The sequence below is a fragment of the Streptomyces roseus genome, assembly GCF_001044425.1.
Lineage (GTDB): Bacteria > Actinomycetota > Actinomycetes > Streptomycetales > Streptomycetaceae > Streptomyces > Streptomyces roseus.
Map to the genome: position 1 here is coordinate 20,708 of NZ_LFML01000111.1, position 57,671 is coordinate 78,378.

Sequence of the window (57,671 nt, forward strand, 5' to 3'; positions counted from 1 at the left end):
CCGCCCCCGCCGGTTACCTCGTGCCGCGCAGGCGGCGCCACGGGGTGAACGTGAAGACGGCGCCGCCGAGCAGGATCACCGTGCCGGCGACCAGGGCCAGGGCCTTGATGCCGCCCCCGTCCTCGGCTCCCGTCTCGGCGAGGCCGCCCGAGGCGGAGGTGGAGCCGGTGGTGGCCGGCGAGCCGGAGCCGCCCTCCTGGGCGGTGGTGTCGAGCTCCAGCGAGACGCCGCTGCTGGCCGCCTTGCAGGGCACGTTGATCGGCGTGGCCCCGGGGGCCATCGTGACGTCGATCGTGAGCTGGTCCGGGCTCAGCGTGACCTTGCCGGTCTTGCCGGGCTTGTAGGTGCCGGTCATGTCACTGAGGCTGACCGGGGCCTTGTCCGGGATCGGTTCGGCGTTGGCCGGGCCGGAGACCTTGACCGTGCCGCTGTCGGCGCCGCCGAGCTTGATGTTCATCGAGGGCTTGAGGGCGCCCGCCGGCAGGGCCATCGGACTGGCCATCGCGCCCTTGGCGGTCTTGACGGTCAGGTCGTAGCCGCCGCCGTTCTTCTTGGCGTTGATCGTGACCGGGGTCTTGATGCCGCCGGGGACGACCGGACCGCAGTCGAAGGCGACCTCGACGGGCTTGCCGGGGAAGTCGGTCTGGCCGCCACCGCCCCCGGTGGTGGATCCGGCGGTGGACCCCGCCGTGGATCCGGCGGTGGACCCCGCCGTGGACCCGGCGGTGGACCCCGCCGTGGACCCGGCCGTGGATCCCGCGGTGGACCCGGCGGTGGTGCCGCTGGTCGTGCCCGACGTCGTACCGCTCGTCGTACCGGCGGTGGTACCGCTCGTCGTGCCGGCCGTCGTGCCGCCGCTGGTGCCGGGCGACACGTCGATGGTGGCGCCGACGCCCACGGCCCCCGTGGGCGCGCACTTGGTCACGAACGTGCCGAAGGAGAAGGTGACCGCGACGTCGTACTTGCCGGGGGTCAGCGTGATCTTGCCGGCCTTGGTGAGCTTCAGCTTCCCCTTCATCGTCGACATCTGCATGGGGGCCTTCTTGGGGATCGGCGGGTTCTTCTTCTCCCCGACGACCTTCAGCTCGCCTCCCCCGCCTCCCACCGTGATCCAGCCGGTGGGCTGGACCGAGTCCTGCGGGATGTCCATCAGGTCCGTGTTGTTCGAGGCCGGCTTCACGGTCTCCCAGGACACGTCGACCTCGTCGCCGACCTTCGCCGACGCCGGGGCGGTGACCTTGGCGGTGGTCTCGCCCTCCACCGGGTCGCCGCCGCCCGCCGGCGGCACGCATTTGACGTTGAACTTGGTCTCGGCCGCCTGGGCGGGACCGGCCGCGATGGCGACGCCGGCGCCGCCGAGCAGCAACGCGATCACGGCCGCGCTCACCCTCCGTTGGGTCTTCACAAAGGTCCTTTCGTCGTCGGACTGTTCTCAGACGGTGCGGACGCCTGTGGTACGTGGGGGTTCCTCGGCCCCGGCGCGCTGTCCGGGGTGAACCACGGCAGCACCGCCGTGGTGGCCCGGGGGGAGCCCGGGTCGGGCGCCGGTCCGGCCCCGAGGGGGCCGCCCGGCTCCGGGGCGCTCGCGCCCCGGTGGCGGCCGGTGGCCGCCGCGTCGGTGCGCGGCCGGACCCTGTCGACGACGGCCATGCCGATGCGGAAGACCGCGGCCGGGACCACCAGCAGGAGCAGGCCCCAGAACAGCAGCACCCCGTACGGGCGGTCCACGCCCCAGGGCTGCGTGGCCACGACCGTGTCCCCGTACTTGAGGGAGACGGTGTAGTCCCCGTGCGCGCCCGCGGCAAGGCTGACGTCCAGCCGGACCTCCGCCTTGCCGCCCGGCGGGATCGTGCCCTTCCACCGGACCTCCTCCCACAGCGGCGCGAACACCCCGTGGGCGGTGCCGAGCCGGAAGACGGGGTCCTTGACCGGGGCCGAACCGAGGTTGCCGACGGTGACCGTGAACTTCCGCGTGGGCGGGGCCCCGAACCAGGTCAGCACCCCGTCCTCGCCCTCCAGCCGGACCCCGCTGAGCATGGCCAGGCGCGCCGAGCCGGACTCGGCGGGCAGCTCGGCCACGGGGTGGTCGGTGATCTTCAGCGGCGCGGCGACGGTGGCCTGGTCCCCGCCCACGGAGGTGACGTTGACGACGCAGGGGCACGGTTTGGGCGGCGCCGCGACGGCCAGCCGGGCGGCGAAGCGGCCGTCGTCGCCGACCGAGACCGCGGCCCCCTCGGCGTTGGCGCAGCTGTTGGTGCCGCCGATCATGTTCTGTCCGCAGACCAGCAGCATCACCAGGGTCTTGGCGTGCCAGCCGGTGCCGGTGACGGTGATCTCGGTGCCCTTCGGGGCCTCCTGGAGCGAGAGCGCCACGGCGGGCCGGTCCTCGGCGCCGAGCGCCGCCGGAGCCGGGAGGAGGATCAGGGCGCACAGCGCCAGCCCCGTCGCCAGGCACGCCACGACCATGCCGCGGACCCCTCCGCCGCCCGTCCCGCCTGCCGTCCCGCCGACTCTTCCGCTCACCTGGACGCTCCCGTCAGCTCGTGGTCCGGTGCCCGCTCCCCCGCGGGTACGGGCTCCGCGTCCGTCGCCGGCCCGCCGCGCCGCCGCTTGCGTACGAGGAGCAGCGCGGCCAGGCCCACCCCGCCGAGGCCGAGCAGCCCGGCGCCGACACGGGCCGCGATCCCCCAGGGCACGAACCAGGCGGAGGCACGGGCGGTGGCCGGGGCCGCGCCGGGCGCGGTGACCGTGAGGGTGAGGTCGACGGCGTCGAGGACCGGGGCCCCGGGCCAGGGCTCGGTCAGCGACACCCGCCGGCCGGGGAGCAGTTCCACGGGCAGGGGGCGGGCGGCGCGGCCCGGTACCTCGCCGAAGAGGCCCTCGGCGCGCAGGGCCAATTCCGGGACCAGGGCCACGTTGCCCCGGTTGACCAGGGTGTACGCGACGACCGCGCGGGCGCCCTCGCCGCGTACGGAGACGTCCTCGACCGTGAGGGCGGCCAGCGTCGGGCCGCCGACGCGCAGGTGGATCCGTACGCCCGCCTCGCGGCCGTCCTCGGAGGCGATCACGGCGGCCGGGTGGTCGCCGGGCGGGGAGGCGGGCGGGAGGGTGACGGTGAAGGGGACCACCGCGCGGGTGCGGGGCGGGATCCTCACGATGCCGGCCGGCCCGAAGCTGATCCAGGAGCCGGCGCCGGGGGCCGCGCCGCCGCGGCCGGCTGCGGCCGCGGGCGGCGCCGCCGGGCTCACGGCGAGGGCGCCGTCCGCCGTGTTGTAGGCGTCGGCCCCGCGCAGGGTGACGGTGTGCTCGCGGTCGGAGGTGTTGGTCAGGGCCAGCCGGTCCTCCAGGACGGTGCCGGGCGGGCCCGCGAGGTAGAAGTACGGGCGCGCCGGCCCGGCGCCGCCCGCGGCGGGCCCGGCCGTCCAGCCGGGTTCCTCGGCGTGGGCGGCGGTGGCGGTGGTGAGCGCGGCGCCGCCACCGGCCCCGAGCAGCAGGACCGCGGCGAGCAACGCGGTGCACGGGCGCCGGCCGGCGGTGTGCGCGGGGGTGCGGAGCACGGGCATGGCCGGGTGCGCTCCGTTCAGGACCGGGCCCGTTGGCCGCGCCGGGTCAGCCAGAGCACGCCGGCGGCGCCGGTGAGGAGCACGGTGGCGCCGAGGGTGCCGAGGGCGAGGGCGGAGTCGGCGGGTCCGGTCTGCGGGAGGGTGTCCTCCGCGCCCCCGGAGCCCCCGGACGGGCCCGCGCCCGTCGCGTCCAGCTCCAGGGAGGGCCGGGGGCTGTTGCCGGGGGTGCAGGTGGTCGTGGTCCCCAGCGCCTTGATGGTGAGCACGCCCGCCGTGAAGGTGACCTTGCCGCTCTTCCGGGGGGTGTAGGTGCCCGAGAGATCGGTGATCTTGATGGGGGTGTTGGCCGGCACGGCCTCGGGGTTGGGCGCTCCCGAGACCGGTACGGACGCCTTCTCGGCCCCGCCGACGAGGATGACGGCGCTGGGGCTCATGGCCCCCTTGCCGAGCTCGACGGGGCTGGAGGAGACGCCCTTCTGGAAGGACATCGTCAGCTTGTACCCGCCGCCGTCCTTGACGGCCTTGATGTCGATGGGCGAGACCGCCGACTTGTCCCCGATGGGGGTCTTGCAGTCGTACGCGACGTCGACGACGTCCGCATGGGCCGCGGGGGCGGCCAGCAGGACCGCCGCTGCGCCCAGCGCGGAGGCCAGCGCGAGCGCGGTGGAGCGTTTCCGGTCGGACACCTTCGTCTTCCCCTCGGGCCACGGGTTCCTGACGGCCAATTCCTGACGGCTCATCAGATCGGGATCGGTGGCTCAAGGTACGCCCGGGGCCTTGCGGAGGGAAGACAAAGGACAGGCCCGGATTGACCCTTCGTCAGTGCGCGCGGACGCCCTTGCGCCAGACCGCCGAAACCAGCGGAACGCCCGGCCGGTAGGCCAGGTGGACATGGCTCGGCGCCTCCAGGAGGGCCAGGTCGGCGCGGGCCCCCGGGGCGATCCGGCCGATGTCGGTGCGGCGCAGGGCGCGGGCGCCGCCGGCGGTGGCGGACCAGAGCGCCTCGTCCGGGGTCATCCGCATGTCCCGTACGGCGAGGGCGATGCAGAAGGGCATGGAGCTCGTGTACGAGGAGCCGGGGTTGCAGTCGGTGGACAGTGCGACGGTGGCGCCCGCGTCGATCAGGCGGCGGGCGTCGGGCCACTGGGCGCGGGTGGAGAACTCGGCGCCGGGCAGCAGCGTGGCGACGGTGGTGCCGGCGGCCTGGACGAGGGCGTCGACGTCGGCGTCGGTGAGGTGGGTGCAGTGGTCGGCGGAGGCGGCCTCCAGCTCCACGGCGAGCTGCACGCCCGGGCCGTACGAGAGCTGGTTGGCGTGGACGCGCGGGATCAGCCCGGCGGCGGCGCCTGCGGTGAGGATCGCGCGGGCCTGGTCGCCGTCGAAGGCGCCCTTCTCGCAGAACACGTCGACCCAGCGGGCGTACGGGGCGCAGGCCGCGAGCATCTCGCCGGTGACGAGGCCGACGTAGCCCGCCGGGTCCTCGGCGTAGTCGGGGGAGACGATGTGCGCGCCGAGGTAGGTGACCTCCTCGGTGTGCGCGGCGGCGATGCGCAGGGCGCGGGCCTCGTCCTCGACGGTGAGGCCGTAGCCGGACTTGGTCTCGAAGGTGGTGGTGCCCTGGCGGCGGGCCTCGTCGAGGTGCCGGACGAGATTGGCTTCGAGCTCGGCGTCGGTGGCGGCGCGGGTGGCGGCCACCGTGGTCCGGATGCCGCCCGCGGAGTAGCTCCGCCCGGACATGCGGGCGTTGAACTCCGCGGTGCGGTCGCCCGCGAAGACGAGGTGGGAGTGGGAATCGACGAAGCCGGGGATCAGCGCCCGGCCGCTCGCGTCGAACGCGGAGTCGGCGGCCGGGGCCCGGCCGGCGGGGCCGACCCAGGCGACGGTCTCGCCGTCGATGACGACGGCCGCGTCCCGGACGAGCCCCAGCGGGCTGCCGTCCCCCAGCGCGGGGTCGTTGGTGACGAGAGCGCCGATGTTGGTGACGAGGGTGGTGGACATGGTTCCCTCCGGGAACGGGAACGTCAGCCGCGGACGGCTGCGATCGACTCGGACAGGGCGGACGCGACGTCCGGGACCAGGGTGTGCGATCCGTCGCGGACGATGTGACGGCCGCCCACCACCGTGTGGCGGACATCGGCGGCCGTGGCGGCGAAGACGGCCGTCTCGGCGCCGAGGCGCGGCAGCGGACCCGCCGTACGGACGGAGTCCAGCGCGATCGTGGTGAAGTCCGCGAGCGCGCCCGCCTCCAGGCGGCCCGCGTCGGCCAGACCCAGCGCCGTGTGGCCGTCCGCCGTCGCCGCCGTCAGCAGCGCGTTCGCCGTCCAGTGTCCCCGGGTGCGGCTGCGCAGCCGTTCGTTGAGCTCCATCGCGCGGGCCTCCTCCAGGAGGTCGATCACCGCGTGGCTGTCGCTGCCGAGCGAGAGCGGGCTGCCCGCGTGCTGGAGCCGGACGGCCGGGCCGATGCCGTCGGCCAGGTCCCGTTCCGTCGTGGGACACATGCAGGTGCCGGTGGTCGTGCCGCCGAGCAGCGCGATGTCCCCGTCCGTCAGGTGCGTGTTGTGGACGCCGACGGTCCGCGGGCCGAGCACGCCGTGGTCGGCGAGCAGCTGGGTCGGGGTGCGCCCGTGTGCGGCCTGGCAGGCCTCGTTCTCGGCCGTCTGCTCCGAGAGGTGGACGTGCAGGGGTGCCTGCCGCTCCCCGGCCCAGCGGGCGACGGTGCCCAGCTGGTCCGCCGGTACGGCGCGCACTGAGTGGACCGCCGCCCCGATCAGGGCGTGCCCGCGCGGCTTGAGGGCCGAGACCCGCTCCGCCCACGCCTCGGCCGTCCCGTCGGAGAACCGCAGCTGGTGGTGGTCGGGGGCCTTGCCGAAGCCCGCGGACAGGTACGCCGTGTCCAGCAGCGTGATCCGGATGCCCGCCGCCGCGGCCGCCTCGATCAGGGCCTCGCCCATCGCGTTGGGGTCGGCGTACGGGGCGCCGCCCGGGGCGTGGTGCACGTAGTGGAACTCGCCGACGTTGGTGATGCCGGCCAGCGCCATCTCGGCGTACACCGCCCGGGCGAGCGCGAAGTACGTGTCGGGGGTGAGGTTCTGGGCGACCGTGTACATGAACTCGCGCCAGGTCCAGAAGGTCCCGGAACCGACCTGGACGCGGGAGCGCAGCGCCCGGTGGAAGGCGTGCGAGTGGGCGTTGGCCAGGCCCGGCACGGTCAGGCCGCGCAGTACCTCCGCCCCCGGCGGCGGGGCCTCGACCCCGGTCCGCAGGGAGGCGATCCGCCCGTCGGAGCCCGTCTCGAGGGCCACGCCCGGCTCGACGTGCGTGCCGAGCCAGGCGTGTTCCAACCAGTACGTCTTCACCGGCAGGCCAGTCCTTCCAGTACGTCGGCCAGCGCGAGGACGCCGGCCACGCAGTCGTCCTCGGCGGCGAACTCCCGCGGCGAGTGGGAGACCCCGGTCGGGTTCCGTACGAACAGCATCGCGGTCGGGACGGCGGCGGAGAGGATTCCGGCGTCGTGTCCCGCCCCCGTGCCGAGGACGGGGATGGAGCCGCCGAGGATCCGGTTCATCTCGTCGCGCAGCGCGTGCTCGAACTCGACGACCGGGGTGAAGGACTCCCGGACGACGGCGAGGTCGATGCCGTCCTGGTCGGCGCGCTCGCGGGCGGCCTTCTCGATGGCGGTGACCACGGTGTCCAGCGTCGCCTGGTCGGCGGCGCGGGAGTCGAGCCAGCCGCGTACCAGCGAGGGGATGGCGTTGACGCCGTTCGGCTCGACGGAGATCTTGCCGAAGGTGGCGACGGCCCCGGCGAGGGCCGCCTCGGTCCGGGCGGCCAGGACGGTCGAGGCGTACGTCAGCATCGGGTCGCGGCGGTCCACGAGACGGGTGGTCCCGGCGTGGTTGGCCTCGCCGCGGAAGTCGAACCGCCAGCGGCCGTGCGGCCAGATCGCGGACGCGATGCCGACGCGGTCGCCGGAGAGGTCCAGGGCCCGGCCCTGCTCGACGTGGAGCTCGACGAAGGCGCCGATACGGGCGAGGCGCTCGGGGTCGGCGCCGATGGCCGAGGGGTCGTACCCGGCGGCCTCCATGGCCTCGGGCAGGCTGATCCCGTCGGCGTCGCGGAGCTCGTACGCCTTCTCCTTCGTCAGCTGTCCGGCGGCCAGCCGGGAGCCGACGCAGGCGAGGCCGAAGCGGGCCCCTTCCTCGTCGCCGAAGTTGGTGATGGCCAGTGGCCTGGCGAACTCCGCGCCCCTCCTGCGGAGTTCGTCCAGGGCCGCGAAGGAGGACACCACGCCGAGGGGGCCGTCGAAGGCGCCCCCGTCGGGCACGGAGTCCAGGTGGGAGCCGGTGACGACGGCGTCACCGGCGAGGGGGTCGCCGAGCCAGGCCCACTGGTTGCCGTTGCGATCGGTCTCGTACGCGAGGCCGCGGGCCTCGGCCTGGGCCTGGAACCAGGTCCGGCAGTCGGCGTCGGCCCCGGTCCACGCGTGGCGGCGGTAGCCGCCGGACTCGGCGTGGCGGCCGATGGGGGCGAGCTCGTTCCACATGGTGTGGAACGAGGCCGCCCCGGCGGGGTTGTCGCTCACGCGTCGTCGCCCTCGCGCATGGGGACGCGGACGCCGCGCTCGTCCGCCACCGTCTCGGCGATGTCGTAACCCGCGTCGACGTGGCGGATGACGCCCATGCCGGGGTCGTTGGTGAGCACGCGGCGGATCTTCTCGCCGGCCAGCTTGGTGCCGTCGGCGACGGTGACCTGGCCGGCGTGGATGGAGCGGCCCATGCCGACGCCGCCGCCGTGGTGGATCGAGACCCAGGAGGCGCCGGAGGCGACGTTGACCATGGCGTTGAGCAGCGGCCAGTCGGCGATGGCGTCGGAGCCGTCGAGCATGGCCTCGGTCTCGCGGTACGGGGAGGCCACCGAGCCGCAGTCGAGGTGGTCGCGGCCGATGGCCAGCGGGGCGGCGAGGGTGCCGTCGGCGACCATCTCGTTGAAGCGCTCGCCGGCCTTGTCGCGCTCGCCGTAGCCGAGCCAGCAGATGCGCGCGGGCAGGCCCTGGAAGTGGACGCGCTCGCCGGCCATCTTGATCCAGCGGTGCAGGGACTCGTTCTCGGGGAAGAGCTCCAGCATCGCCTTGTCGGTCTTGTGGATGTCCGAGGCCTCGCCGGACAGGGCCGCCCAGCGGAAGGGGCCCTTGCCCTCGCAGAAGAGGGGGCGGATGTAGGCCGGGACGAAGCCGGGGAAGGCGAACGCGCGGTCGTAGCCGGCCAGCTGGGCCTCGCCGCGGATGGAGTTGCCGTAGTCGAAGACCTCGGCGCCGGCGTCCATGAAGCCGACCATGGCCTCGACGTGCCTGGCCATGGATTCGCGGGCGCGGGTGGTGAAGCCGGCCGGGTCCTTGGCCGCGTACGCCGCCATGTCGTCGAAGTCGACGCCGACGGGCAGGTACGCGAGCGGGTCGTGGGCGGAGGTCTGGTCCGTCACGATGTCGATCGGGGCGCCCTCGGCGAGCATCTGCGGGAGCAGCTCGGCGGCGTTGCCCAGGAGGCCGATGGAGAGCGGCTTGCGGGCGTCGCGGGCTTCGACGGCCAGCTGGAGGGCGTGGCGCAGGTCGTCGGCCTTGACGTCCAGGTAGCGGTGCTCGATGCGGCGCTCGATGGCGCGCGGGTCGACGTCGATGCAGATCGCGACGCCGTCGTTCATCGTCACGGCCAGCGGCTGGGCGCCGCCCATGCCGCCGAGGCCCGCGGTGAGGGTGATGGTGCCGGCGAGGGTGCCGTTGAACTTCTTGGCGGCGACGGCCGCGAAGGTCTCGTACGTGCCCTGGAGGATGCCCTGGGTGCCGATGTAGATCCAGGAACCGGCGGTCATCTGGCCGTACATGGTCAGGCCGAGGGACTCCAGACGGCGGAACTCCTCCCAGTTGGCCCAGTCGCCGACGAGGTTGGAGTTGGCGAGGAGCACGCGCGGCGCCCACTCGTGGGTCTGCATCACGCCGACCGGGCGGCCGGACTGGACGAGCATCGTCTCGTCCTGCTTGAGGGTGCGCAGGGTGCGGACCATCGCGTCGTACGAGCGCCAGTCGCGGGCGGCCTTGCCGGTGCCGCCGTAGACGACGAGCTTGTCGGGGTGCTCGGCGACCTCGGGGTCGAGGTTGTTCTGGAGCATCCGGAGGGCGGCTTCCTGCTGCCATCCCAGGGTGCTGAGCTCGGTGCCTCGCGCAGCACGTACGGGGCGGGGTCCTGACATGGCGGTGCCTCCTCCGATGTTGGGCAATCTATTCACATCCTGGCTTCCTGAATAGATTCAGTCAACAGCTGCGGTCCGACCCGCCGGATGATTGGCTGGCGGACATGGCTGCCGAGATGCACGCGATGGACGCTCCGGACGCGGCGAAGCGCCGGGACATGGCCGTACGGGCCGCCGTCGAACAGGGTCTGGTGGGCGGGGCGGAGGGCACCCAGCCCCTGGTCTGCCTGCTGGACGTGGCCGGGATCCGCTCCTCGGCGGCCGCCCTGACCGGCGCTTTCGCCGCCGCCCTGGCTCCCGGCACCCCCGTCCTGCACGCCTTCGCGGTGAAGGCCTGCCCGCTGGTACCGGTGCTGCGGCTGCTGGCGGAGCAGGGCCTGGGCTGCGAGGTGGCCGGTCCGGGCGAGCTGGAGCTGGCCCGGGCGGCGGGGGTGGAGCCGCAGCGGACGGTCCTGGACTCCCCCGCCAAGACGGTGGCCGAGCTGCGCGGGGCCCTGGCCCTCGGGATCGCGGTGAACGCGGACAACCGCCAGGAGCTGGACCGGCTGGACGAGCTGGTCGCGGGCGCCCCCACCCGGTCCCCGGTCGGGATCCGGATCAACCCGCAGACGGGCGCGGGCACCATCGACGCCCTCTCCACCGCCACCGCGACCTCGAAGTTCGGCGTCGCGCTCCGGGATCCGGGCGCCCGCGAGTGGCTGGTGCGCGCGTACCTCGACCGCCCGTGGCTGACCCGGCTGCACATCCACTCCGGCTCGCAGGGCGTCCCCCTCTCCCTGATCGCGGAGGGGGTGCGCGAGCTCCACGCCCTGGCCGAGGAGATCAACGCGGCGGCCGGGCGCCGCCAGGTCGACACCCTCGACATCGGCGGCGGCCTGCCGGTGAACTTCGCCTCGGACGAGGAGACGCCGACGTACGCGCAGTACGTGGCGGCCCTGCGCGAGGCCGCCCCGGCCCTGTTCCGCGGCCGCTACGGCCTGGTGACGGAGTTCGGCAGGTCGCTGCTGGCCAAGCACGGGCTGGTGGTCTCCCGGGTCGAGTACACGAAGACCACCGGGGGCCGCCGGATCGCGCTCACGCACGCGGGGGCCCAGCTGGCGACCCGTACGGTGTACGCCCCGGCGGCGTGGCCGCTGCGGATCCTGCCGTACGACGCGAAGGGCGCCCCGAAGGCGGGCCCGCCCGTCGCCCACGACATCGCGGGCCCGGCCTGCTTCGCGGGCGACCTGCTGGCCACGGCCCGCGAACTCCCCGAACTGGCCCCGGGCGACCTGGTCGCCGTCCCCGACACGGGCGCGTACTTCTTCACGGCGCACTACGGCTACAACAGCCTCCCGCGCCCCGCGGTCCACGGCTTCACGACCACGCCCTCCGGCGTGACCCGCTTCACCCCGGTGCGCCCCGCCCAGTCTCCGGCGTCCCTGGTGGCGGAGGCGGGCGGCGACTTCCGCGACGCGCTCCTGTGACGCGGAAGCCGGCCCCCGGCTACTCCACGAACAGCCCCCGCGCCGCGGCGCGGGCGTCGAAGGCCTCCAGGCGGGCCTGGGCGTCGGGGAGGGCGTCGGCCATCGCCTCCAGCAGGACCCGGCCCAGCAGCATCGGCGCGCAGGCCGTGTCGAAGGCCAGGCCCGTGCCGACCGGCGCCGGGATCAGCAGGTCCGAGGAGCGGGCCACCGGCGCGAACGCCGAGTCGGCGACCGTCACCACCTTCAGCCCCGCCCCCCGCGCGTGGTCCAGCGCCTCCGACACCTCCCGCGGGTGCCGCGGCAGCGCGAAGCACAGCAGCGCCGAGGCCCCCGCCCCCGCCGCCGCGTCGATCCGGTCGGCGAGCATGGAGCCGCCCTCGTCGAGCAGCCGTACGTCCGGATGCACCTTGGCGGCGAAGTAGGCGAACCCGCGCGCCTGCGAGGAGGCAGCGCGCAGCCCCAGTACGGGCAGCGGACGGGACCCGGCCAGCACCCGCCCCGCCTCCTCGACCGGCGCGGGGTCGGCGAGCATGGCCGACAGCTGCCGCAGGTTCTCGATCTCGCCCTGGACGGCCTGCTGGTACTCGTTGTACGCGTCCTCGTGCGCGGCGGCCGCGGCGCGCTCGGCGGGAGCCACCTCGCGCAGGTGCCGGCGCAGCGCCGGATAGCCGTCGAAGCCGAGCGCCACCGCGAACCGGGTGACCGACGGCTGGCTCACCCCGGCCAGATCGGCGAGCTCCACGCTCGACAGGAACGGCACGTCGGCCGCCCCGCGCACCATGCAGTGGGCGATCCGGCGCTGGGTGGGCGTCAGCCGGTGCCCCTCGAACAGCTTCTGCAGCCGCGCTGCCGGGCTGTCGCTCATCCCGACCCCTCCGTCCCCGTGGATATTCAGTCACGGAGCACTCTGCATGCGGTTATGCAGCACGGCAAGCCGCGGACCGCTCCGCGAGACGTCCCGGGAGGGCGGGGGATACGGGGGCTAGCCCCCGTGCCACGGCCGTCGGCCGCTCCTACGCTGGGCGCATGGAGTCCCAGGAGCTGAAGAAGGAACTCGACGCGACGTTGGACGCCCGGCGCGAGCTGGGGCCGGACTACGAGGCCGCGCTCGTGGACTCCTTCGTGGAGAAGGTCGACACGCAGGTCCGGCGCAGGCTGGCCGAGGAGCGCCTGGCCGCCGCGCGCGGCGGCCCCGCCGGCCGGCCGTCCCCGCTGGAGGGCGGTTTCGGCGAACGCTTCGGCTTCGCCATCGTCACGCTGGTCCTGGCGGTCCCGCTGTCGGCCATCGGCGCCGCGCAGGCGGGGCTCAGCGGCCTGCTGGTCGCCTGGGCGGGCGTACTCGGCGTGAACTTCATCCACGCCACGAAGCGCCTGCGCCCCCGCGACCGGGCCGAGTGACACCGGACCGGGGAGAATGACACCGGGCCGCGAAAGAGTGAGCGCGGGGACCGCCGCACCCTCGCGTGAGCGAGGGGCGGGACGACGGCGGTCCCCGCGAAGGACACGGGCCGGGTCAGGGCCGTCCGCGTCCGTGGCGTTCACGCGGTCCGGGAGCCGCTCCGGAAGTACGCCAACGCCGTTCGGTGGTGCCGGCCGGGAGGTCTGCCCCCCCTGCCGACAACCACCACTGTGCCGGAGCCGTGTTAAGCCGGTGCTGCCGTCACGTGACGGGCCCGTACCTTTTGTGCGACGGCCCGACACGGCGCCGTCGCGCGGCTACTTCGCGCCCTTGGCGAGGAACGCCAGCAGGTCCTGACGGCTGACCACACCGGTCGGCTTGCCCTCGACCAGCACGATCGCCGCGTCCGCCTCGCCCAGTACGGACATCAGCTCCGACACCGGCTCGCCCGAACCGACCTGGGGCAGCGGCCGGCTCATGTGCTTCTCCAGCGGGTCGGACAGCGAGGCCTGCTTCGCGAACAGCGCCGCCAGCAGCTCCTTCTCCACGACCGAGCCGATGACCTCGGCGGCCATCACGTCCGGGTGGCCGGCGCCGGGCTTGACGATCGGCATCTGCGAGACGCCGTACTCGCGCAGCACCTCGATGGCCTCGCCGACGGTCTCCTCGGGGTGCATGTGGACGAGGGAGGGGATGCCGCCCTCCTTGTCGCTCAGCACGTCACCGATGCGCGCGGCGGGGCCGGCCTCCTCCAGGAAGCCGTGGCCCGCCATCCACTCGTCGCTGAAGATCTTGCTCAGGTAGCCGCGGCCGCTGTCCGGGAGCAGCACGACGACCACGTCGTCCGGGCCGAGCCCCTCGGCGGCCTTCAGCGCCGCCACGACGGCCATGCCGCAGGAGCCGCCGACGAGCAGGCCCTCCTCCTTGGCGAGGCGGCGGGTCATCTGGAAGGAGTCCTTGTCGGACACCGCGATGATCTCGTCGGTGACGTTCGGGTCGTAGGCGGTCGGCCAGAAGTCCTCGCCGACGCCCTCGACCAGGTACGGGCGGCCGGAGCCGCCGGAGTAGACCGAGCCCTCGGGGTCGGCGCCGATGACCTTGACCTTCCCGCCGCTGACCTCCTTGAGGTAGTTGCCGGTACCGGAAATCGTGCCGCCCGTGCCGACACCCGCGACGAAGTGGGTGATCTTCCCGTCCGTCTGCTCCCACAGCTCGGGGCCGGTGGTCTCGTAGTGCGAACGGGGGTTGTTCGGGTTGCTGTACTGGTCGGGCTTCCAGGCGCCGGGCTCGCGCGCGAGGCGGTCGGACACGTTGTAGTACGAGTCCGGGTGCTCGGGGTCGACGGCGGTGGGGCAGACCACGACCTCGGCGCCGTACGCGCGCATCACGTTGATCTTGTCCATGGACACCTTGTCAGGGCAGACGAAGATGCACTTGTAGCCCTTCTGCTGGGCCACGATGGCGAGTCCTACACCGGTGTTGCCGCTGGTGGGCTCCACGATGGTGCCTCCGGGCCTGAGGGCACCGCTCTGCTCGGCGGCCTCGATCATCCGGACGGCGATCCGGTCCTTAACGGATCCACCGGGATTGAAGTACTCGACCTTGGCAAGGACGGTGGCCTGCAGGCCTTCGGTCACACGGTTGAGCTTCACCAGCGGGGTGTTGCCGACGAGGCTGATCATCGAGTCGTGGAATTGCACCATGTTCTCCAGGGAGGGGACTCCACGGGTTCTCCGGGAGGTCACGCCAGACTAAGCGGAAAAGGGATTGGCCGACCGGCAGTACGGGGCAGGTAGGTCATCGGGACCCGGCAGGAAGGGAAGGTGGCTCCAGGGGTGTCCAGAGCGAGGACGGCCCGCCGGATCGCGGCGGGCGCGGCGTACGGCGGAGGCGGGCTCGGGCTGGTCGGAGTCGCCGCCGTGGGGCTGGTGCTGGCGGAGGTCCAGTTCGCGAAGCGGACGGTGGGCACCGGGCTCGGCGATCCGCCGCGGGCGGACGGGCTGTACGGGAGCGAGTTCGCCGCGCTGGTCGCGGCCGGTCCGGATCCGGACGCGGGGCCGCTGCGGCTGGGCATGCTGGGCGACTCCACGGCCGCCGGACTCGGCGTGCGCAGAGCCAGACAGACCCCGGCCGCGCTGCTGGCCTCGGGGCTGGCGGCGGTGGCCGAGCGGCCGGTGGAACTGCGGAACGTGGCCCTGTCGGGGGCCATGTCCGACGACCTGGACCGGCAGGCGGGGCTGCTCCTGGACGGGGAACTGCCGCCGCCGGACGTGTGCGTGATCATGATCGGCGCGAACGACGTGACGCGGCGGATGCCGCCGACGCAGTCGGTGCGCCACCTGACCTCGGCCGTACGGAGACTGCGGCTCGCGGGCGCCGAAGTGGTCGTCGGGACCTGCCCCGACCTGGGCACCATCGAGCCGGTGTACCAGCCGCTGCGCTGGCTGGCCCGGCGGGTCTCGCGCCAGCTGGCCGCCGCGCAGACCATAGGCGTCGTCGCCCTGGGCGCCCGTACGGTCTCCATGGGAGACCTGCTGGGCCCGGAGTTCGCGGCGAACCCGCGCGAGATGTTCGGCCCGGACTCCTACCACCCCTCGGCCGAGGGCTACGCGACGGCCGCCATGGCCGTGCTCCCCACGCTCTGCGCGGCGCTGTCGCTGTGGCCGGAGTCGGACCGGCTGGAGGTGGCGCGGGACGAGGACATGCTGCCGGTGGCCAAGGCGGCGTCGGCCGCCGCCGGGCAGGCGGGCACGGAGGTCACCCCGGCCCGCGGCCCGTGGGCCCTGCTCAAGCACCGCCGCCGCCGGCGGCTCCCGGCCGAGGACCTGGCATCCGCCCCGGCCTCGCGGGGGGCGTCCACGTCCCCGCCCCGGGCCGACACCTCGTACCCGGGCTGAGGCGGCCCCCCGGCCCGGCCGGGCCGGGGGCAGGCGGGGGGGGCGGAACAGGAGGCCGGCCCGGCGCGTTCCACCCGCGGAGCGACCGGCATCACACGCCCAAGCCGGTGACCTCGACCGTACGGGCCGGTAACTTCGCTTGCGGTCCAGCAACGAGCCGCAACTCACCCCCCTTGGAGCCCCGATGCCCGAAGCAGTCATCGTTTCCACCGCCCGCTCCCCCATCGGGCGCGCCTTCAAGGGGTCCCTCAAGGACGTGCGTCCGGACGACCTGACCGCCACGATCATCCAGGCCGCCCTCGCCAAGGTCCCCGAGCTGGACCCGCGCCAGATCGACGACCTGATGCTCGGCTGCGGCCTCCCGGGCGGCGAGCAGGGCAACAACCTGGCGCGCATCGTGGCCGTGCAGATGGGCATGGACTTCCTGCCCGGCACCACGATCACCCGCTACTGCTCCTCCTCCCTGCAGACCTCCCGCATGGCGCTGCACGCCATCAAGGCGGGCGAGGGCGACGTCTTCATCTCGGCCGGCGTCGAGACGGTCTCGCGGTTCGCCAAGGGCAACTCGGACTCGTGGCCCGACACCCACAACCCGCTCTTCGCCGAGGCCGAGGCCCGTACGGCCGAGGTCGCGCAGAGCGAGGGCTCCACCTGGCACGACCCGCGCGAGGACGGCCTCGTTCCCGACGCGTACATCGCGATGGGCCAGACCGCGGAGAACCTGGCCCGGATCAAGGGCGTGACCCGCCAGGACATGGACGAGTTCGGCGTCCGCTCGCAGAACCTCGCCGAGGCCGCCATCAAGAACGGCTTCTGGGAGCGGGAGATCACCCCGGTCACCACCCCGGACGGCACCGTCGTCTCCGCGGACGACGGCCCGCGCGCCGGCGTGACCCTGGAGGGCGTCCAGGGCCTCAAGCCCGTCTTCCGCCCCGACGGCCTGGTCACGGCCGCCAACTGCTGCCCGCTCAACGACGGCGCCGCCGCGCTGGTCATCATGAGCGACACCAAGGCGCGGGAGCTGGGCCTGACCCCGCTGGCGCGGATCGTGTCCACCGGCGTCACCGGCCTCTCCCCCGAGATCATGGGCCTGGGCCCGGTCGAGGCGTCCAAGCAGGCCCTCAAGCGCGCCGGCCTGACCGTCGGCGACATCGACCTGTTCGAGATCAACGAGGCCTTCGCGGCCCAGGTCATCCCGTCCTACCGCGACCTGGAGATCCCGCTGGAGAAGCTGAACGTCAACGGCGGCGCCATCGCCGTCGGTCACCCCTTCGGGATGACCGGCGCCCGCATCACCGGCACGCTGATCAACAGCCTCCAGTTCCACGACAAGCAGTTCGGTCTGGAGACGATGTGCGTGGGCGGCGGCCAGGGCATGGCCATGGTGATCGAGCGGCTGAGCTGACCCTGCCGACCCGGCCGACCTTGTCGACCTTGTCGACCTGTCGACCTTGCCGAGCCGACCGCGCCGGGCCGGCTGAGCCGGGTCGAGCGTCCAGGCGCCGCAAGGGATCCGCTTGATCCCTTGCGGCGTACTGACACCGAATCCAATCCCGTCGCGGCCGACCTGTGACCGAATTTCCCCCAGGATGTGACCTTCGCCCTGGGGGTTTGGTGTTTCCGCAGGTCAGGGCAGATTGGCAGGGGCCGCGTGTGACCAAAGCCCTGTCCAATTCGTGACGTAATGCACTGCACGCCATTCCCAGGTCAGGACACTCTGATGTAGGAAGTCGGGGGATCGAATCAACCAGGAGTTAGTCAGTGAGCGCCATGTCTCTTGCCCTGCTGCTGACCACGGCTGCCGCCGCGGCCGTGGGCGCTGCTGCGCTGCACGCCGTACACGGCCTGCGCAAGCAGGTGACGGCCCTCCGCGGTGAGCTGGCGATGCCGGCCCAGACCCGCGGCACGACCGTCCCGCACGCCCGCAGTGCCGTGCAGTCCCCCGCCGCCGAGATACGAGCCGCCGTGGCCGAGGCCCTGGCCGAGGAGCGCGAGCGCGAGCTCGCCGAGGCGCGGGCCTTCTGGGCCGCACAGGAGGCGCGTGACGCCGCCGACGCGCCTTCGCTGCTCGGTGGCCTGCCCGGCCTCGGTGAGGACGGCCCGGCCGTCTTCCTGCCCCGCCAGGCCGACCTGGTGGGTCTGGAGCCGGTGCTCGGCGACGAGGCCGTCGACGACTACCCCGAGGACTCGGCCGAGCTGGCCGCCGCCCGCCGGCGCCACCCCTCGCACCCGGACTTCGTACCGGCCCAGGCCCCGGCCCCCGGCGCCGACCACGAGCGCACCGTCTCGCGCCTGGAGGAGCTCGCGGAGGCCCGTACGGCCCTCGCGGACGTCCGCCCGGGCCCGCTGGGCACGCTCGACGTGTACGTCTTCACCGACGGCACCACGCTGTGCATGACCCCGGGCCACCGGGAGACGGCGGAGCGCCTCGCCGAGGCACTGCGCTCGGGCACCGCGCCGGTCCTGCTGGGCGGCTCCGGCATCTCGGGCGCCTACGCCCTGACCTTCTCCTGCGGCGACAGCCAGGACCCGGACGACAACGTCTACATCCTCGCGGACCGCGTCATCGCGTCGCTCTGACCCCCGCGCCGCGCCGCCCCGTGCGGCGCGGCGCCCGGCGCGCAGCTCAGCGCGCCGCTCCGGCTTCCGCCCGCTCCACCAGCCGTACGGCCTCGTCCAGCATCACGGACGGGGCCTGCGCGGTTTCCGGGGCCCCCTCGGCGGCGACGGCGCGCAGCGCCTGCGCGAGGTCCAGGCCGGCCACCGCCACCTGGTCCCCGACCACGAACACCCCCGCGTCGGGCATCTCCCGCGCCGGAGCCGCCCCCGCGTCACCGCTCTGCGCCTCCAGCGCCTGCGCCCGTGCGGAGAGCTCCCGGGCCAGCTCCAGCGCCCGGGCCGCGGCCCCCTGCTGGAGACGGCTCTGCGGCATGGCCCGCAGCCGGTCGGCGAAACGTTCCACGGCGGCGGTCAGGGGTGAAGTATCAAGCACCCGGCCGACCTTACGCGCCGCCGCGGCGCCATTGCCAACGGGCGAACTCTCCGGCACGGTGGCGTGAAGAGAACAGCACAGCACGGCGATACCTCCGGAGGCGCCCATGTCCGTAGAGTTCTCCGAGCAGACCCACCGCAACATGATCGACAGAATCCCCCTGACGACCGGTCGTGAAGTCTCCGACTGGCTCCGCACCGTGGACGACGGCCCCTCCCTCGTCCGGTTCGAGGAGAAGGTCAGCTGGCTGCGCGGCGCGCACGAACTCTCGTACGGCCAGGCCAAGGCGATCATCCACGAGTACGACCTGCGCAGGGCGGCCCGCAAATTCGGCTGACCGGCCGCACCCTCCCCCGACCTCGACCCCTCCGTCCCCGACCCCGTACCCCTGCGAGACGCGGGAAGGCCCCGCGAGCGGTGAGCTCGCGGGGCCTTCCCCTCGTCGCCAAACGGGTCGGCGGCCGGTACGACTAGTCGTCGCCGGAGAGGATCTGGAACAGGCGCAGCAGCTCCAGGTAGATCCAGACCAGGGTCACCGTGAGGCCGAAGGCCGCGAGCCAGGCCTCGTCGCGCGGGGCGCCGTAGGTGATGCCGTCCTCGACCTGCTTGAAGTCGAGGGCGAGGAAGCAGGCACCGAGGACGACGCCGATGATGCCGAACAGGATGCCGAGGCCGCCGCTGCGGAAGCCGAGGCCGTCACCGCCCGCGAAGACCGAGAACAGCAGGTTCGCGACCATGAGCAGCATGAAGCCCATGGCGGCCGCCATCACGAAGCCGTAGAAGCGGCGGGTGACGCGGATCCAGCGCATCTTGTACGCGAACAGCACGGAGGCGAACACGCACATCGTGCCCAGCACGGCCTGGATGACCACGCCGGCACCGAAGTAGGTGCTGGTGGCCGAGCTGAGGACGCCGAGGAAGAAGCCCTCGAAGGCCGCGTAGGCGAGGATGATCGGCGGAGAGGCCTTGCGCTTGAACGACTGGACCAGCCCGAGGACCATCGCGACGAGCGCGGCGCCGACGGCGATGCCGTACGACTTGTTGACGTTCGCCGGGTCGACGGGCATGGCGATCCACGCGATCGTCGCCGTGAGGATGACGGTGCCGAGCGTCATGGCCGTACGGCTCACGACGTCGTCGATGGTCATCACGTCGGCGCGGGCGGGCGCCTGCGGCATGCTGGTGGTGGTGTCCGCGGCGTAAGGATTCGTCGCGTACGGGTTGGCCCCGGCCTGCTGGTGCTGCGCGTCGAAGCCCGCGTAGCCACCGTTGTCGCGGCTGAACCCCCGTCGCGAGAAGACCGGGTTACTGCTCCTCATCTCACTCCTCCATGGCCACCGTGCGCGGCCTTGCATCAAGAGTAATGCGTTAGCAAAAATCTGACCCTACTGCTCAGGGAGGATCTTTGCCCAGCACCTGCGGGAGCCGGAAGCCCCTCCGAGCCGGCCGACGACGCGCCGGCGACGGCCTCGACGAGACGCCCTCGGCGAATTGGACGACCTGCGGACCATGCGGAGTGAACACCTGCCCCCGCGCCGCGATTCCAAAGGTTCCAGATGATTTCGACACCCGCCCCGGTGACACGCCTCCGCCAGCTCGGAACCGGGGGGCCGTACCGGCCAAGGCTGGGGAAACAGGACGGCGGGGGTGCCCCCTGGGCGCCCCCGCCGTTCGCGTGTTCCCGTGCGTGCGGAACGTTCTCGTGCCCGGAGCCGGACTTGAACCGGCACGGCCTAAGCCAGCGAGGTTTAAGCTCGCCGTGTCTGCATTCCACCATCCGGGCAGGGCGTACCGGCTCCCGTACAAAAAGCACTGAACGCTGCGCCGAGCCTATCCGGATCTCCCTGGTCAGCAGGGGGTCGTCTATCCGATGTTGTCTGATTTTATTGGCGCTTGAGAGGCCGTCAGACAACAGAACACGCGGTGGGCCCGTTACGGGCAGCGATCGGTCGCTATACGGGATTGACGGGATTTCGACGGCCCTCGGCGGCCTTCCGCCACCCCTCGCGCCACCCCGGGCCACCCCACCCTCCGCAGGCCGCCCCCGGACTCCTCCCAGGGGCGGCCGTCATACCAGAGGAGGAGGCGGCCCGCCCCGTGATCAGACTCCAGTGGGCCCGCGAACGGGCACCGCGGCTGATCCCCCGCGGGGGTGCCCGCCGCGACGATGGGAACGTCCCGTCATCCGCAGACCGCACCCCGGTCCGCAGCCCGAGGAGCCGCTCCCGTGACCACCGTGAACTACGCCCCGCACACCACCCAGGCCGTGGCCGCCCGGGCCACCGGCCTCTCCAAGGTGTACGGCCAGGGCGAGACCCAGGTGGTCGCCCTGGACAACGTCTCCGTGGACTTCGGCCAGGGCCGGTTCACCGCGATCATGGGCCCCTCGGGCTCCGGCAAGTCCACCCTGATGCACTGCGTCGCCGGACTGGACACCTTCTCCTCCGGCTCCGTCCGCATAGGCGACACCGAGCTCGGCAGCCTCAAGGACAAGCAGCTGACCCAGCTGCGCCGGGACAAGATCGGCTTCATCTTCCAGGCGTTCAACCTGCTGCCGACGCTGACGGCGCTGGAGAACATCACCCTCCCGATGGACATCGCGGGCCGCAAGCCCGACCGGCAGTGGCTGGACACCGTCATCGAGATGGTCGGCCTCTCCGGCCGCCTCTCCCACCGCCCCACCCAGCTCTCCGGCGGCCAGCAGCAGCGCGTGGCCGTGGCCCGCGCCCTGGCCTCCCGCCCCGAGATCATCTTCGGTGACGAGCCCACCGGAAACCTGGACTCGCGCTCCGGCGCCGAGGTCCTCGGCTTCCTGCGCAACTCCGTGCGCGAGCTCGGCCAGACCGTCGTCATGGTCACCCACGACCCGGTCGCCGCCTCCTACGCGGACCGCGTCATCTTCCTCGCCGACGGCCGCATCGTCGACGAGGTCCTCAGCCCCACCGCCGACGCGGTCCTGGACCGCATGAAGGCCTTCGACGCCAAGGGCCGCACCAGCTGAGGGACGTTCCCTCCCCGTCCCCGCTGACCCCTTACCACCTGGACTCCTCCACCATGTTCCGTACCGCCCTGCGCAACGTGCTCGCGCACAAGGCCAGGCTGCTGATGACGGTGCTCGCCGTCGTCCTCGGCGTCGCCTTCGTCTCCGGCACCCTCGTCTTCACCGACACCCTCAGCAAAGCCCTCTCCAGCCAGTCCGCCAAGGGCTACGAGGGTGTCGCCGTCTCCGTGACCTCCTACGGCCCGACCCGCGGCGAGAACGGCCAGAAGGAGGGCGAGGCCGGCCTCAGCCAGCAGACCCTCGACAAGGTCAAGGCCCTGGGCGGCGTCGACTCCGTCTCCGGCCGCGTGTCCGGCTTCGCCGGCGTCGGCGACGAGAAGGGCGAGCTGATCGGCTCCGGCTGGTCCAACAAGGGCTCCAACTACGCCCCCGTCAAGGACGGCAAGGACCCGCGCTACGCCTTCACCGAAGGCACCGGCCCGGTCAAGGCCGACCAGATCGCCCTCGACAAGGCGACCGCCGGCACCGGCAGGTACAAGGTCGGCGACAAGGTCCGCGTCGCCACCAACGGCCCCGTGAAGGAGTACACCCTCTCCGGCGTCTTCACCACCGAGGACGGCGCGGTCAGCGCCGGCGGCAGCCTGGTCCTCTTCGACACCGCCGTCGCCCAGGAGCTGTACCTCAAGCCCGGCTTCTACCAGGAGCTGTCGGTCGCCGCCAAGGCGGGAACCTCCCCCGACCAGCTGCTCGGCGAGATCAAGCCGCTGCTCGACGCCGAGCACACCAAGGCCCAGACCGGCGCCGCCCTCGCCGCCGAACAGGCGAAGGACGTCGAGCGGGGCATGTCCAACATGAACCAGATGCTGCTCGCGTTCGCCGGCATCGCGCTCTTCGTCGGCATCTTCCTGATCTACAACACCTTCACCATGCTGGTCACCCAGCGCACCAAGGAGCTGGCCCTGCTGCGCGCCGTCGGCGCCAACCGCGGCCAGGTCATGCGCTCGGTCCTCACCGAGGCGCTGGTCGTCGGCGTCTTCTCCGCCGTCGTCGGCCTCGCCGCCGGCACCGGCCTGGCCGTCGCGATGCGCTCCGCGATCGAGGCCTTCGGCGCCAAGCTCCCGGCGGGCGACCTGGTGATCGCCCCGGCCACCGTCGTCGCGGCCGTGGTCATCGGCGTCCTCGTCACCACGCTGGCCGCCCTGCTGCCGGCCTGGCGCACCGGCCGGATCGCCCCGGTCGCCGCCATGGGCAGCGCCCACCTGCCGGCCACCGCGAAGTCGCTGGCCGTACGCAACGTCCTCGGCTCGCTCACCAGCCTTTCGGGCATCGGCCTGGTCCTGCTCGGGGTGAACCAGGGCGGCGACACCGGTCGCCTGATCCTCGCCGCAGGCGCGTTCTTCATGCTCGTCGGCCTGATCGTGGTGCTGCCCCTGCTCTCCAAGCCGGTCATCGGGGTGGTCCGCCCCGCGCTGCAGAAGCTGTTCGGCATCCCCGGCAAGCTCGCCGCGCAGAACGCCGTACGCAACCCGCGCCGCACCGCCGTCACCGCCGCCTCCCTGGCGATCGGCCTGACCCTCGTGACCACCCTGTCGGTGCTCGGCATCACCCTGGGCCAGGCCATCGACCGGATGAGCACGGACAAGCTGAAGGCCGACTACAAGGTCTCCATGGCCGCCGAGGGCATGAGCCTGGACAAGTCGGTCGTCGACGCCCTGGCCAAGGCCCCCGGCATCAAGGCCGTCTCCCCGCAGGCCGACGGCTACTTCAAGGTCGGCGAAAGCTACCGCTCCGCCTCCGGCGTCAACCCGGCCGCCATCGGCCAGATGCTGAACATCGAGACCCTCGGCGGCTCGCTGGACAGCCTCGCCAAGGGCGAGGTGGCCGTCGCCGAGAGCACGGCCAAGAAGCAGAACCTCTCCGTCGGCTCCACGCTCCAGGTCCAGTACGACGACGGCGAGAAGGGCGCCCTCAAGGTCGGCGCCGTCTACAAGGACCTGGAGGGCCTGCTCTCCCCGTACGTCCTCGACAACAAGATCCTCGGCGCGCACACCGAGGACCAGTACATCCGCGAGGTGTACGTCAACACCGCCGGCGGCGCCTCGAAGGCCGCGCAGCAGCGGGTCGTCGACGCCCTCGGCAAGAACCCGGCCATGAAGGTCGCCACCCAGCAGGACGTGCGCAACGAGATGGGCGGCATGATCAACACGATGCTGAACATCATGTACGGGCTGCTCGGCATGGCGCTGATCATCTCCGTGCTCGGCGTGGTCAACACCCTGGCGATGTCCGTCTTCGAACGGACCCGGGAGATCGGCATGCTGCGGGCGATCGGCCTCGACCGCGGCCGCGTCAAGAACATGATCCGCCTGGAGGCCGTGGTCATCTCGCTCTTCGGAGCGGTGCTCGGCGTGGCCATCGGCGTCTTCCTCGCCTGGGCGGTGGGCACCACCATCGCCAAGGGGATCCCGAACTACGCCCTGGTCCTCCCCTGGGAGCGGATCGGCATCTTCCTCCTCCTGGCCGGCGTGGTCGGCGTCCTGGCGGCCATGTGGCCCGCCCGCAGCGCGGCCCGGCTGAACATGCTGACCGCCATCAAGACCGAGTAGGCACGGCGGGTTCCGCGGCGGTACGACGGCAGGGACACGGAAGGGCCCCGGGGCACGCCCCCCGGGGCCCTTCCCGTACGTACGGGGCTACGCGCCCCAGGTGCGCAGCCTCAGCGGCAGCCCCGAGCGGCCGGCCGCCGCGGGCTTCACCGCGAGGACCTGGTTGACCCCGAGCCGGCCGCGCTCGAAGCCCAGCGCCGAGGCCGCCATGTACAGCCGCCAGACCCGGGCCCGGCCCGGCGAGGTCAGCCGTACGGCCGCGTCCCAGTGCTCCTCCAGCCGCGCCACCCACGCCCGCAGGGTCAGGGCGTAGTGCTCGCGCAGCGCCTCCACGTCGCGGACCTCGAACCCGGCCCGCTCCAGCTCGCCCACCGTCGTGCCCAGCGGGGAGAGCTCCCCGTCGGGGAAGACGTACGCGTCGATGAACTCGTCGATGCGGTAGGCCTCTTCGTCCGGCTCCGGCGGGCGGCCGATCTGGTGGTTCAGCAGCCGTCCGCCGGGGGCCAGCAGAGCGTACAGGTCCCCGGCGTAGTCGCGGTAGCGCGCGGCGCCGACGTGCTCGGCCATGCCGATGGACGAAATGGCGTCGTACGGGCCGTCCTTGACGTCCCGGTAGTCCTGGATCCGGATGTCGACCCGGTCGGCCAGGCCCTCCTCCGCGGCCCGCTTGCGGGCGTAGGCGGCCTGCTCGCGCGAGAGGGTGACGCCGGTGACGTGCACCCCGTACTCCCGGGCGGCGTGCAGGGCCATGGAGCCCCAGCCGCAGCCGACGTCGAGGAGCCGCTGCCCCGGCCGCAGGCCCAGCTTGCGGCAGACCAGGTCGAGCTTGTCGCGCTGGGCCTCCTCCAGGGTGGAGCCGGGGTTCCAGTAGGCGCAGGAGTACACCATCGAGGGACCCAGGACATGCTCGTAGAACTCGTTGCCGACGTCGTAGTGGTGACTGATCGCCTGCTTGTCGCGGCTCTTGCTGTGCGCCGGGCCGCTGCGGCGGCCCGGCGCCTCCTCGGGCGGCGGCGCGGGCGCCGGCCAGGGCCGGGCCAGCGCGAGCAGCTCGCGCAGGGCGGCCCGGGCCTCGGGGTCGCGCAGCAGCGCGGCGGTCTGGGCCGCGCCCGCGGTCCGGTCCGGCAGCTGCGGCAGATGGGAACTCAGGGCGCCGAGCTTGCCGAGGCCGGAGCGGCGCAGCGCCGGCCGGGTCTCGGGGGCGGGGGCGGACCCGCGCTCCCAGAGCAGCCCGGCCACCCGGTCCAGCATGTCGAAGAGGTCGCCCTCCACGGTCAGGTCCCCGGCGACCCAGGCGCGGGCCAGGCCCAGTTCACCCGGCCGCCACAGCACGCGGCGCAGGGCGCGGCGGTTGGTCAGCACCAGCGTCGGTCCGGTGGGCGGTCCGGCCTCGCTGCCGTCCCAGGCACGAATCCGGACGGGCAGGGGGGCGCCCAGCAGGGTTTCGGCGAGAGCGGCCAGCCGCGGCGCGGCATCGGTCATCGTAGGCACCTCCAGTAATGATCCGACCGGACGGCCTACCCACTTCGGGCAGCGCTCAATCGGACGACACCCCGAACAGGCCTACGAGGGCGGCGGGTCGGGCCGGGAGGGCACGCCGAAGGGGCCGCCCGCACCACGGATGGCGGGCGGCCCCTTCGGGACGTACTGCAGGAGTTGCCGGTCAGGCCCGGGTCAGGAGGCCTTGGCCTTCGCGGCCGGTGCGGCGGCGGCGGCCGGAGCCGGCGCCGGCTTGGCGGCCTCGTAGAACTCCTCGCGCGGGGTCTCCAGCGCACCGAGGGAGACGACCTCGCGCTTGAGGAACATGGCGAGGGTCCAGTCGGCGAAGACGCGGATCTTGCGGTTCCAGGTCGGCATGGCCATGCCGTGGTAGCCACGGTGCATGTACCAGGCGAGCCGGCCCTTGAGCTTGATCTTCGTCTTGCCCATGACGATCATCGCGACGCCCTTGTGGAGGCCGAGGCCCGCCACCGCACCCTTGTTGGAGTGCGAGTACTCGGCCTGCGGGAAGCCCCGCATGCCCGAGATGACGTTGTCGCCGAGGACCTTGGCCTGGCGCAGCGCGTGCTGGGCGTTCGGCGGGCACCAGGCGTTCTCGACGCCGGCCTTGCGGGCGGCCACGTCCGGGACCTGGGCGTTGTCGCCGGCGGCCCAGATGTAGTCGGTGCCCTGGACCTGGAGGGTCGGAGCGGTGTCGACGTGGCCGCGCGGGCCCAGCGGCAGGCCGTAGCGGGCCAGCACCGGGTTCGGCTTGACGCCGGCTGTCCACACGAGCGTGTCGGAGTCGACCTCGAGGCCGTTCTTCAGCACCACGTGGCCGTCCACGCAGGAGTCCATCGAGGTGTTGAGGTAGATCTCGATGCCGCGGGACTCGAGGTGCTCCTTGCCCCAGGTGCCGAGCTTGGGCCCGACCTCGGGGAGGATCTTGTCGGCCGCGTCCACCAGGATGAAGCGCATGTCCTCGCGCTTGATCGTGGTGTAGTACTTCGCGGCGTCGCGGGCCATGTCCTCGACCTCGCCGATCGTCTCGGCACCGGCGAAGCCGCCGCCGACGAAGACGAAGGTGAGGGCCTTGCGGCGGACGTTCTCGTCCGTCGTGGACTCGGCCTTGTCGAGCTGCTCGAGGACGTGGTTGCGCAGGCCGATGCCCTCTTCGACGCCCTTCATGCCGATGCCCTGTTCGGCGAGGCCGGGGATCGGGAAGGTGCGGGAGACGGCGCCGAGCGCGATCACCAGGTAGTCGAAAGGCAGCTCGTACGCCTCGCCGACCAGCGGCGTGACGACGGCGACCTTGCGGTCCTGGTCGATGCTGGTGACCCGGCCGGTGAGAACCTCTGCCTTGGGCAGCACGCGTCGCAGCGGGACGACGACGTGCCGAGGCGAGATGCTGCCTGCGGCCACTTCGGGGAGGAAGGGCTGGTAGGTCATGTACGACCGGGGGTCGACGACCGTGACGGTCGCCTCGCCGTAGCGCATCTTCTTCATGATCCGCTTGGCCGCGTACAGGCCTACGTACCCACCTCCTACAACGAGGATCCTGGGACGCTCCGTGGTGCTCATGGAACGAGTATCCAGCACCCCAAGGGGTGACGCTCGTGAGCCCCTTCACAAGGTGCCGGAGGGCCTCTGCTACACTGCGCGGCTCACGTGACGGAGGTCATGGCGCGCCATGGGAACCAGTGTGGCGCGGGACTCGTTGTTCACCCGTCCTGAACTGGCCTCCAAGCCCGCGAGCGGAGTAGACCACCGGGTTGGTGGATACCTACCGACGGGCTCGGGCAGGGCCCTCATTTCGCACGAACGCTCGGACGGAAGAGGCCTGATGACCCGCCGAGCACCCCGAAGAGACGTGCTTGCGGCCCATCAGGCCTCTTTTCCTTGTGAAGAACTTCACGAACTTTCCCTGGAGGAGGGGACCCAGGACCCGCGTAAGCCCTCCGTAAGCACCCTCGGCGACCTTCGAAACACCCCGCCGCCGGTCAGGCGATGTCCGGTAGCAACCGGATCGCCTGTCAGGTGCTGGACGGCGAGCTCGTCATCCTCGTCGTCAAGGTCGGCGCCCGTCGCGACGTCCGGTCAGGCGATGGACCAGGCGATGCCGTCGAGGATGTCGTGCTCCGAGACGACGACCTCGCGGGCGCCGGTGCGCTCCATGACGGCGAGCAGGACCAGGGTGCCCGCGCCGATCACGTCCACCCGGCCCGGGTGCAGGACCGGGATGGCCGCGCGCTCGGCGTGGGTCGAGGTCAGCATCCGCTCGGTGATCTCGCGGACCCGCTCGTACGGGACGCGGGCGTGGTGGATCGCGGAGGAGTCGTACTCCGGCAGCCCGAGGGCGATCCCGGCGACCGTGGTCACCGAGCCCGCCAGGCCCACCAGGGTGCGCGCCTCGGTCAGCGGGACCGTCTGCCCGACCAGGTCCAGCGCCGCCTCGATGTCGGCCCGCATGGCGGCGACCTGCTCCGCGGTCGGCGGGTCGGTGACCACGCCGTCCACCACCAGGTGGCGCTCGGTCATCCGGACGCAGCCCACGTCGACCGAGCGGGCCGCCCGTACGTGCTCCTCGCCGACCACGAACTCGGTCGAGCCGCCGCCGATGTCCACCACCAGGAAGGGCTTCTCCATGTCGGTGGCGCCCGTCAGCTCCTTGGTGGCGCCGAGGAAGGAGAACTCCGCCTCCTGGTCGCCGGAGATCACCTCGGGCTCGACGCCCAGGATGGCCAGGACCCCCTGGACGAACTCCTCGCGGTTCTCGGCGTCGCGCGATGCCGAGGTCGCCACGAAGCGCACGCGCTCCGCGCCCAGCTCCTCGATGACCGCCGCGTACTCGCGGCAGGCCGCGAAGGTGCGCTCCAGCGCCTCCGGGGCCAGCCGGCCCGTCTTGTCCACGCCCTGGCCCAGGCGGACGATCGTCATCCGCCGGTCCAGCTCCACCAGCTCGCCGGCGGCGCCGGCGCCGGAGGCGCTGTCGGACACCGTGCAGTCCGCGACGAGCAGGCGGATGGAGTTGGTACCGCAGTCGATGGCGGCGACGCGGGTCACGCCTGCGACTCCTTCTGCTCCGCCTTCTGGGCGCACGGCGTCACGCAGGCGCCCTTCGCCCACCACTCGGGCAGCATCGCCAGCGCCTCGTCGCCGAACGGGTTCACGCCCGGCCCGGCGGCCAGCGAGTGACCGACCAGCACGTGCAGGCACTTCACCCGGTCCGGCATCCCGCCGGCGCTCGGGAAGCCCTGGAGCACCTCGATGGCGTCGCGGCGCCGGATGTAGTCCTCGTGCGCGGCCTGGTAGGCGGCGGCGAGCTCGGGGTCCTCGGCGAGCCGGGCCTGCATCTCCTTCATCACGCCGTTGGCCTCCAGCGTGCCGATCGCGGAGGCCGCGCGCGGGCAGGTGAGGTAGTACAGCGTCGGGAAGGGCGTGCCGTCGGGGAGGCGCGGGGCGGTCTCCACCACGTCCGGCTGACCGCAGGGGCAGCGGTGGGCGATGGCGCGCAGCCCGCGCGGCGGGCGGCCGAGCTGCTGCTGGAACGCGTCGATGTCCGCGTCGGTCGGCTCGGTCCGGTCGGTCTGGGGCGGGGGCGTCTGCATGCCTGGAGGAAGTCTCTTCGGTTGAGTGGGTGGGTGGTGCGGTGGTGCGGGTGGTGCGGGGTCGGGCGGGTCGTACGCGTGCTGCCGTGTCGTGCGGTACCGGTCACTCGCCGGGGCGGTCGGCCTTGTCGACCCCGTCCCAGACGTTCGAGTACCAGGGCCGGTCGGAACCGGCCGCTCCGGTGCGGTGCCGCTCGGCGGCCCCGGCCCCGGGGTCGGTCATGATGTAGCTGATCTCGCCCGGGCGGACGAAGTGCAGGTGCTTGCGCGCCTGCTGCTCGGCGTACGCGTTGTCCTGCCAGCGGGCCTTCTCGTCGCGGAGGCGTTCGAGGCGCCGGCTCGCGGCCTCGGCGGCCCGCCGCTGCTCCGCGATCTCCGAGCGCTGGGAGACGTACTGGCGCATCGGATACGCGAGGGCGACGACCAGCGTACAGAGGACCAGCACCAGGAGCGCGGCGCGCCCGGTGAGCCGGCTGCGGCGGACCTGACGGCGCGTCTGCGAGCGGTAGACGTGGGCGGCGGTCCGCTCACCGAGCTGCTTGAGCCTGGTCGCGGTGGAGAAGGTGGAGAACCGATCCCGGTTCCCGGCCATTGATCCCGCCTCCCCTGTGTCCCTCTGTTGCTGGGTGCGCGGTACGCGCCACGCAATACGTCCCCGCACACGGTACGGGACCGAGTGCGGGGACGTACGGAGGCCAGCCCCGGAGGGCTGCCGTGATTAGCCCTTGAAGCGCGGGAAGGCGGAGCGGCCCGCGTACACGGCGGCGTCGTCGAGGATCTCCTCGATGCGCAGCAGCTGGTTGTACTTGGCGACGCGGTCCGAGCGGGCCGGGGCGCCGGTCTTGATCTGGCCGCAGTTCACGGCGACGGCGAGGTCGGCGATGGTGACGTCCTCGGTCTCGCCGGAGCGGTGCGACATCATGCACTTGAAGCCGTTGCGCTGGGCCATCTCGACGGCGTCGAGGGTCTCGGTCAGCGAACCGATCTGGTTCACCTTCACGAGCAGGGCGTTCGCGGAGCCCTCCTCGATGCCGCGGGCCAGCCGCTCCGGGTTGGTCACGAAGAGGTCGTCGCCGACGATCTGGACCTTGGAGCCGATGCGGTCGGTGATGGTCTTCCAGCCGGCCCAGTCGTCCTCGTACAGCGGGTCCTCGATGGAGACGAGCGGGTACGCGGAGACGAGCTCCTCGTAGTACTCGGTCATCTCGGCGGCCGAGCGGGACTGGCCCTCGAACTCGTACTTGCCGTCCTTGTAGAACTCGGACGCGGCGACGTCGAGCGCGAGCGCGATGTCCTTGCCCGGGACGTAGCCGGCCTGCTTGATGGCCTCGACGATGAGGTCGAGCGCGGCGCGGTTGGACTCCAGGTTCGGGGCGAAGCCGCCCTCGTCGCCCAGGCCGGTGGAGAGGCCCTTGGTGTGCAGGACCTTCTTGAGGGTGTGGTAGACCTCGGCACCCCAGCGCAGCGCCTCGGAGAAGGACTCCGCGCCGATGGGCGCGATCATGAACTCCTGGATGTCCACGTTGGAGTCGGCGTGCGAACCGCCGTTGAGGATGTTCATCATCGGAACGGGCAGCAGGTGCGCGTTCGGGCCGCCGAGGTAGCGGAAGAGCGGGAGGTCCGAGGCCTCGGACGCGGCGTGCGCGACGGCGAGGGAGACGCCGAGGATGGCGTTGGCGCCGAGCGAGCCCTTGTTGTCGGTGGCGTCCAGGTCGAACATGGCCTGGTCGATCAGGCGCTGCTCGGTGGCGTCGTAGCCGACGAGCTCCGGGCCGATCTGCTCGATGACCGCGAGGACGGCCTTCTCGACACCCTTGCCCATGTAGCGGTTGGGGTCACCGTCGCGGAGCTCAATGGCCTCGAAGGCACCGGTGGAGGCGCCGGACGGAACTGCAGCACGGCCGGTGCTGCCATCGTCGAGGCCCACCTCGACCTCGACCGTGGGGTTGCCTCGGGAGTCCAGGATTTCCCGGGCTACGACGACGTCGATGGACGGCACGAGCATCTCCTTCTGGGATGTGACGCTGGGTGTGCGGTGGCTTGTCGGGCCGTGGGACGGCCCCGCCGACTAGAGCCTAACCGCCTCCGGGCGCTCGGCCGGCCGACCGCCCGCCCCCTGGGACGAAAAAGGGCCCGAATACCCGCCTTCCGGTACATAGGGGCACCTGACTGTCGGCACACAGGGCCCCTGACCGGCGGCGCACACGCCGCCGCCCGGCGCGTGAGGGGAAGACGCGCCGGGCGGTCGGGCTGCCGCGGCGCCGCTCGGGCGGCCGCGGTCGTCACTGCGGGATTCAGCTGAGCTTCAGCATCTGGCCCGGGAAGATGAGGTCGGCGTCCGAGACGATGTCCTTGTTGAGCTCGAACACCTTCTCCCAGCCGCCCTTGACGCCGTTGGCCTCGGCGATGGTGCCCAGGGTGTCGCCCGACTTGACCTCGTACGAGCCGTTGCCGGTCTTCACGACGGGGGCCTCGGCGCGCTCCGAGCGGGTGACCGGCGCGGAGTTCTCGCGCGTGGTCTCCTTCTTCGGCTCGGTCTTCTTCGGCTGGGTCTTCTTGGTCTCGGTCTTCGTCTCCGTCTTCTTCGGGGTGTCGCTCGCGCCACCACCGTTGTAGGCGGAGCTGGAGAGGCCCTTGCCGCAGACCGGCCAGGCGCCCTTGCCCTGGCCCTTGAGGACCTTCTCGGCGATGGCTATCTGCTGCGACTTGGAGGCCTGGTTGGCCTGCGCGGCGTACGACTTGCCGCCGTACGCGGCCCACGTGGAAGACGAGAACTGCAGGCCGCCGTAGTAGCCGTTGCCCGTGTTGATGGACCAGTTGCCGCCGGACTCGCAGCTCGCGACGGCGTCCCACTGGGACGCGGTGGCGGCGGAGGCCGAGCCGGCCGCCATCAGGGGGGCGGCGACGGCGACACCGGCGACACCGGCGAGCGTGACGATGCGGGCGGCCTTGCCGGCGCGACGGTGCTTGCCCTTGCCGGAAATCAGCATGGAGTTCTCCTCACCGACGCCTACGAGGTGAGCTGTCGGGTTCGGGCTGATGAGTGCCCGGCCGTGCGACGTGGCGCACGACTTAACCCCTAGCCGTTCCCTGGCCGTCTCTCAACGGCCGGTCCCGGCGCCTACCTTGGTTCCCCCGCTCCTGCCTTCGGCGCTTGACGCGACGACTGTTCCCTCCGTCCGCCGGCAGGATTCGGCGATGCGGTCGAAGGAGCCCGCGGTGGCGGGCGACTCAGAAGGTAGACAGGTCTCTCCCCGATGTTCAACGAGGACCACCGGGGAGAAACGGGCCCTACTTGCACCCTCCTTGCGGGCGTTTGCGCAGGTGAGGGCGGGGTTTGCGGAAGGCTCCGGACGGGACACGCCAGTTGACCGGAAGAGACACATGTCTCACTTGCAGATAACGGACATTCAGCTTTTTACGGGTGTCCGAAGTGCCGCTATTTCTAACTTAGATCCAGATTCTGGCCGGGCTTGATCAGATCGGCGTCCTCGCCGATGACCTGCTCGTTGGCCTGGTAGAGCGCGTTCCAGCCGCCCTTGACTCCCTTGGCAGAAGCGATGGTCGCCAGACTGTCGCCCGCCTGGACCGTGTACGAGGGGTCCGACGCCGCGCCGGAGGCGGCGGGCACCTCAAGGGCGGGCGTACCACGGTGCTTACCGGTGCCGGAGGGGTCCGGGATGCCGGCCGGGTCGGTCGTGGCACCCGGGACGGCCGGGGCCGAGGGGGCGGCAGGGGCGCTCGGGTCGGCCGGGGTGACCGGAGCGGTCGGGTCTGGGCTGCCGGGCGCGGTCGGGGTGCCCGTCGGTGGGGCCGCGGGGTCGGTGGGCGCCGTGGGGGTGCCGGGGGCCGTCGTCGGGTCGCCGGGGAGCACCGGGGCGCTCGGCGAGGTGGACGGCGCGTCCGGTTCGGGCATGACGGGCAGTCCGCTGTTCGGCGCGAGCGGCGCCGGCGGCAGCGTGAAGACCGGGGTCGGGGTGGGGGTCGGGGCGCCGAAGTCCTGCGGCTTCGCGCCGGAGCCGCCGGCCGGGACCGACTCGTCGGGGCGCGAGGGGCTCGTGGCGATCGGGCCGAGGGTGCCGGGCAGGCCCGGATCCACGGCGGCCGCGGGGCCCTGCCGGGTCAGTCCGGCCGCCTGCGAGCAGTGCCCGAAGGCCTCGGGGCCCTGGGCGCCCAGTACGCGCTCGGCGACGGCTATCTGCTGCGAGCGGCTCGCGAGGTCGGGGCGCTCGGCGAACTCCCGGCCGCCCGCGGCGTTCCACTGCTCCTGCGTGAACGAGAGTCCGCCGTAGGACCCGCTGCCGGAGTTCGCACTCCAGGAGCCGCCGCTCTCGCACTCGGCGACCGTGTCCCACGTGGCGGCCTCGGCCGCGCTCGCGCCGGTGGCGGCGAGCAGGGGCAGGGCCAACGCGGAACCGGTGACCCCGGCGGTGACGACTATGGCGGGTACCTGGCGGGGGCGTCTGTGGCGGCCGTTCCCGGAACGCATGAGCTGCACCTTTCGCATAACGGCTGGGTAACGGCAGAACCTAGCGTTCTTGGCATGCGAGTAACAACTCTTGACGGGCGCTGACTTCCGGTCAAAGAGGGTTCAGGGGTTTCGGGCTGTGAACTTGACGGGAAGAGTGCGCAGGCCACGCATGATCAGACCGCCGCGCCAACGAAGCTCGTTGGGCGGAACAGCGAGTTCCAGATCCGGCAGACGCGTCAGCAAAGTCGCAAGCGCCGTCTGTCCTTCAAGTCGTGCGAGCGGAGCACCCAGGCAGTAGTGGATCCCGTGCCCGTACCCGAGGTGCTGGTTGTCGGTGCGGGAGAGGTCGAGGGTGTCCGGATCGGCGAACCGCTCGGGGTCGCGGTCGGCCGCGGCGAGGACGACGAGCACCGGATCGCCCGCCGCGACCTCCTGACCGCCGAGGGTCAGCGGCTCGGTGGCGAACCGCCAGGTGGCCAGCTCCACGGGGCCGTCGTAGCGCAGCAGTTCCTCGATGCCGCTCTCCAGCAGGGCGCTCTCGCCGGCGGCGAGGGAGTCCTGGAGGCGGGTGCGCTGGTCGGGGTTCATGAAGAGGGAGTGGACGCCGTTCCCGATGAGGTTCACGGTCGTCTCGAATCCGGCGAACAGGAGGATGAAGGCCATCGCGGTGGCCTCGGCCTCCGTCAGGTGGTCACCGTGGTCGCTCGCGCGGATCAGGTCCGAAATCAGGTCATTGCCCAGATCATCCCGTTTGCGGTGGATGAGTTCACCGAGGTAGGTCCGCATCTGCTTCACGGAGCGGGCGACCCCGCCGCGCGGGCCGCCGCCGTGCCGGATCATCATCCCGGCCCAGTCGCGGAAGTCGTCCTGGTCCTCGCGCGGTACGCCGAGCATCTCGCAGATGGCGTAGATGGGGAGCGGGAAGGCGAACTCGTGGATGAGGTCCGCTTCACCCCGGCTCGCGAACTGCTCGATGAGGTGGTCGGTCAGCTCCTGCACCCGCGGGGTGAACTCGGCCACCCTGCGCGGGGTGAACGCCTTCGACACGAGCCGCCGCAGCCGCGTGTGGTCCGGCGGGTCGATGTTCAGCAGGTGCGTCATCAGCTCCGCCTTGCGCTCCCCCGGGATGCCGGTCTTGCCCTTGGCGTGCGCGGGCTCCGCGTGGTGCGCCGGGTTCTTGCTGAGCCGCTGGTCGGCGAGAGCCTGGCGGGCGTCGGCGTACCGCGTGACCAGCCACGCCTCCACGCCGCTCGGCAGCTTGGTGCGGTGCACCGGGGAGTGCTCGCGCAGCCAGGCGTACGCCGGGTACGGATCGGTGGCGAACTCCCAGTCGAACAGGGTCGGACCCTGGGGAGGAGCGCCGCCCTCGGGGACCGCGGGGGCTGCGGAGGCTGCGGGGGCTTCGGAGGCTGCGGGGGTCGGCTCATGCACCCGCTGACCGTATCCCGCCCGCCCACCGCCATCCCATATGGGTGGTTCGCCGCGGCTGTCCGTAGATCCGCCGACGCTTGACCTCGCGTTGCCGGGCGTTCCTACTTTCGGTCTTGTGGATGTGAGGATCTTGAAGAGCAGCTTCGCGGTGGTGGAGAGAAGGGCCGAGCACGCGGTCAAGTACTTCTACTCCCACCTCTTCTGGCACCACCCCGGGATCCGCGAGCTCTTCCCGGCCTCCCCCGCGGACATGGAGCGCCAGCGCGACCGGCTCTTCGCCGCGCTGACCCACGTGGTCGGCCGCCTCGGCGACGAGAGCCTGCTCCCCTATCTCCACGACCTCGGCCGCGACCACCGCAAGTTCCTCGCCGGTCCCGAGCACTACGCGGCCCTCGGCGCCTCCCTGCTCGCCGCCCTCGCCCGCACCTGCGGCGAGGCCTGGACCCCGACCGTGGAGAAGGCCTGGGCCGAGGCGTACCAGGTGATCGCCGACGCCATGATGGCCGGGGCCGCCGCCTGCGAGGACCCGCCCTGGTGGGACGCCGAGATCGTGCGCCACCTCCAGTACGGGCGGGACATAGGGGTGCTGACCCTGCGCCCGCACGCCCCCTTCCCCCACCTGCCCGGCCAGTACGCGAGCGTGAGCTGCGCCCGGGTCCCGAGGACCTGGCGCACCTACTCCATCGGGAACGCCCCGCGCCCGGACGGCACCCTCGACCTGCACGTCAGCCGTATCGAGGGCGGCCGGCTCAGCACCGCCCTGGTGCGCGAGGTGCGGCCCGGGGAGGTGCTGCGGCTCGGCGCGGCCGGAGGGCGGCTGACCTTCCGCCGCACCGACCGGCCCGTCACCCTCATCGCGGCGGGCACCGGCTGGGCGCCGATCCGGGCCATGGTGGAGGAACTCGCCGGGCGCCCTCCCGATCAGGACGTACGGCTCTTCGTGGTCGCCCGGGACGCCGCGCACCTGTACGACCGCCCGCTGATCGACGAGTACGCCGCCGCCATCGGCCGGCTCGGCGTCACCTACATCACGCCCGCCCCCGGGCTCCACCGCGACCAGGCCACCGGGCGGCTCGCGACCGCGCTCGGCCACCGGGCCATGTGGCCCGAGCAGGACGTGTACCTCAGCGGGCCGCCGCCGTTCGTCGAGCAGACCGTGCAGGTGCTGAAGGAGCTGGGCGCCCTGCCGGGCAGGATCTTCCACGACCCGGTGCCCGCCGCGGGCACCGGCCACGGCCCGGGCGGCCGGCCCCTGGGCTTCGGCGAGTGGTTCCTCGCCCGCCCCGATCCGCACTGGCACGACCCGTCGGGCCGCGCGCCCCGCTGAGAGGTCTCCGCCCCCGCAGTCCCCCGCTACTCCCCTACTCCCCGACGCTCCCGACGCCCTCGGCGGCGCGGATCGCGTCGCGGTAGGCGCGGGCCGCCGCGCGCAGCGCGGTCTCGGGGTCGACGCCCGCCGCCTCGGCGCGCCGCGCCAGTTCCAGCAGCTCGTATCCGATGCCCTCGCCGCGGGGCAGTTCCACGGCCACGCCGCCCGTACGGACCCGCCCGGCCAGCTTGGCCGCGAGCGCGAGGGCGGGCTGGCCCAGGGGGATCCCGTCGGTGAGCGACTCCCGCTGCTTCTCGACCGCCTTGGTGCGCTGCCAGTGGGCGCTGACGTCCTCCGGGGTCTGCGCGTCCGCGTCCCCGAAGACGTGCGGGTGCCGGTGGATCAGCTTCTCGACGAGGCCGCCGGCCACGTCGTCGATGGAGAACGGCTCGTCGCCGTGCTCCTCGGCGATCCGGGCGTGGAAGACCACTTGCAGGAGTACGTCGCCGAGCTCCTCGCGCAGCGCCTCCCGGTCGCCGTCCTCGATGGCCTCGACGAGTTCGTACGCCTCCTCCATGGCGTACTTGACGAGTCCCTCGTGGGTCTGGCGCGAGGTCCAGGGGCATTCCCGGCGGACCCGGTCCATCACCTGGACCAGGTCGAGCAGGCGGGCGCCGGGCAGGTCGTACGAGCCGGGCAGCAGTTCGAGGTCGGGCATGTCGACGCGGCCGGAGCCCGCGAGCCGGGCCAGCCCGTCGGTGAGCAGCCGGTCGCCCTCGCCGGACGGGATCACCACGACCGTGCGGCCGCCGGCGCACTCCTCGACGAGGGCGCGCGCGTCGGGGGCCTCGTGCGCGACCTCGACGCCCGCCTCGCGCAGGTACGGCAGCTGCGGGTGGCCCGGGTCGGCGCACAGCACCCGGTCCGCGGCGTGCAGGGTCTGCCAGGCCGGCCAGGACAGCAGGCCGGGGGCGACCCGGTGGCTCGCGGTCAGCAGGACGATCCGGCCGGCGGCCCCGGCACCGGCGCCCGCGGCACCGGCGGGTCCGGACGGCGCGGGTCCGGCCGGGGCGGACACGGCGGGGGCGGGTTCGGCGGTGTGGTCGGTCACCCTCCGAACCTACCTCCTCCCCCGGACGGCTCAGGCGCCGGCGGGGGCCTGCTCGGGCCGGGTCCGCTGGACGATCCAGGGGGTGTCCTGGTCGCCGAGCACGATCTGCCGCGCGTCCCAGACGCCGTAGCGCGGGTTCACCTCGATGTGCAGGGTCTTCGCGGCGGACGCCAGCTTCTCGACGGCCTTGTCCTGGCTGCCGTAGTGGTCGAAGAGCTTGTCGCGCAGCAGCTTGAAGCGGGCGTCGGCGTCGAGCTGCCCGGGCGCGAGCTGGGCCTGCTCCAGGGCGGCGGCGGTCAGCTTCTCGGCCCCGCCCGCCTGCTGCAGCTGGGCCTTGCGGAAGTCCTGGACCTCCTTCTCGCTGACGCTCACCCCCGCGTCCTCGGCGGCCCGCTCCAGCACGATCGTCTGGATCATCTTGTTGAGCTTGACCCGCTCCAGGCCGGGCGAGGACTGGATCAGCTGGGCCGCGGTGGACCCGGTCCGGTTCTGCGCGGCGCGGACATCGCCCACCTGGGCCTGGAGCGCGGAGGTGGTGATGCGTTCGCCGCCGACGACGGCCGCGGTGCCGGGCCGGGCCTGGCCCGAGCAGGCGGACAGCAGGGGGGCCGCCGCGAGCAGGGCGGCGGAGACGGAGAGCGCAGTGCGACGGTGCAAAGGAGCCTCCAGGGCCGGGAGATTGTGCGTCGGGGCACAAGGCCGTGCGGTGATCGATGGTATGCAGTCCGAGTGATCCGAGCCACTGGTTCGACCAACGATTCGCGAGGTGTTGGGGTGCGCATCTGTTGATGTCACGGTCACCGCGCGGCCACCCTCCGGTCCACCGGTGGTGCAAGGGTCGGCCCACCATGTCGACACCGCACCGCTCGCCGCGCCGCCTGAGCCTGCGCGGCTCGGCCCTCGCCGCCCTGATCACGGTGGTTGCCGTCTGCGCGGGGGACGCGGTCGCCCGCGTCTTCCCGTACGGGCACCGCCACCGCAGCATCAACGACCTCGGCAACCAGTTCGTCCCCTTCCACGCCCATCTGTGGGACCTGCTGCACGGGCGCGCGCGGGGCGGGCTGCTGCTCAACTGGCAGTCCGGCTTCGGCACCAGCTTCCTGCCGGACTTCGGCACCTACCTCTCCAGCCCCTTCGCGGTGCTCGTCGCCCTCTTCCCGCGCGAGGACATCGACCTCGCCGTGTACGTGGTCACAGTAGTGAAGATGGCGGCGGCCGCGGCGGCCATGGCCTGGCTGCTGCGCACGCAGCGCCGCGGGCCTTGGTGGGCGGCGGGCCTGCTGGGGGCCTCGTACGCGCTGTGCGGCTGGTCGGTGATCGAGGCCTCGTACAACCCGATGTGGCTGGACGGGCTGATCGCCTTCCCGCTGCTGTGCCTGACGGGGGAATGGGCCCTGCGCGGGCGCCGGACCGCCCTCGCCGCCTCGGTGGTGGCGGTGTCCTGGACGGCAAACTTCTACACGGCCTACATGGCGACGCTGGGCGCGGCCCTGGTGCTCCTGGTACGGGTGGTGCTGACGCGCGAGGGCGTGCGGGAGCGGTCGGCCGTACTCGTCCGCGGCGCCCTGACGACCCTGCTGGGCATCGCGCTGTCCGCGCCGGTGCTGATCCCCCTCTTCCTGAGCTCGCAGCAGGCCTACCCGGGGTGGTCGCGGCAGTTCGAACCGGTGCCCTGGCCCGACCTGTTCGCGCGGATCCTGCCGGCGACGTACTCGTTCTCCTCGCCTGCGCTCTTCGTCGGCACGGGGACGCTGCTGCTGGTGGCCGCCCTGCCGTTCCAGAGGGCGGTGCCGGCGCGCACCCGACTGTGCTGGGCGGGGCTGACGGCCGCGGTGCTGCTCTCCTTCCAGTGGACGCCCACGCATCTGGCCTGGCACGTCTTCGCGACCCCGAACGGCAGCCCGTACCGGCAGACGTTCGTGCTGGCCGGGGTGGCCGTGATCGCCGCGTGGACCGGGCTGGCGGCCGGGCCGCCCCGGCTCCGGGAGCTGGCGGCGGGGGCCGCGGTGCTGGCCGCGGCGGCCGCGGCGGCCGCCGGCAGCAGGCTGGCGACGGCCTGGGGCCTCGGGCTCTTCTGCGGCGGCCTGGCACTGGCCGCGGCGGCCTGGTGGTCCCTGCGCCGTCGCGGGCCGGTCCTTCCGGCGGCCGGGGTGCTGGCGCTCGTACTGATCGGGCAGGCGGCCGCGACCACGGCGTTCGGGCACCAGGGCAAGCTCGGCGGCCTGGACGACTACCCCTCCTGGGGCGCGGCGCACGCCGCGCGCTCCGAGGCCCTGGCCGGCGCCGAGGGCTGGCCCGCCTACCGCACGGACCCGGGCCGGCCGGCGCTGACGGGCAACGACCCGCTGCTGCTGGGCGGGGAGGGCGGCGCCTACTACAGCAGCCACACCCCGGACGTGTTCACGCGGACGATGGTGGCACTCGGCGCGGGCTGGACCTCGCGCGGGCGCAACGTGCAGAGCATCGACAACCCGGTGACGGACGCGCTCTTCGCGGTCGGCGCGCGTCTGCGGCCCGACGGCACGATCGGCCGCGCGCAGGCCGTCCCCCCGCTGGTCACGATCCGCCCGGCGGGTCCCGCGCCCTCGTACGGACCTTTCGACGGCCCCCCGTTCGCCAACCAGGAGCTGCTGCTGGGCGCCGAGGTGTACGAGGACCCCGTCGCGCCGGGGGTGTGCCGCGCGGGCACCGAGGCTTACCTGTGGGCCCCGGAGTACAACGCGACGGCCCGCCTCGCGGACGGCCGCGCCTTCCGGCTGAACGGCAACGCGCCGCGCAACCGGGCGGCCCTCCAGCCGCTGGGCACCTCCCGCGGGGCCTCCTCGGCACTGGTCTTCGACGCCTCCGCGCCGCCCCGCTGGGTCCTGTCCTGCCTGGACCGCGCCCGCCTGGAGCCGGCGGTGGCCGCGCTGCGGGCATCGGCTCCCACGGGGCTGCGGGTCGGCTCCTCGACGGTCAGCGCCACGCTGCCCCCGGGCACCACGGGCACCGCCGTCCTCTCCTCCCCGGCGATCGCGGGCTGGAGCTGCAACGGCCGGCCGGCCACGCCCTACCTGGGCCTGGTCTCCGTCCCGCTGGCCCCCGGCACCACCACGCTCTCCTGCTCGTTCCGTCCTCCGGGGCTCGCCCCGGGCGCGGCGGTCGCGGGCGCGGCCCTGCTGGTGCTGGCCGGGCTGCTCCTTGCGGAGCGCCGCCGCGGGCGGCGGACCGGCCGCGGCGGCATCCCGGACGGCGCGGAGGCCGGGGCACCCGTGGAGTTCGCCCCGGCCGGGGCCGGGGCGGACGGTGCCTGAGCGGCCGGGGCCCGAGGTGGCCGGGGCCCGGGCCGCGGCGGGCTCAGCGGACCTGGCCGAGCCAGTGCAGGGTGCGGCGGACCTCCGTGGAGAAGGGGTGGTTCGGACCGTGGATGCGGTCCGCGTCGAACAGCAGGCGGGCCAGGGTGTCGTGGGCGGCCGGCCGCTCGCCCAGGGAGAGCAGCAGGTGCGCTATCCGCCGCCGGACCTCCAGCGGGAGCCCCGGGTCCGGGTTCGCGTAGTGGTTCTCGAACAGCGGGAGCAGTGAGCGGTACTCGGCCAGCGCCGCCCCCGGCGCGTCCAGCTGCTCCAGGCACTGCGCCGCGTCGTAGCGAAAGCGCAGGGACTGGGGGTCTCCGGCCGGGAACTCGTCGGCGAGGCGCCGCAGTTCGGGCAGGGCCCGGCGGTACTGGCCGTCGTCCATCAGCGTGGCCGCGTACTGCTTGCGCAGCGAGCGGACCACCGTGGAGTGCGCGCCGTGCTCCGCCTCGGCGGCCGGCAGGATGCCGCCGAGGATGTCCACGGCCTGGGTGAGGAGGCCCTGTTCCAGGAGGCTGCGGGCCTCGTCCACCGCGGCCGGGATGTCCGGCTTGGGCGGGGTCTGCGGAGTCTGCGGGGTCTGCGGCGTGGGCGGCGTGGGCGGCGTCGTCGGCTGCGGCGGGATGGTGGCGGCGCGGTCCGGCCAGGGGGCGTGCGGGCGCAGGAAGGGGCGGGTCGGGTCGAGCGTGGCCGCCGGTGTGCCCTGCTTGGGCAGCAGCGGGGCGAGGGCCTCGTACACGTGCTGCGCGGAGGCCGGCCGGTCCTGCGGGTCCTTCGCCAGCAGGTGCAGCAGGACCGCCTCCAGATGGTGCGGGACCTCCGGGCGCAGCCGGCGCACCGGGACGGGGGGCTCGTACAGGTGGCGGTGCAGGACGCCGAGGGCGGTGGACCCGGCGAACGGGACGTTGCCGCTGAGGAGTTCGTACAGCAGCACGCCGAGGGCGTACAGGTCGGTGTACGGGCCGACGGCCCCGCCCATCGCCTGCTCGGGCGCCATGTACGCGGGGCTGCCGATCGGGGTGCCGGTGCTGGTGAGGCGGGTGGTGTCGGTGTCCATCACCGAGGCGACGCCGAGGTCGAGGACCAGGACGGTGCCGTCCGGGCGGACCATCACATTGCGCGGCTTCAGGTCGCGGTGCACGATCGGCACCGCGTGCACGGCCGACAGCACCCCGCACAGCTGCGCGACCACGGCGACGGCCCACGGCCAGGGGTACGGATCGTGCTGCGCGAGGTGGTCGGCCAGGTCGGTGCCCTCGACGTGGCCCATGACGAGGAACAGCTCGTCGCCGTCGCTGCCCGCGTCGTGGACGGTGACCAGGCCCGGGTGGTCCACCTGCGCCGTGACCCGGCATTCGCGTACGAAGCGGCGGCGCAGCTCGTCGGCGACGGAGCCGGGGCCCGCCACCTTGTCGGGGCGCAGCAGCTTGACGGCGACGCGGCGGTCCAGCCGCTGGTCGTACGCCGTCCAGACCTGGCCCATGCCGCCCTGCCCCAGGACGGAGGCCAGGCGGTAGCGCTCGCCGATGATCCGGTCGTCGTCCGTCATCGCGCCGGGCCCTCGGCGCCGTTGCCGGGGGAGTCCGGGTTCGGGCGGGGGCTCTGCGGGTGCGGGGTCTGCTTGCGCAGCAGTTCGCTCAGCTCGTCGAGCTCGGCGCGGACCTGCCCGATGCGCGGCGGGTTGGCCGGTCCGGGGGCGGGGGCCGGTGTGGGGGCGGGCGTGGGCACGGGGGTCTGCTGCTGCGCCGGGGGGTAGCCGTACGCCGGGCGCTGCGGCTGCTGCTGCGGTACGTACGGCGCGGGCTGCGCCGGGTACCAGGCGGCGGCCGGGGCAGCCGCACGGGCCGCGTGGTGCCGGATATCGGCCACGAGGAAGTACACGCAGGTCAGGAAGCCGGTGATGATGATGCCGAAGGCGCCCGTGTTGCCCTGCCAGCCGTTGGTCTCGGGCGTCGGGTCGGCGCCGATCAGGGCGATCCAGGAGACGGAGAGCACGCAGTTGAGGCCCAGCAGCCACCAGTCGGCGGGTTTGCGGGTGACCACCGCGAGCCGCAGCATCGTGGCCCAGCCCAGGAAGCCGCAGCTCAGGACGGGCAGCAGGGCGAACAGCACGCGCAGTGCCACGACTCCCCCGGTACTGGGCTGGGGGCCTTGCTGCGGCGGGAGGCCGGGGCCGTGCATCGCTGCTCCTGACGGACCGTGTCGACGAAGTTTCGGGTCTGAGCGTATACAGCGTTTCCGGCCGCCAGTGAGGGGATGTGCGCAACCGTTGCAGGGTCGCCGCACACCGTGGGGCGGACGCGGCCCGGCGGGGGCGCGCGGAAATCGCGGACGCGCCCTGACCGGCGGCGACTACCCTCGGCAGTCGAGTTGTTGTTCCAGGGGGGAATCCACATGCGAAGCCGGAGCATCGGTGTGTCGGTGCTGACCACGACGGCCTTGCTCGCACTGACGACGGGCTGCGCGCCGGTCGGCGGGAGCAAGGCCGCGGACGTCGGCCGGGCGGCCCGCGCCGCCGCGCAGGCGTCGGCCGGGGCCACGCCCGCACCGGCCGCGAAGGGCAAGGGGACGGGCAAGGGCACCGGCATGCTCGCGGACCTGTCGGGCGCCGAGATCCTGAGCCAGTCGCACGAGGCGATGCGCAAGGTCGAATCGGCCCGCGTCGTCGCGAAGATGCACGATGGCGACAGCCCGGTCGACTTCGATCTCACCCTCGACAAGAAGGGCAGCTGCAACGGCGTGATCCGCTACGAGGGCATGGGCAAGGTGGACCTCGTCAAGTCCGCCGAGCTCATGCACTTCAGGGGAGACGCCGCCTACTGGCGGGCCGTGGCCGCGAAGAAGCACACGCCCGGGAAGCAGACGGACGCGATGGTCACGATGCTCGCCGACCGCTGGCTGAAGATGCCGGTCTCGGACCCCAAGGCCGCCGCGATGGGCCGCGTCTGCGATCTGGACAAGCTGACGGGCGGCGGCGACCGGCCCAGCCCGCTGGCCCGCAAGGGCGAGACGGTCACCATCGACGGGAAGCAGGCTCTGGCGGTCGTCACGGCGGCCAAGGAGGGCACCGAGACCGACTACATCGCCACCCAGGGCACTCCGTACGTCCTGAAGTCCACCATCGCGGGCGACAAGAACGGGGAGGCGCTCTTCTCCGCCTTCGGCACGCCCGTCCACACGGCCCTGCCGGAGGGCGCCGACGTCCTGGACCTGTCCAAGCCGGGCAGCGGCGGCCCGGCCGAATCGGTCTGAGCCCGCACCGCCCCGGGCCGCTCCGGAGAGGAGCGTCCCGGGGCCGCGCACGTCCTACGAGCCGAGGATCGTGGTGAGGAACTCCCCGGTCCAGGCCAGCAGTTCCCGCCCGACCAGCGGCTTCCCGCCCACCCGGGCCGTCTTCGGCCGCGGGACCAGCACCTGCGAGGTGGCCGGCTTGAGGACCGTTCCGGGGTAGAGGCGCTTCAGGCGCAGCTCCTGCGATTCGCGCAGCTCCACCGGTCCGAAGCGGATGTTGGGCCCCTGGAGGGTGATGTCGCCGACGCCGCAGGCCCGCGCCAGCATCCGCAGCCCCGCCACCAGCAGCAGGTTCTCCACCGGCTCCGGCAGCTTGCCGTAGCGGTCGTGGAGTTCCTCCCGTACGGCCTTGATGTCCGCCTCGGAGTTCGCCGACGCGATCGAGCGGTACGCCTGCAGACGCAGCCGCTCGCCCGGCGCGTAGTCGTGCGGGACGTGCGCGTCGACCGGCAGCTCGATCTTGACCTCCAGCGGCGGCTCCTCCTCCACCCCGCCTTCCACGGCGGCCCGGTAGTCGGCCACGGCCTCGCCGACCATGCGGATGTAGAGGTCGAAGCCGACGCCCGCGATGTGGCCGGACTGCTCGCCGCCGAGCAGGTTGCCCGCGCCGCGGATCTCCAGGTCCTTCATCGCCACGTACATGCCCGCGCCCATCTCGGTGTGCTGGGCGATCGTGGCGAGCCGCTCGTGCGCGGTCTCGGTCAGCGGCTTCTCCGGCGGGTAGAGGAAGTACGCGTACCCGCGCTCGCGGCCGCGGCCCACGCGGCCGCGCAGCTGGTGGAGCTGGGAGAGGCCGAAGTTGTCGCCGCGCTCGACGATGAGGGTGTTGGCGTTGGAGATGTCGATGCCGGACTCGACGATCGTCGTCGAGACGAGCACGTCGAACTTCTTCTCCCAGAAGTCCACGACGACCTGCTCCAGGGCCTGTTCGGACATCTGGCCGTGGGCGGTCGCGATCCGCGCCTCGGGCACGATCTCGCGCAGCTTGGCCGCGGCCCGGTCGATGGACTCGACCCGGTTGTGGATGTAGAAGCACTGGCCTTCGCGCAGCAGTTCGCGCCGGATGGCCGCGCCGATCTGCTTCTCCTCGTACGGGCCGACGAAGGTGAGCACCGGGTGGCGCTCCTCCGGCGGGGTGGTGATGGTCGACATCTCGCGGATGCCGGTGACCGCCATCTCCAACGTACGGGGAATGGGGGTCGCGGACATGGTCAGCACGTCGACGTTGGCGCGGAGCTTCTTCAGCTGCTCCTTGTGCTCGACGCCGAAGCGCTGCTCCTCGTCGACGATGACCAGGCCCAGGTCCTTGAACTTGGTCTCCTGCGAGAACAGCCGGTGCGTACCGATGACGATGTCCACCGAGCCCTCCCTCAGCCCCTCCAAGGTGGCCTTGGACTCGGTGTCGGACTGGAAGCGCGACAGTGCCTTCACGTTGACGGGGAACTGGCTGTAGCGCTCGGAGAAGGTCCCGAAGTGCTGCTGCACGAGCAGGGTGGTGGGGACGAGGACGGCGACCTGCTTGCCGTCCTGGACCGCCTTGAAGGCGGCGCGCACCGCGATCTCGGTCTTGCCGTAGCCGACGTCGCCGCAGATCAGGCGGTCCATGGGGACGGACTTCTCCATGTCCTCCTTGACCTCGGCGATGGTGGTGAGCTGGTCGGGGGTCTCCGCGTACGGGAAGGCGTCCTCCAGCTCGCGCTGCCAGGGGGTGTCGGGGCCGAAGGTGTGGCCGGGGGCCGCCATGCGGGCGCTGTAGAGCTTGATGAGGTCCGCGGCGATCTCCTTGACCGCCTTCTTGGCGCGCGCCTTGGTCTTGGTCCAGTCGGCGCCGCCGAGCCGGTGCAGGGTGGGGGCCTCGCCGCCGACGTACTTGGTGACCTGCTCCAGCTGGTCGGTGGGGATGTAGAGGCGGTCGCCGGGCTGGCCGCGCTTGGCGGGGGCGTACTCGACGAGGAGGTACTCGCGGGTGGCGCCCTGGACGGTGCGCTGCACCATCTCGACGTAGCGGCCGACGCCGTGCTGCTCGTGGACGATGTAGTCGCCGGCCTCCAGGGTGAGGGGGTCGATGGACTTGCGGCGCCGGGTCGGCATCCGGCCGAGGTCCTTGACGGCGGTGCGCTGGCCGGTCAGGTCGGTCTCGGTGAGCACGGCCACCTTGAGCGCCGGGTCGACGAACCCGTTGTCGAGGGAGCCGCAGGTGACGTGGACGATGGACGGCTCCAGCACGTCCAGGTCCGCCTCCAGGCGGGCCGCGATGCCCTCGCCTCGGAGCACCTCGACGGTGCGGGCGGCCGGGCCGTGGCCCTCGGTGAGGTAGACGGTGTGCCAGCCGTCGGCGATCCAGCCCTTGGTGTCGGCGAGCGCGCGGGCGGTGTCGCCGCGGTAGGCCTCGGGGGCGTGCATGCCGAGCTTCAGGGTGTCCGCGGCCAGGCCCGTGTCGTCCGCCGCGAAGGGGGAGACCGACCACCACATCATGCCCAGCTCGCGGGCGTGGTCCCGGACGTCCGCGATCCCCCGCAGCGAGGCCGCGCCGACGTCGATCGGGGCCTGGCCGCCGCCGGCGGTCGCGGCCCAGGAGGCCATCAGGAACTCCTGCGAGGTCGCGACGAGGTCGGCGGCCCGGGTGCGGACCCGCTCGGGGTCGCACACCACGGCCATGGACCCGGCCGGCAGGACGTCGATCAGCAGTTCCATGTCGTCGACGAGGACCGGCGCGAGGGACTCCATGCCCTCCACCGCGATCCCCTCGGCGATCTTGTTCAGCAGTTCGCCGAGCTCGGGATGGGCCTCGGCGAGGGCCGCGGCCCGCTCCCGCACCTCGTCGGTCAGCAGCAGCTCGCGGCAGGGCGGGGCCCACAGGCCGTGCTCGGCGACCTCCAGGGAGCGCTGGTCGGCGACCTTGAAGTAGCGGATCTCCTCGACCTCGTCGCCCCAGAACTCCACGCGCAGCGGGTGTTCCTCGGTGGGCGGGAACACGTCGAGGATGCCGCCGCGCACGGCGAACTCGCCGCGCTTCTCGACGAGCTCGACGCGGGCGTACGCGGCCGCGGCCAGGGCCTCGGTCACCTCGCCCAGATCGGCGCTCCCGCCTTGCCGAAGGCTCACCGGGACCAGGTCGCCGAGCCCCTTGACCTGCGGCTGGAGCACGGACCGGATCGGCGCGACGACGACGGAGACGGGGCCTGCGGCCGGGTCGTCCTTGCTCGGGTGCACCAGCCGGCGCAGTACGGCGAGGCGCCGGCCCACGGTGTCGCTGCGCGGGGAGAGCCGCTCGTGCGGAAGGGTCTCCCAGGACGGGTACTCGGCCACCTCGTCGGGCGGCAGGAAGGAGCGCAGCGCGGCGGCCAGGTCCTCGGCCTCCCGGCCGGTGGCGGTGACCGCGAGCACGGTCCGCCCGCTCCGGGCGGCCAGCGCGGCGATGGCGAAGGGCCGTGCGGCCGGGGGTCCGACGAGGTCCACGTGCATGCGGTTGCCGTCCCCGGCCGCGGTGACCGCCTCGGCGAGGGCGGGGTCCCGGGTGACGGCGTCGAGCAGTCCGTGCAGGCTCATGAAAGGAGGCTTCCGTCCGGTGAAGGGGCAACGCGAAGGACCCGACACGTCACACGGGCCGGGGCTTCCACCCTACGACGCCCCCGGGTCCCCCGCGCGGGGGAATGGAGCCACGCACCGCAGTGCCGGAGTGCCGCAGCGCCCTGTGAACGGCCGCCGGCCCCGGCCGGCCCCGAAGGGCAGGCCGGGGCCGGCGGTCCCCCGAACGAACGCGGAGCCCCTTACTCGCTCGCGATCGCGTCCAGTACGTTCATCCGCCCCGCCCGGAAGGCCGGGACCAGTGCGGCGAACAGGCCCACGAAGGCCGACCCGGCGAAGACGCCGATGATCGTCGGCCAGGGGATCTCCAGCACCTTCAGGCCCTGCAGGGCGAGCAGCTGCTGGGCGGTGGCTCCCCAGCCCATGCCCAGGCCCAGGCCCAGCAGGGCGCCGAAGAGGGCGATGACCACGGACTCCAGGCGGATCATGCGGCGCAGCTGGCGGCGGGAGAGGCCGATGGCGCGCATCAGGCCGATCTCGCGGGTCCTCTCGACCACCGAGAGGGCCAGGGTGTTCACGACGCCCAGGACCGCCACGATGATCGCGAGGCCGAGGAGCCCGTAGACCATGTTCAGCAGCTGGCCGACCTGGTCCTTGAGGGTCTGCTTGTAGTCGGCCCGGTTCTGCACGGCGTACTGGGGGTACTGGGCGAGCGCGTCCTTGACGGCCCCGTACGCGGCGTCCGCCTTCCCCTCGGCGGCCTTGGCCAGCAGCATGAACGGCCGCGGCATCCGGTCGGCCGGCAGGAACCGCTCGGCGGTGGCGGTGCTGACGTACATCGCGCCCTTGTCGAGGTTGCCCTCGTCCGAGGTGATCGCGGCGACCTTGAGCGGGGTGGTCCGCCCGCCGGTGAAGGCGACCGTCAGCTCGTCGCCGACCTTGACGTGGTGCTCGTCCGCGTAGAGCGAACCGACCGAGATCGCGCCGTCGCCGTACGCCGCCGCGTGCTCGCCGGCGATCATCTTGCGCCGCACGTCCTGGGCGTAGGTCGGGTCGGTGACGCTGATGCCGCCGTCCTTGACGGAGCCGTCCGGCGCAGTGATCTTCGCCTCGACCTCCCGGTAGGCGGTGACGTGGGCCAGGTTCCCGGTGGCGCGCAGCGCCTGCTCGGCCTGCGGCATGATCGGCTGGCCGGTCTGGGACTGGACGATGTAGTCCGCGCCGACCGTCTTGTCGAGCTCCTCGGTGGCGGAGGCCACCATCGAGGAGCCGACCACCGACAGGCAGGCGACCAGGGCCAGTCCGATCATCAGCGCGGCGGCGGTGGCGCCGGTGCGGCGCGGGTTGCGCAGCGCGTTGCGCTCGGCGAGCCGGCCGACGGACCCGAAGGGCCGCAGGACGATGCCGGAGAGCATGCGGACCACGAGGCCGGCGAGCAGCGGGCCGATCACGATGAAGCCGATGAGGGTGAACAGCACGCCCAGGCAGAGCCAGAGCGAGCCGGCCGCCGCCTTGTCGGCGGCCGCGGCGAGGAAGAGGCCCGCGCCGCCGATGCCGGTGAGGACCAGGCCCAGGGAGGCCCGGATGCGGCCGGCCTTGCGGTCGCCGGGGGTGCCGGCGTCGCGCAGGGCGGCCATCGGGGAGACCTTGCCGGCCCGGCGGGCGGGGATGAAGGCCGAGACGACGGTGACGACGATGCCCAGCACCAAGCCGACGACCGGGGTGGTCCAGGCGACGGTCAGGTCATCGGTCGACAGGTGCATGCCCATCTGGCCCATGAGCTGCATCAGGCCGACGGCCAGGCCCACGCCGGCCCCGACCCCGAGGACCGAGCCGACCAGGCCGAGCAGGAAGGCCTCGACGATCACCGACTTGAGCACCTGGCCGCTGTCGGCGCCGATGGCCCGCATCAGGCCGATCTCGCGGGTGCGCTGGGCGACCAGCATCGAGAAGGTGTTGAAGATCAGGAAGATGCCAACGAGGAAGGCGATCCCGGCGAAGCCGAGCATCACGTACTTCATGACGTCGAGGAAGGAGCCGACGTCCTTGCGGTTGGCGTCCGCGGACTCCTTGGCCGTCTGGAGCTTGTACGTGTCCGCGCCGACGGCCTTGGCGACGTTCTGCTTCAGCTGCTCGTCGCTGACGCCGTCCTTGGCGTCGACGTTGACGTGCGTGAAGAGGCCGGGGCCGCCGAGCAGCTTCTCCTGCGCGGTGGCGGTGTCGAAGTAGACGATCGCCGCGCCCGGGTTGGTCACGGTGAAGGCGGCGATGCCGCTGATCCTCGCGCGGACGTCCCCGGTGATGGCGATGGTGCGCAGCTCGTCGCCGAGTTCCAGGTGGTGCTTCTTCGCGGTGTCGGCGTCGACCATCACCTCGGTCGGGCCGCGCGGGGGCCGGCCGGAGGTGATCTTCATCGACTTGAGCTCGTTGTCGCTCCAGTTGCCCGCGATGGTCGGCGCGCCGGTGGTCGAGCCCATGTTCTCGTTCTTGGCGTTGACCACCGTCACCGACATCGAGACCACGCCGCCCTCGGCGCTCTTGACGCCCTCGGCCTTCGCCACCTGCTCGACGGCCGAGGCCGGCAGCACCTCGGGCCTGCCGCGGTTCGGGTTGTCCTCCGCGTCCTTGGCCCCCTTCGCGCTGACCGTGACGTCGGCGCTGGTGACGCCGAACAGCTTGTCGAAGGTGGTGTTCATGGTGTCGGTGAACACCAGGGTGCCGCAGACGAAGGCGACGGAGAGCAGGACGGCGACGGCCGAGAGCGCCATCCGCCCCTTGTGCGCGACGAAGTTGCGCCGCGAGGTCTTCAGTACGGTGCCCGCGCTCACGAGGTCCGCCCGCGCGCGTCGAAGTCCTTCATGCGGTCCAGCACCCCGTCGGCGGTGGGCCCGTACATCTCGTCCACGATCCGGCCGTCGGCCAGGAAGATCACGCGGTCCGCGTACGAGGCGGCCACCGGGTCGTGCGTGACCATCACGATGGTCTGACCCAGCTCGTCGACCGAGCGGCGCAGGAAGCCGAGGACCTCGGCGCCGGCCCGCGAGTCCAGGTTTCCGGTCGGCTCGTCGCCGAAGATGATCTGCGGGCGGGCGGCGAGGGCGCGGGCGACGGCCACGCGCTGCTGCTGGCCGCCGGACAGCTCGGTCGGCCGGTGCTTGAGGCGCCCCGCCAGACCCACCGTCTCCACAACCCGGTTCAGCCACTGCGCATCCGGCTTGCGGCCCGCTATGTCCATGGGGAGCGTGATGTTCTCCAGGGCGTTGAGCGTGGGCAGCAGGTTGAAGGCCTGGAAGATGAAGCCGATCCGGTCGCGGCGCAGCTGCGTGAGCTTCTTGTCCTTCAGCCCGGTGATCTCGACGTCGTCCAGGTGGATCTGCCCGCTGGTCACCGTGTCCAGGCCGGCGAGGCAGTGCATCAGCGTGGACTTGCCGGAGCCGGAGGGGCCCATGATCGCCGTGAATTGGCCGCGCCTGATGTCCACGTCGACCTCGTCGAGGGCGACCACGCGGGTCTCCCCGGCGCCGTAGGCCTTGACGACCTTGCGCGCCCGGGCCGCGACGGCTTCATGCCCTCCAGTACCCCCGTGCCTGGTTTCGGTCATAGCCGTTGTCACGGTGCTTCCCCTCGTAGATGTGCTGCTCGCGCCGGTGGTGCGTTGCTTCGATGCGTCGCTTCGCGCGGCCACGCATGTGGCCGGATCCGGCTGTCCTGCCGTCGTGAAGTCTGCGCGGCGGAGGCGGCCGGCGCCCTGGTGCCCATCGCCGTATCCGCAGGGGGGTTAACCCCACCCCGCCCGTAGGAACCAGTTAAGGACCTCATCCGGCCGTCCTCCTCCTCCGCCGGGACGAACGGCCCCTGGGCCGATGTGAGGAGCAACCCCTAGGGGTTCTGCATCCTTTGGCGGATCACTTCTGGGGGACACCGGGGGGATACCGCCGGATACCCCGCGATGAGAAGGTGTTCCCCGCAGATGCGTGCACGATGAAAGGATCTTGGTGGGCGCGGAGGAGAGCACGGGCGAACGCACCGGGGAGGCGGCGGCCTCCGGGTCCGGAGCCGCTTCGGCGACCGGCGGGCGGACCCCCCGTACCGCGCTGGTCACCGCCCTCATGCTGGCGATGGCACTCGCCGCCCTCGACAGCTCCATCGTCTCCACCGCCGTGCCCCAGATCGTCGGCGACCTCGGCGGCTTCTCCGTCTTCTCCTGGCTCTTCGCCGGCTACCTGCTCGCCGTCACCGTCACCCTCCCCGTCTACGGCAAGCTCTCCGACACCTTCGGCCGCAAGCCCGTGCTCCTCTTCGGCACAGCCCTGTTCGTCGTGGGCTCACTGCTGTGCGCCCTCGCCTGGAACATGGCCGCCCTCATCGCCTTCCGCCTCGTCCAGGGGCTGGGCGGCGGCGCCCTCCAGGGCACGGTGCAGACCCTGGCCGCCGACCTGTACCCGCTCAAGGACCGCCCGCGGATCCAGGCCCGGATGTCCTCCGTCTGGGCGGCCTCCGCCGTGGCCGGCCCGGCTCTCGGCGGCCTCATCGCCTCGTACGCCGACTGGCGCTGGATCTTCCTGATCAACCTGCCGCTCGGCGGCCTGGCCCTGTGGATGCTCGCCCGCCACCTCGTCGAGCCCGTACGGTCCCCCGGCCGCCGCGGCCCCGTCGACTGGGCCGGCGCCCTCGCGGTCTTCGCCTGCGGCGCCCTGCTGCTCTTCGCCCTCGTACAGGGCGGGGTCGCCTGGCCCTGGCTGTCCGCACCCTCCCTCGGACTCCTGGGCGCGAGCGCCGTCCTGGCGACCCTGGTCGTCCGGATCGAACGCAGGGCCGCAGAACCGATCATCCCGGGATGGGTATGGCGCCGGCGCACCATCGCCGCGGTCAACCTGGCCCTCGGTGCGCTCGGCCTGCTCATGGTCGCCCCGCTGGTCTTCGTCCCCACGTACGCGCAGTCCGTCCTCGGCCTCGGACCGGTCAGCGCCGGGCTGGTCATGTCCGCGATGACCCTGACCTGGCCCGCCTCCGCCGCCTTCAGCCAGCACGTCTACCGGCGCATCGGCTTCCGCAACTCCGCGGCCGTCGGGATCTCGCTGGCCGCCGCGATCCTGTTCGCGTTCACCCTGCTGCCCTACCCCGCCCGGCCCTGGCAGCCCACCTTGGTCATGCTGTTGCTGGGCGCCGCCCTCGGCCTGTTCCAGCTGCCGCTGATCGTCGGGGTCCAGTCCACCGTGGGCTGGTCCGAGCGCGGCACGACCACGGCCTCGGTGCTGTTCTGCCGCCAGGTCGGGCAGAGCCTGGGGGCCGCCCTGTTCGGGGCCGTCGCCAACGCGACGATCGCCGCCCGGCTGGCCCACGCCCCGATGTCCGGGCTGCCGGACCACCTCGACGACGTCTCCAAGGCCCTCGACCGCCCGCAGCTGCTCCCGACCGCCGCGGCCGACTACCTGCGCGCGTCGGTGGCCGCCGCCGTCGACCACATCTTCCTCGGCGCGACCGCCGCGGCGGTGGCCGCACTGCTCGTCCTGCTGCTCATGGCCCCGCGCCGGTTCCCGATACTGGAGGAGCACCAGGAAGGGCGCCACGCCGACACGTAGTCCGCCCCGGCCCGTCCCGCTTGTCATGACCCCGGTCAACGGAGTAGGACTCGGAGTCCTGCATCCCGGCGTTCCGCCGCCGGGATCCGCTCCGGGGGGACGACATGACTTCCGCACTCTTCGCACTCGCCTTACGGGCCGCCCTGGCCGGGCCCACGGCCTTGCGGCTGCGCCACCGTCCGGGCCTCGTCACCGGCCGCGACGGCCGCCTCTCCACCTCGACCACCCTGGCCCTGGCCTGGACGGTGATCCTGGTCTGGCTCCTGCTCACGATCCTCGCGTACGGGCTCACCGCGGGCGGCGGCATCGGCTGGTTCGCCGGGGAGCACGGCCCGCTGTCCTCCCTGACCACGGTGTACCTGCCGCTCCTCGGAGGCCCGTACGTGGCGATGATCGGAGCCAAGACGGTCGTCGGCATCCGCGTCGAGAACGGCACCATGGCCAAGCCCGCCCCGAAGCCCACCCGCTCCGGACGGCGTCCGCTGCGCGAGCTGATCGCGAACGACGGCGGCCGCACCGACCTCGTCGACCTCCAGTACGTGGCCCTCAGCGCGGTCACCATGCTCTACGTGGTGCTGTTCTTCCTCGCCGACGTGGGCGGCGGCCTCCCCCGCCTCCCCGCCGAGATCTGGGCGCTGACGGGCGCCCCGGCCGGGGCCTACCTGGTCAACAAGATGGCCACACGGGCCAATCCGGTGATCACGCGCGTCACGGTGGACGCCGCCGTGCTCGTCGTCGAGGGCGGCGGCTTCGGCCCGGAGGCCCGGGTGGAGCTCGACTCCACCGCGCTGCCGACCGGCTACGACCCGGCGACCGGCACCCTGAGCGCGCAGCTCCCCGCCACCGGGGCGCCCGCCGCGTTCACGGTGGTGGTCACCTCGCGCGGTCTGCGCAGCGACCCGTACCACCACGCTCCGGCCCCCGTCCCGCCCCTGACACCGGCACCGGTACCGGTACCCGCGACACCGGCACCGACACCGGCACCGACGCCGGCCGCGGTGCCGGCCGCGGGCCAGGCGCAGCAGCCCGCGGGCTGAAAGGACGGGCACCCCGAAGTCCCGCGGCCGGACCTGCCGCCCGGGCCGCGGTCCCGGGCGGACGACAGACCTCCGCCCGGGCGGCCCGTCACCCCTCGGCCGGGGCCCGGCCCGTCAGGGCCGCCAGGCTGGAGCGGACGTGGTTCATGTGCGCCCGCATCTCGTCCTGCGCCTCCCCGTGCTCCCGCAGGATCCGCTCCGTCTCCCGGGCCGTCCGCTCCTCCGCCACCCTGGCCTCCGCCAGCAGCTCCGCCGCCCGCGCCTGCGCATCCTCCTGTCCGTGCCGCGCCGACTCCTCCGCCTCCGCGTACCCGCGCCGCGCCTCCGCCAGCCGGACCTCCGCGTACCGCTCCAACTCCGCGAGCCGGGCCTCCAGATCCGCCTCCCGGGCCGCCAGCTCCCGCTCCGCCGCGTCCCAGCGTTCCACGTGCTCCTGCTCGCGGTCCGCCAGCAACGCGTCCGACCGGCGCCGCATCTCCGTCAGCGCCGCCTGCGCCTGCGCCCGCCACTCCCCCGCGTCGTCCTTCGCCTCCGCCCGGATCGCGTCGGCCTCCCGCCCCGCCCGCAGCAGCCCCTGGCGCGCCCGGACCTCCGTCTGCTCGCGCACCGCCTCCGCGTCGCCCCGCGCCAGCTCCGCCACCCGGTCCGCGTACGCCTCGGCCGCGCCCATCGCGTCCACCGCGTCCGCGCGCGCGTCGCGCCGCACGGCGTCCGCCTCCTCCTCCACCAGGAGGAGGATCCGCCGCGCCCGCTCGCTCAGCTCGTCGTACGTCTGCGGGGCCAGCGCCGCCACGGCCTCGCGCAGCCGCCCCGCCTCCTCCTCCATCCGCTTCGCCAGGACCGTCAGCCGCGCGACCCGCTCCCACGCCTCGTCCCGGCTGCCGGAGAGCCGGGCCAGATACCGGTCGACCTCTTCCACGCGGTAGCCGCGACCCCGAACGGTCGCGAAACCCGGTCCGTGAGGTGACATGGGTGCAGTCATCCTGAAGCGCCTCTCTCGGGGGGATTCCCGTCAAGGATGCGCCATTTGCGACCAGAAGCCGGAATGGCCGGGCCGGTACCCCCTATGAGGGTCCCGGCCCGGCCATCCGCCCGATCATCCGATCAGAGCAACCCGTCCCACATCTGCTCCAGGAGCACCGACCACCAGCTCTCCGGCGACGCCAGCGCCGCACTGTCCAGCCCCGCCAGATTCGTCTGGAAATCGACGGTCCAGCGGCCCGCCTGCTCCGGCGTCAGATGCTGGCGCAGCCGCCACATGTGACCCAGCATGGCCAGCGACCGCGCGAACTGCGGCAGGCTGGAATTCACGAACTGCGGCGGCACCGGAGCACCGCCCGGACCGGCCTCCACCGGCACCGCCACGATGTGCGCCGTCCCGTACTGCACGCACAGCGCCTTGCCGAAGTCGCTGCCCACCACGAGGTACGAGCCCGCGTCGGACGCCGGCTGGACCTGCCGCTGCGCCGCCAGCTCCGCCAGCGTCGGCACCGGCTGACCCGGCACCGCCTGCGCCCAGAAGAACGGCCCGAAGTCCACCGGCAGACCCGCCCACACCAGGGTCTGCGCCACGATCTCCGGCACACCCTGGCGCGACACCGCCCGCTGATCGAAGCGGAACACGCCCTGCGGGCCGAACGCCCCGGCCAGCTCCGCGCCGATCGCGTCCAGCGGGATCGCCGGCTGGAGCGGCACCTGCTGGAGCGGCGCCCGTACCGGCGCGGGGCGCGCCGGACCGTCCGCCACCTGGTGCAGCTCACCCTGATGGGTCAGCAGATGCCTCATGCCCTGCTGACGGCCCGCGTGGTCCTTGCCGTACGGGGCCACGCTCGTGATCCGGACCTGCGGCCAGGTCTCCCGGATCATCCGCGCGCAGTAACCGCCGGGCAGCTCGCAGGACTCCAGCTCGGTGTGCAGCTCCAGCACCTGCTGCGGCGGCACGTTCATCGCGCGCAGCTCGTACAGGATCTGCCACTCGGGGTGCGGGGTACCGGGCGCCGAACGCCGGATGAGCTGCTGCTCGGAGCCGTCGGGCGCGCGGTAGCGCAGTACGGCCTGGTAACCCGGGCCGACCGTGGGCGCGCCGGTGGGCACCGGGGGCTGCGCCGCGGGACCGGGAACGGGACCGGGACCGGCCTGCGGCTGCCCCGGCGGGCCGGGGGGCGCGGGCGGCTGACCCGTGACCGCCGGACCGGCCAGCATCGTCGCGGCGTGGTCCAGCCCGCCCCCGGGCGCGCCGGGGGCACCGGGCGGGCCGGGAGGCGCGGGCGGCTGACCCGTCACGGCCGGACCGGCCAACATGGTCGCGGCATGGTCCAGCCCGCGCCCCAGCGAACCCGGAGCCCCCGGCGGACCGGGCGGAGCCGGCGGCCGACCCGCACCCGGAGCACCGGGAGCACCCGGCGGACCCGGAGGCGCGGGCGGCTGACCCGTCACGGCCGGACCGGCCAACATCGTCGCGGCATGATCCAGCCCGCGCCCCAGCGAACCCGGAGCCCCCGGCGGACCGGGCGGAGCCGGCGGCCGACCCGCACCCGAAGCACCGGGAGCACCCGGCGGACCCGGAGGCGCGGGCGGCTGACCCGTCACCGCCGGACCGGCCAACATCGTCGCGGCATGATCCAACCCGCGCCCCAGCGAACCCGGAGCCCCCGGCGGACCGGGCGGCGTGGCGGGCGCCGCGCCCGGCCGGGAGACCTGGGCCTTGCTCGTCGGCGCATCGGCGATCGACCCGGAATCCGGACCCTCACCCGCGGCGGACCCGAGGTCCAGCGCGGGGGCGATCGCCGTCTTCGGGAGCCTGCTGCCCCCGGGAATCAGCGCGGTCTTGGCCTCCGGGGCCACACCGGAGGGCGGCGCCACGTCGTCCAGGTCCGAGCCCGACAGCGGCGGCGCGAACACCGTCGCGGGCAGCGGTACGGACACGTCGTCCCCACCCGGGTTCACATCGGTCCCGGCCCACGGCGTGGCCCCGGCCGGGACCCCGTCGTTGGTCGGCTCGTACGGCACCTCACGGCGCAGCGGAACCGCCTCCCCGGGCCCGGGGGCCGGAGCGGACGCGACCACCGGCTCCGGAACCGGCACGGCCTCAGCCCCGTCGGCCTCCGGCCCTGCGGCCTCCGCCCCGTCGGCCACCGCGGGAGGCGGCGTCGGCGCAGGCGGGATCCCCGCCCGGTCCGCCGCCTCCTGGAGCCACTCCGGCGGACTCAGCATGAACGAGGTCTGCTCCGAATCGATCCGCGGCGTCGGGACCGACGGCTCCGCCACCTGCGCGGCCGCGACCCCGTACTCCTCCTCGTACCGCCGGATCACCTCACCCACCGGC

Annotated in this window: 43 protein-coding genes, 1 tRNA gene, 1 pseudogene and 1 riboswitch (1 of these 46 cut by a window edge); of the genes and pseudogenes, 14 read left to right on the forward strand and 31 right to left on the reverse strand. The window is 73.0% G+C overall.

Annotation, left to right across the window (positions count from 1 at the left end; translation table 11 throughout):
• Positions 1-13: 13 nt before the first annotated feature.
• The 8 genes from ACS04_RS25440 to hutU all read right to left on the reverse strand — a co-directional run bounded on the left by ACS04_RS25440 (position 14) and on the right by hutU (position 9,806).
• Positions 14-1,387 (reverse strand): hypothetical protein, encoded by a 1,374-nt coding sequence (locus ACS04_RS25440; protein ID WP_048479155.1) that lies wholly within the window; start codon positions 1,385-1,387, stop codon positions 14-16.
• Between the two features lie 14 nt (positions 1,388-1,401).
• On the reverse strand, positions 1,402-2,466 hold the full coding sequence (locus ACS04_RS25445) for a hypothetical protein (RefSeq protein ID WP_048479097.1): 1,065 nt from the start codon (positions 2,464-2,466) through the stop codon (positions 1,402-1,404).
• Positions 2,467-2,519: 53 nt separating this feature from the next.
• The gene (locus tag ACS04_RS25450) at positions 2,520-3,563 is read right to left on the reverse strand and encodes a COG1470 family protein (RefSeq protein WP_048479098.1); all 1,044 of its coding nucleotides are present in this window, start codon (positions 3,561-3,563) and stop codon (positions 2,520-2,522) included.
• A 17-nt stretch (positions 3,564-3,580) separates the two neighbouring features.
• Positions 3,581-4,249 carry an LPXTG cell wall anchor domain-containing protein gene (locus ACS04_RS25455; protein ID WP_048479156.1) on the reverse strand — a complete coding sequence of 223 codons (669 nt, stop codon included), beginning with the start codon at positions 4,247-4,249 and terminating at the stop codon, positions 3,581-3,583.
• 133 nt (positions 4,250-4,382) lie between these two features.
• Positions 4,383-5,561 carry an imidazolonepropionase gene (gene hutI / locus ACS04_RS25460; protein WP_048479099.1) on the reverse strand — a complete coding sequence of 393 codons (1,179 nt, stop codon included), beginning with the start codon at positions 5,559-5,561 and terminating at the stop codon, positions 4,383-4,385.
• Between the two features lie 23 nt (positions 5,562-5,584).
• Positions 5,585-6,925 carry a formimidoylglutamate deiminase gene (locus tag ACS04_RS25465; protein ID WP_048479100.1) on the reverse strand — a complete coding sequence of 447 codons (1,341 nt, stop codon included), beginning with the start codon at positions 6,923-6,925 and terminating at the stop codon, positions 5,585-5,587.
• Complete coding sequence (locus ACS04_RS25470) at positions 6,916-8,106, reverse strand: allantoate amidohydrolase (protein ID WP_048479157.1); 1,191 nt, start codon at positions 8,104-8,106, stop codon at positions 6,916-6,918. The genes ACS04_RS25465 and ACS04_RS25470 overlap by 10 nt, the downstream gene beginning before the upstream one ends.
• Positions 8,107-8,141: 35 nt before the next feature.
• Positions 8,142-9,806: a urocanate hydratase gene (hutU, locus tag ACS04_RS25475; RefSeq protein ID WP_078865322.1), complete on the reverse strand. Its 1,665-nt coding sequence runs from the start codon at positions 9,804-9,806 to the stop codon at positions 8,142-8,144.
• 104 nt (positions 9,807-9,910) lie between these two features.
• Between hutU and ACS04_RS25480 the strand changes: the two genes are divergently transcribed.
• The gene (locus ACS04_RS25480; protein ID WP_048479102.1) at positions 9,911-11,272 is read left to right on the forward strand and encodes a type III PLP-dependent enzyme domain-containing protein; all 1,362 of its coding nucleotides are present in this window, start codon (positions 9,911-9,913) and stop codon (positions 11,270-11,272) included.
• 19 nt (positions 11,273-11,291) lie between these two features.
• Here the strand turns inward: ACS04_RS25480 and ACS04_RS25485 are convergent, their stop codons facing one another.
• Complete coding sequence (locus tag ACS04_RS25485; protein WP_048479103.1) at positions 11,292-12,137, reverse strand: MurR/RpiR family transcriptional regulator; 846 nt, start codon at positions 12,135-12,137, stop codon at positions 11,292-11,294.
• Between the two features lie 161 nt (positions 12,138-12,298).
• On the opposite strand from ACS04_RS25485, the gene ACS04_RS25490 reads away from it, so the two are divergent.
• Complete coding sequence (locus ACS04_RS25490) at positions 12,299-12,670, forward strand: hypothetical protein (protein ID WP_048479104.1); 372 nt, start codon at positions 12,299-12,301, stop codon at positions 12,668-12,670.
• A 318-nt stretch (positions 12,671-12,988) separates the two neighbouring features.
• Here the strand turns inward: ACS04_RS25490 and ACS04_RS25495 are convergent, their stop codons facing one another.
• Positions 12,989-14,371 carry a cystathionine beta-synthase gene (locus ACS04_RS25495; protein ID WP_048479158.1) on the reverse strand — a complete coding sequence of 461 codons (1,383 nt, stop codon included), beginning with the start codon at positions 14,369-14,371 and terminating at the stop codon, positions 12,989-12,991.
• 135 nt (positions 14,372-14,506) lie between these two features.
• Between ACS04_RS25495 and ACS04_RS25500 the strand changes: the two genes are divergently transcribed.
• The 3 genes from ACS04_RS25500 (at position 14,507) to ACS04_RS25510 (ending at position 18,148) form a co-directional block, all read left to right on the forward strand.
• Positions 14,507-15,568: an SGNH/GDSL hydrolase family protein gene (locus ACS04_RS25500; protein WP_048479105.1), complete on the forward strand. Its 1,062-nt coding sequence runs from the start codon at positions 14,507-14,509 to the stop codon at positions 15,566-15,568.
• A 184-nt stretch (positions 15,569-15,752) separates the two neighbouring features.
• Positions 15,753-16,973: an acetyl-CoA C-acetyltransferase gene (locus ACS04_RS25505; RefSeq protein ID WP_048479106.1), complete on the forward strand. Its 1,221-nt coding sequence runs from the start codon at positions 15,753-15,755 to the stop codon at positions 16,971-16,973.
• 365 nt (positions 16,974-17,338) lie between these two features.
• Positions 17,339-18,148 carry a hypothetical protein gene (locus ACS04_RS25510; protein ID WP_063839304.1) on the forward strand — a complete coding sequence of 270 codons (810 nt, stop codon included), beginning with the start codon at positions 17,339-17,341 and terminating at the stop codon, positions 18,146-18,148.
• A 46-nt stretch (positions 18,149-18,194) separates the two neighbouring features.
• Here ACS04_RS25510 and ACS04_RS25515 read toward each other — a convergent pair whose 3' ends face one another.
• Entirely contained in the window at positions 18,195-18,560 is a 366-nt protein-coding gene (locus ACS04_RS25515; protein ID WP_048479108.1) for a hypothetical protein, read from the reverse strand.
• 106 nt (positions 18,561-18,666) lie between these two features.
• On the opposite strand from ACS04_RS25515, the gene ACS04_RS25520 reads away from it, so the two are divergent.
• A complete protein-coding gene (locus ACS04_RS25520) occupies positions 18,667-18,897 on the forward strand; it encodes a DUF4287 domain-containing protein (RefSeq protein WP_048479109.1) in 231 nt (76 codons plus the stop codon).
• Positions 18,898-19,030: 133 nt separating this feature from the next.
• Here ACS04_RS25520 and ACS04_RS25525 read toward each other — a convergent pair whose 3' ends face one another.
• The gene (locus ACS04_RS25525; protein WP_048479110.1) at positions 19,031-19,879 is read right to left on the reverse strand and encodes a Bax inhibitor-1/YccA family protein; all 849 of its coding nucleotides are present in this window, start codon (positions 19,877-19,879) and stop codon (positions 19,031-19,033) included.
• A 384-nt stretch (positions 19,880-20,263) separates the two neighbouring features.
• Positions 20,264-20,343, reverse strand: a tRNA-Leu gene (locus ACS04_RS25530).
• Between the two features lie 444 nt (positions 20,344-20,787).
• Here ACS04_RS25530 and ACS04_RS25535 point away from each other — a divergent pair.
• The gene (locus ACS04_RS25535; RefSeq protein ID WP_048479111.1) at positions 20,788-21,561 is read left to right on the forward strand and encodes an ABC transporter ATP-binding protein; all 774 of its coding nucleotides are present in this window, start codon (positions 20,788-20,790) and stop codon (positions 21,559-21,561) included.
• Positions 21,562-21,614: 53 nt separating this feature from the next.
• Positions 21,615-24,167 carry an ABC transporter permease gene (locus tag ACS04_RS25540; RefSeq protein WP_048479112.1) on the forward strand — a complete coding sequence of 851 codons (2,553 nt, stop codon included), beginning with the start codon at positions 21,615-21,617 and terminating at the stop codon, positions 24,165-24,167.
• Between the two features lie 87 nt (positions 24,168-24,254).
• Here the strand turns inward: ACS04_RS25540 and ACS04_RS25545 are convergent, their stop codons facing one another.
• On the reverse strand, positions 24,255-25,649 hold the full coding sequence (locus ACS04_RS25545; RefSeq protein ID WP_048479113.1) for an SAM-dependent methyltransferase: 1,395 nt from the start codon (positions 25,647-25,649) through the stop codon (positions 24,255-24,257).
• A 192-nt stretch (positions 25,650-25,841) separates the two neighbouring features.
• Positions 25,842-27,227, reverse strand: coding sequence for an NAD(P)/FAD-dependent oxidoreductase (locus ACS04_RS25550; protein ID WP_030865901.1), 1,386 nt, complete (start codon positions 27,225-27,227; stop codon positions 25,842-25,844).
• Positions 27,228-27,659: 432 nt separating this feature from the next.
• On the opposite strand from ACS04_RS25550, the pseudogene ACS04_RS40310 reads away from it, so the two are divergent.
• Positions 27,660-27,740 (forward strand): annotated as a pseudogene (locus ACS04_RS40310) (type II toxin-antitoxin system RelE family toxin); the annotation flags it as partial.
• Positions 27,741-27,743: 3 nt separating this feature from the next.
• Here ACS04_RS40310 and ACS04_RS25555 read toward each other — a convergent pair.
• The 7 genes from ACS04_RS25555 to ACS04_RS25585 form a co-directional block, all read right to left on the reverse strand.
• The gene (locus ACS04_RS25555; protein WP_048479114.1) at positions 27,744-28,709 is read right to left on the reverse strand and encodes a Ppx/GppA phosphatase family protein; all 966 of its coding nucleotides are present in this window, start codon (positions 28,707-28,709) and stop codon (positions 27,744-27,746) included.
• Positions 28,706-29,254, reverse strand: coding sequence for a DUF501 domain-containing protein (locus ACS04_RS25560; protein ID WP_048479115.1), 549 nt, complete (start codon positions 29,252-29,254; stop codon positions 28,706-28,708). Before ACS04_RS25560 ends, ACS04_RS25555 begins: the two co-directional genes overlap by 4 nt.
• Positions 29,255-29,357: 103 nt before the next feature.
• Positions 29,358-29,846: an FtsB family cell division protein gene (locus ACS04_RS25565; RefSeq protein ID WP_048479116.1), complete on the reverse strand. Its 489-nt coding sequence runs from the start codon at positions 29,844-29,846 to the stop codon at positions 29,358-29,360.
• A 126-nt stretch (positions 29,847-29,972) separates the two neighbouring features.
• On the reverse strand, positions 29,973-31,259 hold the full coding sequence (gene eno, locus ACS04_RS25570) for a phosphopyruvate hydratase (protein WP_048479117.1): 1,287 nt from the start codon (positions 31,257-31,259) through the stop codon (positions 29,973-29,975).
• A 289-nt stretch (positions 31,260-31,548) separates the two neighbouring features.
• Positions 31,549-32,244, reverse strand: coding sequence for a transglycosylase family protein (locus ACS04_RS25575; RefSeq protein ID WP_048479118.1), 696 nt, complete (start codon positions 32,242-32,244; stop codon positions 31,549-31,551).
• Between the two features lie 2 nt (positions 32,245-32,246).
• A riboswitch (cyclic di-AMP (ydaO/yuaA leader) is annotated at positions 32,247-32,417 on the reverse strand.
• A gap of 282 nt (positions 32,418-32,699) precedes the next feature.
• Positions 32,700-33,743, reverse strand: coding sequence for a LysM peptidoglycan-binding domain-containing protein (locus ACS04_RS25580; protein ID WP_048479119.1), 1,044 nt, complete (start codon positions 33,741-33,743; stop codon positions 32,700-32,702).
• Positions 33,744-33,845: 102 nt separating this feature from the next.
• The gene (locus ACS04_RS25585; RefSeq protein WP_048479120.1) at positions 33,846-35,156 is read right to left on the reverse strand and encodes a cytochrome P450 family protein; all 1,311 of its coding nucleotides are present in this window, start codon (positions 35,154-35,156) and stop codon (positions 33,846-33,848) included.
• Positions 35,157-35,277: 121 nt separating this feature from the next.
• Here ACS04_RS25585 and ACS04_RS25590 point away from each other — a divergent pair, with 121 nt between their 5' ends.
• Positions 35,278-36,483, forward strand: coding sequence for a globin domain-containing protein (locus ACS04_RS25590; protein WP_245236542.1), 1,206 nt, complete (start codon positions 35,278-35,280; stop codon positions 36,481-36,483).
• A gap of 34 nt (positions 36,484-36,517) precedes the next feature.
• On the opposite strand, the gene ACS04_RS25595 is transcribed toward ACS04_RS25590, so the two are convergent.
• Positions 36,518-37,543, reverse strand: coding sequence for a nucleoside triphosphate pyrophosphohydrolase (locus ACS04_RS25595; RefSeq protein WP_048479159.1), 1,026 nt, complete (start codon positions 37,541-37,543; stop codon positions 36,518-36,520).
• 63 nt (positions 37,544-37,606) lie between these two features.
• Positions 37,607-38,233, reverse strand: a complete 627-nt coding sequence (locus ACS04_RS25600; protein ID WP_048479122.1) for a SurA N-terminal domain-containing protein — start codon at positions 38,231-38,233, stop codon at positions 37,607-37,609.
• Positions 38,234-38,424: 191 nt separating this feature from the next.
• Between ACS04_RS25600 and ACS04_RS25605 the strand changes: the two genes are divergently transcribed.
• Complete coding sequence (locus ACS04_RS25605) at positions 38,425-40,869, forward strand: YfhO family protein (protein ID WP_078865324.1); 2,445 nt, start codon at positions 38,425-38,427, stop codon at positions 40,867-40,869.
• A 43-nt stretch (positions 40,870-40,912) separates the two neighbouring features.
• Here the strand turns inward: ACS04_RS25605 and ACS04_RS25610 are convergent, their stop codons facing one another.
• On the reverse strand, positions 40,913-42,457 hold the full coding sequence (locus ACS04_RS25610) for a serine/threonine-protein kinase (protein WP_048479123.1): 1,545 nt from the start codon (positions 42,455-42,457) through the stop codon (positions 40,913-40,915).
• Positions 42,454-43,032, reverse strand: coding sequence for a hypothetical protein (locus ACS04_RS25615; RefSeq protein ID WP_209441775.1), 579 nt, complete (start codon positions 43,030-43,032; stop codon positions 42,454-42,456). The genes ACS04_RS25610 and ACS04_RS25615 overlap by 4 nt, the downstream gene beginning before the upstream one ends.
• A 270-nt stretch (positions 43,033-43,302) precedes the next feature.
• On the opposite strand from ACS04_RS25615, the gene ACS04_RS25620 reads away from it, so the two are divergent.
• Positions 43,303-44,160: a hypothetical protein gene (locus tag ACS04_RS25620; RefSeq protein ID WP_048479125.1), complete on the forward strand. Its 858-nt coding sequence runs from the start codon at positions 43,303-43,305 to the stop codon at positions 44,158-44,160.
• Positions 44,161-44,214: 54 nt separating this feature from the next.
• On the opposite strand, the gene mfd is transcribed toward ACS04_RS25620, so the two are convergent.
• The 3 genes from mfd to ACS04_RS25635 all read right to left on the reverse strand — a co-directional run bounded on the left by mfd (position 44,215) and on the right by ACS04_RS25635 (position 51,328).
• On the reverse strand, positions 44,215-47,748 hold the full coding sequence (gene mfd / locus ACS04_RS25625) for a transcription-repair coupling factor (protein ID WP_048479126.1): 3,534 nt from the start codon (positions 47,746-47,748) through the stop codon (positions 44,215-44,217).
• 221 nt (positions 47,749-47,969) lie between these two features.
• Positions 47,970-50,495 carry an ABC transporter permease gene (locus ACS04_RS25630; protein WP_048479161.1) on the reverse strand — a complete coding sequence of 842 codons (2,526 nt, stop codon included), beginning with the start codon at positions 50,493-50,495 and terminating at the stop codon, positions 47,970-47,972.
• Between the two features lie 56 nt (positions 50,496-50,551).
• Positions 50,552-51,328 carry an ABC transporter ATP-binding protein gene (locus ACS04_RS25635; RefSeq protein WP_398022480.1) on the reverse strand — a complete coding sequence of 259 codons (777 nt, stop codon included), beginning with the start codon at positions 51,326-51,328 and terminating at the stop codon, positions 50,552-50,554.
• 373 nt (positions 51,329-51,701) lie between these two features.
• On the opposite strand from ACS04_RS25635, the gene ACS04_RS25640 reads away from it, so the two are divergent.
• Positions 51,702-53,309 carry an MFS transporter gene (locus tag ACS04_RS25640; RefSeq protein ID WP_483414641.1) on the forward strand — a complete coding sequence of 536 codons (1,608 nt, stop codon included), beginning with the start codon at positions 51,702-51,704 and terminating at the stop codon, positions 53,307-53,309.
• A gap of 104 nt (positions 53,310-53,413) precedes the next feature.
• Complete coding sequence (locus ACS04_RS25645; protein WP_245236543.1) at positions 53,414-54,346, forward strand: hypothetical protein; 933 nt, start codon at positions 53,414-53,416, stop codon at positions 54,344-54,346.
• A gap of 88 nt (positions 54,347-54,434) precedes the next feature.
• Here ACS04_RS25645 and ACS04_RS25650 read toward each other — a convergent pair whose 3' ends face one another.
• Together ACS04_RS25650 and ACS04_RS25655 are read right to left on the reverse strand one after the other, a co-directional pair.
• Complete coding sequence (locus tag ACS04_RS25650) at positions 54,435-55,316, reverse strand: coiled-coil domain-containing protein (RefSeq protein ID WP_245236544.1); 882 nt, start codon at positions 55,314-55,316, stop codon at positions 54,435-54,437.
• A gap of 134 nt (positions 55,317-55,450) precedes the next feature.
• A protein-coding gene (locus ACS04_RS25655; RefSeq protein ID WP_048479130.1) for an SUKH-4 family immunity protein crosses the window boundary here: on the reverse strand, positions 55,451-57,671 show its 3' portion. It continues 212 nt past the right edge of the window; the window shows 2,221 of its 2,433 coding nt (coding positions 213-2,433); its start codon lies beyond the right edge, outside the window; its stop codon occupies positions 55,451-55,453.

Bases quoted from the DNA above. Each gene is read 5' to 3' on its own strand.
- ACS04_RS25635 (WP_398022480.1), bottom strand. From the start codon at position 51,328: ATGACCGAAACCAGGCACGGGGGTACTGGAGGGCATGAAGCCGTCGCG.
- hutU (WP_078865322.1), bottom strand. From the start codon at position 9,806: ATGTCAGGACCCCGCCCCGTACGTGCTGCGCGAGGCACCGAGCTCAGC.
- ACS04_RS25605 (WP_078865324.1), top strand. From the start codon at position 38,425: ATGTCGACACCGCACCGCTCGCCGCGCCGCCTGAGCCTGCGCGGCTCG.
- ACS04_RS25645 (WP_245236543.1), top strand. From the start codon at position 53,414: ATGACTTCCGCACTCTTCGCACTCGCCTTACGGGCCGCCCTGGCCGGG.
- ACS04_RS25510 (WP_063839304.1), top strand. From the start codon at position 17,339: ATGTCTCTTGCCCTGCTGCTGACCACGGCTGCCGCCGCGGCCGTGGGC.
- ACS04_RS25610 (WP_048479123.1), bottom strand. From the start codon at position 42,457: ATGACGGACGACGACCGGATCATCGGCGAGCGCTACCGCCTGGCCTCC.
- ACS04_RS25505 (WP_048479106.1), top strand. From the start codon at position 15,753: ATGCCCGAAGCAGTCATCGTTTCCACCGCCCGCTCCCCCATCGGGCGC.
- mfd (WP_048479126.1), bottom strand. From the start codon at position 47,748: ATGAGCCTGCACGGACTGCTCGACGCCGTCACCCGGGACCCCGCCCTC.
- ACS04_RS25560 (WP_048479115.1), bottom strand. From the start codon at position 29,254: ATGCAGACGCCCCCGCCCCAGACCGACCGGACCGAGCCGACCGACGCG.
- ACS04_RS25525 (WP_048479110.1), bottom strand. From the start codon at position 19,879: ATGAGGAGCAGTAACCCGGTCTTCTCGCGACGGGGGTTCAGCCGCGAC.
- ACS04_RS25485 (WP_048479103.1), bottom strand. From the start codon at position 12,137: ATGAGCGACAGCCCGGCAGCGCGGCTGCAGAAGCTGTTCGAGGGGCAC.
- ACS04_RS25620 (WP_048479125.1), top strand. From the start codon at position 43,303: ATGCGAAGCCGGAGCATCGGTGTGTCGGTGCTGACCACGACGGCCTTG.
- ACS04_RS25575 (WP_048479118.1), bottom strand. From the start codon at position 32,244: ATGCTGATTTCCGGCAAGGGCAAGCACCGTCGCGCCGGCAAGGCCGCC.
- ACS04_RS25565 (WP_048479116.1), bottom strand. From the start codon at position 29,846: ATGGCCGGGAACCGGGATCGGTTCTCCACCTTCTCCACCGCGACCAGG.
- ACS04_RS25520 (WP_048479109.1), top strand. From the start codon at position 18,667: ATGTCCGTAGAGTTCTCCGAGCAGACCCACCGCAACATGATCGACAGA.
- ACS04_RS25445 (WP_048479097.1), bottom strand. From the start codon at position 2,466: ATGGTCGTGGCGTGCCTGGCGACGGGGCTGGCGCTGTGCGCCCTGATC.
- ACS04_RS25470 (WP_048479157.1), bottom strand. From the start codon at position 8,106: ATGTGGAACGAGCTCGCCCCCATCGGCCGCCACGCCGAGTCCGGCGGC.
- ACS04_RS25450 (WP_048479098.1), bottom strand. From the start codon at position 3,563: ATGCCCGTGCTCCGCACCCCCGCGCACACCGCCGGCCGGCGCCCGTGC.
- ACS04_RS25545 (WP_048479113.1), bottom strand. From the start codon at position 25,649: ATGACCGATGCCGCGCCGCGGCTGGCCGCTCTCGCCGAAACCCTGCTG.
- ACS04_RS25490 (WP_048479104.1), top strand. From the start codon at position 12,299: ATGGAGTCCCAGGAGCTGAAGAAGGAACTCGACGCGACGTTGGACGCC.
- ACS04_RS25580 (WP_048479119.1), bottom strand. From the start codon at position 33,743: ATGCGTTCCGGGAACGGCCGCCACAGACGCCCCCGCCAGGTACCCGCC.
- ACS04_RS25650 (WP_245236544.1), bottom strand. From the start codon at position 55,316: ATGTCACCTCACGGACCGGGTTTCGCGACCGTTCGGGGTCGCGGCTAC.
- ACS04_RS25480 (WP_048479102.1), top strand. From the start codon at position 9,911: ATGGCTGCCGAGATGCACGCGATGGACGCTCCGGACGCGGCGAAGCGC.
- ACS04_RS25630 (WP_048479161.1), bottom strand. From the start codon at position 50,495: ATGGCGCTCTCGGCCGTCGCCGTCCTGCTCTCCGTCGCCTTCGTCTGC.
- eno (WP_048479117.1), bottom strand. From the start codon at position 31,259: ATGCTCGTGCCGTCCATCGACGTCGTCGTAGCCCGGGAAATCCTGGAC.
- ACS04_RS25540 (WP_048479112.1), top strand. From the start codon at position 21,615: ATGTTCCGTACCGCCCTGCGCAACGTGCTCGCGCACAAGGCCAGGCTG.
- ACS04_RS25550 (WP_030865901.1), bottom strand. From the start codon at position 27,227: ATGAGCACCACGGAGCGTCCCAGGATCCTCGTTGTAGGAGGTGGGTAC.
- hutI (WP_048479099.1), bottom strand. From the start codon at position 5,561: ATGTCCACCACCCTCGTCACCAACATCGGCGCTCTCGTCACCAACGAC.